Source organism: Tepidisphaeraceae bacterium, from assembly GCA_035998445.1.
In the GTDB taxonomy this organism is placed as follows: domain Bacteria; phylum Planctomycetota; class Phycisphaerae; order Tepidisphaerales; family Tepidisphaeraceae; genus DASYHQ01.
The window spans coordinates 170,715-228,385 of record DASYHQ010000018.1; the positions used below are offsets into that span (position 1 = coordinate 170,715).

General features: G+C 64.4%; 44 protein-coding genes and 2 tRNA genes (2 of these 46 cut by a window edge). 24 read left to right on the forward strand and 22 right to left on the reverse strand.

Annotated features, from left to right (window positions below):
- A protein-coding gene (locus VGN72_07300; protein ID HEV7299155.1) for a cation acetate symporter crosses the window boundary here: on the forward strand, positions 1 to 1,458 show its 3' portion. The gene continues 189 nt to the left of window position 1, outside the view; 1,458 of the gene's 1,647 nt are visible here — the last part of the coding sequence; its start codon lies beyond the left edge, outside the window; its stop codon occupies positions 1,456 to 1,458.
- 677 nt (positions 1,459 to 2,135) lie between these two features.
- Positions 2,136 to 3,803 carry a hypothetical protein gene (locus VGN72_07305; GenBank protein HEV7299156.1) on the forward strand — a complete coding sequence of 556 codons (1,668 nt, stop codon included), beginning with the start codon at positions 2,136 to 2,138 and terminating at the stop codon, positions 3,801 to 3,803.
- A 275-nt stretch (positions 3,804 to 4,078) separates the two neighbouring features.
- Here the strand turns inward: VGN72_07305 and VGN72_07310 are convergent, their stop codons facing one another.
- Together VGN72_07310 and VGN72_07315 are read right to left on the reverse strand one after the other, a co-directional pair.
- Entirely contained in the window at positions 4,079 to 4,471 is a 393-nt protein-coding gene (locus VGN72_07310; protein HEV7299157.1) for a RidA family protein, read from the reverse strand.
- 245 nt (positions 4,472 to 4,716) lie between these two features.
- Positions 4,717 to 7,413 (reverse strand): family 78 glycoside hydrolase catalytic domain, encoded by a 2,697-nt coding sequence (locus tag VGN72_07315; protein HEV7299158.1) that lies wholly within the window; start codon positions 7,411 to 7,413, stop codon positions 4,717 to 4,719.
- Positions 7,414 to 9,116: 1,703 nt separating this feature from the next.
- On the opposite strand from VGN72_07315, the gene VGN72_07320 reads away from it, so the two are divergent.
- Together VGN72_07320 and VGN72_07325 are read left to right on the forward strand one after the other, a co-directional pair.
- Positions 9,117 to 9,806, forward strand: coding sequence for a hypothetical protein (locus tag VGN72_07320; GenBank protein HEV7299159.1), 690 nt, complete (start codon positions 9,117 to 9,119; stop codon positions 9,804 to 9,806).
- Positions 9,807 to 10,220: 414 nt separating this feature from the next.
- Positions 10,221 to 10,811, forward strand: coding sequence for a hypothetical protein (locus VGN72_07325; GenBank protein HEV7299160.1), 591 nt, complete (start codon positions 10,221 to 10,223; stop codon positions 10,809 to 10,811).
- Between the two features lie 187 nt (positions 10,812 to 10,998).
- Here the strand turns inward: VGN72_07325 and VGN72_07330 are convergent, their stop codons facing one another.
- The 3 genes from VGN72_07330 to serS form a co-directional block, all read right to left on the reverse strand.
- Positions 10,999 to 11,772 (reverse strand): AAA family ATPase, encoded by a 774-nt coding sequence (locus VGN72_07330; protein ID HEV7299161.1) that lies wholly within the window; start codon positions 11,770 to 11,772, stop codon positions 10,999 to 11,001.
- A 132-nt stretch (positions 11,773 to 11,904) separates the two neighbouring features.
- Positions 11,905 to 12,135: a DUF433 domain-containing protein gene (locus tag VGN72_07335; GenBank protein ID HEV7299162.1), complete on the reverse strand. Its 231-nt coding sequence runs from the start codon at positions 12,133 to 12,135 to the stop codon at positions 11,905 to 11,907.
- A gap of 16 nt (positions 12,136 to 12,151) precedes the next feature.
- Positions 12,152 to 13,465, reverse strand: a complete 1,314-nt coding sequence (gene serS / locus VGN72_07340; GenBank protein HEV7299163.1) for a serine--tRNA ligase — start codon at positions 13,463 to 13,465, stop codon at positions 12,152 to 12,154.
- A gap of 408 nt (positions 13,466 to 13,873) precedes the next feature.
- On the opposite strand from serS, the gene VGN72_07345 reads away from it, so the two are divergent.
- Complete coding sequence (locus tag VGN72_07345) at positions 13,874 to 14,017, forward strand: hypothetical protein (protein HEV7299164.1); 144 nt, start codon at positions 13,874 to 13,876, stop codon at positions 14,015 to 14,017.
- A gap of 61 nt (positions 14,018 to 14,078) precedes the next feature.
- Here VGN72_07345 and VGN72_07350 read toward each other — a convergent pair whose 3' ends face one another.
- Entirely contained in the window at positions 14,079 to 14,441 is a 363-nt protein-coding gene (locus VGN72_07350) for a YbjQ family protein (GenBank protein ID HEV7299165.1), read from the reverse strand.
- A gap of 133 nt (positions 14,442 to 14,574) precedes the next feature.
- Between VGN72_07350 and metK the strand changes: the two genes are divergently transcribed.
- Positions 14,575 to 15,801, forward strand: coding sequence for a methionine adenosyltransferase (metK, locus tag VGN72_07355; GenBank protein ID HEV7299166.1), 1,227 nt, complete (start codon positions 14,575 to 14,577; stop codon positions 15,799 to 15,801).
- A gap of 211 nt (positions 15,802 to 16,012) precedes the next feature.
- On the opposite strand, the gene VGN72_07360 is transcribed toward metK, so the two are convergent.
- Both VGN72_07360 and VGN72_07365 read right to left on the reverse strand, forming a co-directional pair.
- A complete protein-coding gene (locus VGN72_07360) occupies positions 16,013 to 18,409 on the reverse strand; it encodes an alpha-L-rhamnosidase C-terminal domain-containing protein (GenBank protein ID HEV7299167.1) in 2,397 nt (798 codons plus the stop codon).
- A gap of 152 nt (positions 18,410 to 18,561) precedes the next feature.
- Entirely contained in the window at positions 18,562 to 20,280 is a 1,719-nt protein-coding gene (locus VGN72_07365) for a M3 family oligoendopeptidase (protein ID HEV7299168.1), read from the reverse strand.
- 43 nt (positions 20,281 to 20,323) lie between these two features.
- On the opposite strand from VGN72_07365, the gene VGN72_07370 reads away from it, so the two are divergent.
- Entirely contained in the window at positions 20,324 to 21,124 is an 801-nt protein-coding gene (locus VGN72_07370) for an ATP-binding cassette domain-containing protein (protein ID HEV7299169.1), read from the forward strand.
- A 71-nt stretch (positions 21,125 to 21,195) separates the two neighbouring features.
- On the opposite strand, the gene VGN72_07375 is transcribed toward VGN72_07370, so the two are convergent.
- Entirely contained in the window at positions 21,196 to 21,342 is a 147-nt protein-coding gene (locus tag VGN72_07375; protein HEV7299170.1) for a hypothetical protein, read from the reverse strand.
- A gap of 32 nt (positions 21,343 to 21,374) precedes the next feature.
- On the opposite strand from VGN72_07375, the gene VGN72_07380 reads away from it, so the two are divergent.
- Both VGN72_07380 and VGN72_07385 read left to right on the forward strand, forming a co-directional pair.
- A complete protein-coding gene (locus VGN72_07380) occupies positions 21,375 to 21,746 on the forward strand; it encodes a hypothetical protein (GenBank protein ID HEV7299171.1) in 372 nt (123 codons plus the stop codon).
- 168 nt (positions 21,747 to 21,914) lie between these two features.
- The gene (locus VGN72_07385) at positions 21,915 to 22,523 is read left to right on the forward strand and encodes a hypothetical protein (protein ID HEV7299172.1); all 609 of its coding nucleotides are present in this window, start codon (positions 21,915 to 21,917) and stop codon (positions 22,521 to 22,523) included.
- A gap of 140 nt (positions 22,524 to 22,663) precedes the next feature.
- On the opposite strand, the gene VGN72_07390 is transcribed toward VGN72_07385, so the two are convergent.
- On the reverse strand, positions 22,664 to 27,169 hold the full coding sequence (locus tag VGN72_07390) for a hypothetical protein (GenBank protein ID HEV7299173.1): 4,506 nt from the start codon (positions 27,167 to 27,169) through the stop codon (positions 22,664 to 22,666).
- Positions 27,170 to 27,389: 220 nt separating this feature from the next.
- Between VGN72_07390 and gmd the strand changes: the two genes are divergently transcribed.
- The 6 genes from gmd (at position 27,390) to VGN72_07420 (ending at position 32,258) form a co-directional block, all read left to right on the forward strand.
- On the forward strand, positions 27,390 to 28,406 hold the full coding sequence (gene gmd / locus VGN72_07395) for a GDP-mannose 4,6-dehydratase (GenBank protein HEV7299174.1): 1,017 nt from the start codon (positions 27,390 to 27,392) through the stop codon (positions 28,404 to 28,406).
- A gap of 42 nt (positions 28,407 to 28,448) precedes the next feature.
- On the forward strand, positions 28,449 to 29,423 hold the full coding sequence (locus VGN72_07400; protein HEV7299175.1) for a GDP-L-fucose synthase: 975 nt from the start codon (positions 28,449 to 28,451) through the stop codon (positions 29,421 to 29,423).
- Between the two features lie 22 nt (positions 29,424 to 29,445).
- Positions 29,446 to 30,744: a glycosyltransferase family 4 protein gene (locus VGN72_07405; GenBank protein ID HEV7299176.1), complete on the forward strand. Its 1,299-nt coding sequence runs from the start codon at positions 29,446 to 29,448 to the stop codon at positions 30,742 to 30,744.
- The gene (locus tag VGN72_07410) at positions 30,741 to 30,890 is read left to right on the forward strand and encodes a hypothetical protein (protein ID HEV7299177.1); all 150 of its coding nucleotides are present in this window, start codon (positions 30,741 to 30,743) and stop codon (positions 30,888 to 30,890) included. The genes VGN72_07405 and VGN72_07410 overlap by 4 nt, the downstream gene beginning before the upstream one ends.
- Before the next feature lie 26 nt (positions 30,891 to 30,916).
- Positions 30,917 to 31,150, forward strand: coding sequence for a hypothetical protein (locus tag VGN72_07415; GenBank protein ID HEV7299178.1), 234 nt, complete (start codon positions 30,917 to 30,919; stop codon positions 31,148 to 31,150).
- Positions 31,151 to 31,235: 85 nt separating this feature from the next.
- Positions 31,236 to 32,258: an SDR family NAD(P)-dependent oxidoreductase gene (locus VGN72_07420; GenBank protein HEV7299179.1), complete on the forward strand. Its 1,023-nt coding sequence runs from the start codon at positions 31,236 to 31,238 to the stop codon at positions 32,256 to 32,258.
- Positions 32,259 to 32,342: 84 nt separating this feature from the next.
- On the opposite strand, the gene VGN72_07425 is transcribed toward VGN72_07420, so the two are convergent.
- On the reverse strand, positions 32,343 to 33,170 hold the full coding sequence (locus tag VGN72_07425) for an AraC family transcriptional regulator (GenBank protein HEV7299180.1): 828 nt from the start codon (positions 33,168 to 33,170) through the stop codon (positions 32,343 to 32,345).
- A gap of 82 nt (positions 33,171 to 33,252) precedes the next feature.
- Here VGN72_07425 and VGN72_07430 point away from each other — a divergent pair, with 82 nt between their 5' ends.
- Positions 33,253 to 35,055: a glycoside hydrolase family 2 TIM barrel-domain containing protein gene (locus tag VGN72_07430; GenBank protein HEV7299181.1), complete on the forward strand. Its 1,803-nt coding sequence runs from the start codon at positions 33,253 to 33,255 to the stop codon at positions 35,053 to 35,055.
- Positions 35,056 to 35,093: 38 nt separating this feature from the next.
- On the opposite strand, the gene VGN72_07435 is transcribed toward VGN72_07430, so the two are convergent.
- The 7 genes from VGN72_07435 to VGN72_07465 all read right to left on the reverse strand — a co-directional run bounded on the left by VGN72_07435 (position 35,094) and on the right by VGN72_07465 (position 45,077).
- On the reverse strand, positions 35,094 to 35,981 hold the full coding sequence (locus VGN72_07435; protein ID HEV7299182.1) for a hypothetical protein: 888 nt from the start codon (positions 35,979 to 35,981) through the stop codon (positions 35,094 to 35,096).
- Between the two features lie 156 nt (positions 35,982 to 36,137).
- Positions 36,138 to 40,097 (reverse strand): GDSL-type esterase/lipase family protein, encoded by a 3,960-nt coding sequence (locus tag VGN72_07440; protein HEV7299183.1) that lies wholly within the window; start codon positions 40,095 to 40,097, stop codon positions 36,138 to 36,140.
- Between the two features lie 205 nt (positions 40,098 to 40,302).
- Positions 40,303 to 40,965 (reverse strand): hypothetical protein, encoded by a 663-nt coding sequence (locus VGN72_07445; GenBank protein HEV7299184.1) that lies wholly within the window; start codon positions 40,963 to 40,965, stop codon positions 40,303 to 40,305.
- Positions 40,966 to 41,407: 442 nt separating this feature from the next.
- Complete coding sequence (locus VGN72_07450) at positions 41,408 to 42,256, reverse strand: DUF1559 domain-containing protein (protein ID HEV7299185.1); 849 nt, start codon at positions 42,254 to 42,256, stop codon at positions 41,408 to 41,410.
- A gap of 288 nt (positions 42,257 to 42,544) precedes the next feature.
- Positions 42,545 to 43,300, reverse strand: a complete 756-nt coding sequence (locus VGN72_07455; protein ID HEV7299186.1) for a hypothetical protein — start codon at positions 43,298 to 43,300, stop codon at positions 42,545 to 42,547.
- 114 nt (positions 43,301 to 43,414) lie between these two features.
- Entirely contained in the window at positions 43,415 to 44,584 is a 1,170-nt protein-coding gene (locus VGN72_07460; GenBank protein ID HEV7299187.1) for a substrate-binding domain-containing protein, read from the reverse strand.
- Between the two features lie 419 nt (positions 44,585 to 45,003).
- Positions 45,004 to 45,077 (reverse strand) — tRNA-Met (locus tag VGN72_07465).
- Positions 45,078 to 45,199: 122 nt separating this feature from the next.
- Between VGN72_07465 and VGN72_07470 the strand changes: the two genes are divergently transcribed.
- Together VGN72_07470 and VGN72_07475 are read left to right on the forward strand one after the other, a co-directional pair.
- Positions 45,200 to 46,606, forward strand: coding sequence for a GGDEF domain-containing protein (locus VGN72_07470; GenBank protein HEV7299188.1), 1,407 nt, complete (start codon positions 45,200 to 45,202; stop codon positions 46,604 to 46,606).
- 12 nt (positions 46,607 to 46,618) lie between these two features.
- Positions 46,619 to 47,299 (forward strand): phosphoribosylanthranilate isomerase, encoded by a 681-nt coding sequence (locus tag VGN72_07475; GenBank protein HEV7299189.1) that lies wholly within the window; start codon positions 46,619 to 46,621, stop codon positions 47,297 to 47,299.
- Between the two features lie 676 nt (positions 47,300 to 47,975).
- Here the strand turns inward: VGN72_07475 and VGN72_07480 are convergent.
- Positions 47,976 to 49,079 (reverse strand): HD domain-containing protein, encoded by a 1,104-nt coding sequence (locus VGN72_07480; GenBank protein ID HEV7299190.1) that lies wholly within the window; start codon positions 49,077 to 49,079, stop codon positions 47,976 to 47,978.
- 352 nt (positions 49,080 to 49,431) lie between these two features.
- Here VGN72_07480 and VGN72_07485 point away from each other — a divergent pair, with 352 nt between their 5' ends.
- Positions 49,432 to 49,599, forward strand: coding sequence for a hypothetical protein (locus VGN72_07485; GenBank protein HEV7299191.1), 168 nt, complete (start codon positions 49,432 to 49,434; stop codon positions 49,597 to 49,599).
- Between the two features lie 152 nt (positions 49,600 to 49,751).
- Here VGN72_07485 and VGN72_07490 read toward each other — a convergent pair whose 3' ends face one another.
- The 3 genes from VGN72_07490 to VGN72_07500 form a co-directional block, all read right to left on the reverse strand.
- Positions 49,752 to 51,878 carry a hypothetical protein gene (locus tag VGN72_07490; GenBank protein HEV7299192.1) on the reverse strand — a complete coding sequence of 709 codons (2,127 nt, stop codon included), beginning with the start codon at positions 51,876 to 51,878 and terminating at the stop codon, positions 49,752 to 49,754.
- 120 nt (positions 51,879 to 51,998) lie between these two features.
- Positions 51,999 to 52,628: a superoxide dismutase gene (locus VGN72_07495; GenBank protein ID HEV7299193.1), complete on the reverse strand. Its 630-nt coding sequence runs from the start codon at positions 52,626 to 52,628 to the stop codon at positions 51,999 to 52,001.
- Positions 52,629 to 52,785: 157 nt separating this feature from the next.
- Positions 52,786 to 53,394 carry a tRNA-(ms[2]io[6]A)-hydroxylase gene (locus VGN72_07500; protein HEV7299194.1) on the reverse strand — a complete coding sequence of 203 codons (609 nt, stop codon included), beginning with the start codon at positions 53,392 to 53,394 and terminating at the stop codon, positions 52,786 to 52,788.
- Between the two features lie 115 nt (positions 53,395 to 53,509).
- On the opposite strand from VGN72_07500, the gene VGN72_07505 reads away from it, so the two are divergent.
- From VGN72_07505 to VGN72_07525, 5 genes are all read left to right on the forward strand, one after another.
- The gene (locus VGN72_07505; GenBank protein HEV7299195.1) at positions 53,510 to 54,430 is read left to right on the forward strand and encodes an aldo/keto reductase; all 921 of its coding nucleotides are present in this window, start codon (positions 53,510 to 53,512) and stop codon (positions 54,428 to 54,430) included.
- 164 nt (positions 54,431 to 54,594) lie between these two features.
- Positions 54,595 to 55,260: a HEAT repeat domain-containing protein gene (locus VGN72_07510; protein HEV7299196.1), complete on the forward strand. Its 666-nt coding sequence runs from the start codon at positions 54,595 to 54,597 to the stop codon at positions 55,258 to 55,260.
- Positions 55,261 to 55,575: 315 nt separating this feature from the next.
- On the forward strand, positions 55,576 to 56,340 hold the full coding sequence (locus VGN72_07515; GenBank protein HEV7299197.1) for a peptidoglycan recognition family protein: 765 nt from the start codon (positions 55,576 to 55,578) through the stop codon (positions 56,338 to 56,340).
- A gap of 144 nt (positions 56,341 to 56,484) precedes the next feature.
- Positions 56,485 to 56,558 (forward strand) — tRNA-Val (locus VGN72_07520).
- A gap of 118 nt (positions 56,559 to 56,676) precedes the next feature.
- Positions 56,677 to 57,671, forward strand: the 5' portion of a protein-coding gene (locus tag VGN72_07525; GenBank protein HEV7299198.1) for a site-specific integrase. It continues 325 nt past the right edge of the window; only the first 995 of its 1,320 coding nucleotides appear in the window; the start codon lies at positions 56,677 to 56,679; its stop codon lies beyond the right edge, outside the window.

A 57,671-nucleotide genomic window follows, 5' to 3' on the forward strand; every position in this document is an offset into this window, starting at 1 on the left:
CTCGGCATCTGCGGCATGATCGCGTTCTACGGGTTCGATGGCTTCCTGTACTCCATCGGCTTCCTCGCCGGCTGGGTGGTGGCGCTGTTCGTGATCGCCGAGCCAATCAAGCGGCTGGGCAAGTTCACCTTCGCCGACGCGCTCGACAGCCGCTTCAACAGCCGCGGCATCAAGCTATCGGCCGCCATCAGCACGCTGGTGGTCAGCATCTTTTACCTTATCCCGCAGATGGTGGGCGCCGGGGCGCTCATCACGCCGCTGCTGGGTTTCAGCCACGTCGTGGGCGTGCTGATGGTGGGCACGGTGGTCACGCTGATCGTGGTGACGGCCGGCATGGTCAGCACGACGTGGGTGCAGTTCATCAAGGGTTCGATGCTCGTCGTGTTCTGCCTGATGCTGACGGTGATGATCCTCGGCCGTGGGTTCCTGCGATCGCCCGCACCCACCGCCGGCGCCACCCCCGCCGCGGCCAGCACGATGGAAAGCACCGGCCCGCTCGGCCCGGTCGCCTACATTCGCGAACTGAATCAGTCCACCATTGCTGTGAATTCAACGACCGTGAACCCGGCCGGAACGAGCAACGAGGACCGCTACGAGAAGAAGCTCATCAATGGCAGCGACATGCTCACGCCCGGTGGCTCGCCCACGTTCAAGGGCATTCGCAGCGAGAACCTCGCCGACAAGCTCGATTTCATCTCGCTGATGATGGCCCTGTTCGCCGGCACCGCCAGCCTGCCGCACATCCTCATTCGCTACTACACCGTGAAGGACGCCGCCGCCGCGCGCAAGAGCACCGTGGTGGGCATCATCAGCATCGGCTTCTTTTACGTGCTGACGCTCTACATCGGCTTGGGCGCGCTCACCAGCGGCGCGCTCGATCCCTCCAACAGCAACATGGCAGCCCCGCTGCTCGCCAAAACGTTCGGCAAACTGCCGTTCGCGATCATCAGCGCCATCGCGTTCACCACCGTGCTGGGCACGGTCAGCGGGTTGATCATTGCTGCCAGTGGCGCGGTGGCGCACGATTTGATGACCAACTTCCTGAAGATGGACCTGTCCGACCACGGCAAGGTGCGGGCGGGCAAGATCGCGTCGGTCGTCGTCGGCGTGATCGCGATGATCCTCGGCATCGTCTTCCAGAAGATGAACGTCGGCTTCCTGGTCGGCTGGGCCTTCAACGTCGCCGCCAGCGCCAACCTGCCGGCGTTGATCATGCTGCTGTTCTGGGGCCGCACGACCAAGCAGGGCATCTCCGCCGGCATCGTCGTCGGCCTCGCCAGTTCGCTCCTCTGGCTGCTGCTGTCCGGCCCCGCGTACAAAGACGTCTACGGCTGGAACCCCGCCGACGCCCCAATGCCCTTCAGCCAACCGGGCCTCGTCACCATCCCGCTGGGCTTCATCACGCTGATCGCCGTCTCCCTTATCACCCAACCCAAGGCTGCCCCCACCACCCGCTAGTCCCTCTCGGCGCGGCGACAATCGTGTCGCCGCGCTCCCTCTTCTGTAGGACAGGCATTCCTGCCTGTCTCTCCCCCCGTCTTATCTCCCCCCGTATTTCTGTCTGCTTCTCTTCTGTGGCACAGGCATTCTTGCCTGTGTCTCTTCTGCCTCTGGCATTGGGTGGGACGAACATTCTTGTCTGTCTCTCTGCGCTTGCCACAATCGGAACAGGGAGCCACGAAGGCGCGGAGACACGAAGGAAGCCACGAAGAAAACGAACGGCGTTGCGCCAAATCAACCTGACTCGCGCAGCGCCAACGTAGAAATGGATAGCGTGTTCTTTGACAACCGAATAGCCGGCACCTGCGACAGCGCAGCCCAGATCCCCATCATCGATGTTGCACAATGGTGCATAATGGTGCACGAATTCCTGGTTTGATTTACCCAGTCCGCCGCCGCGAGCGTGGTCGCCTTCCGTCTTTCCTCTGCCTTCGCGTCCTGCTTCGCGCCTTCGCGACTTCGCGTCTCTTTCCCATCTAAGTAGGCGCAACGGTCACCAATAGAGACAGACAAGAATCTCCGTCCCACCGACGTCCATTACCTCCACATGCTGGAATTCTCACAGCCGATCCGGTACACCATCACAACTTTATATGATCGAATCCGATCATTTAACCAACTCGAAGGAACCCCTCGTGAGCGCATACACCACCCCCGTTTTGACCGGTTCGCCGAAGCTCGGCAAGAAGCAGATCCAACTCGTCGCCAACGGCGACTTACGCCAGTCGGCCAACCAGAAGTGCTGGCCCGAACAGAAGAAGATGGAGGAGGCGCTCGAGCAGGTCGTCAACGAGTTCGGCTACGAGATCGTCCGCATGCACGACTACCGCAAGGACGTCGGTCACGGCTTCATCAGCAGTCAGAAGGAGGGGATGAAGGTCTTCGCGACCGTCGACCCCAACGCGCCGATCATCGTCGCAGAGGCCGTCTGGCAATACTCGCACCACCTGCTGCACGGGTTGATCACCCACCGCGGCCCCATCATCACCGTCGCCAACTGGTCGGGCACCTGGCCGGGCCTGGTGGGCATGTTGAACCTGAACGGTTCGCTGACCAAGGCGGGCGTGAAGTACAGCACGATCTGGTCGGAAGATTTTTCAGACGACTATTTCCGCGACTACCTCAAAACCTGGCTGAAGGAAGGCCACGCCAAGCACAAGACCGCCCACGTCAACAAGTTCAAGAACATCACCGTCGGCGGCGCCGAGAAGAAGCTCGCCGCCTCGCTCGCGCAGCAGCTGAAGCGCGAGAAGGCGATCATGGGCATCTTCGACGAGGGGTGCATGGGCATGTACAACGCCATCATCCCCGACGAACTCCTTCACCCCACCGGCGTCTACAAGGAACGCCTCAGCCAGTCGCACCTGTACTACGAAAGCACCCAGGTCACCGCCGACGAGGCTCGGGCCGTCAAGAAGTGGTATGAGGACAAGGGCCTGAAGTTCGTCACCGGCAAGAACGAGGAGACCGACCTCACCGAGCGGCAGATCCTGCTGCAGGCCAAGATGTACATTGCCGCCGTCCGCATCGCCGACGACTTCGGCTGTCACACGATCGGCATCCAGTACCAACAGGGCCTCAAGGATCTCTTGCCCGCCTCCGACCTCGTCGAAGGCACGCTGAACAACGCCGACCGCCCACCCGTGAAGTCGCGCGACGGCAAGCGCACGCTGTACAACAAGGAACCGCTGCCCCACTTCAACGAGGTCGACGAGTGCGCCGGCCTCGATGGCCTGCTGACCTACCGCCTGCACAAGGCCATGGGCCAGCCCGTCGAGAACACGCTGCACGATCTGCGCTGGGGCGACGTCGACAAGAGCGGCACGGTCGCCGACTACGTCTGGGTCTTCCTGATCAGCGGCAGCGCCCCGCCGGCCCACTTCATCGACGGCTGGAAGGGCGCCAGCAGCGAGCGCCAGCCCGCGATGTACTTCCGTCTGGGCGGCGGCACGCTCAAGGGCATCAGCAAGCCGGGCGAGATCGTCTGGAGCCGCATCTACATCGCCGACGGCAAGCTGAAGATGGACCTCGGCCGCGCCGGCGTCGTCACCCTGCCGCAAGCCGAAACCCAGCGCCGCTGGGACGCCACCACCCCGCAATGGCCGATCATGCACGCCGTCACCTACGGCGTCACCCGCGACCAGATGATGGCCCGCCACCAGGCCAACCACATCCAGGTCGCCTACGCCAACACCGCCGAAGACGCCGACAAAGCCATGCTCGCCAAGGCCGCTTTAGCCGCCGAACTGGGCATGGAGGTCGCCATCTGCGGCACGCGGAAGAACGGCAAGGGATGGAAGTAGGGAAGTGTGGGTTGTGGATTGCGGACTGCGGACTGCGGACTGCGGACTGCGGACTGAAAAATGAAACCTAACTAACCACGCCCACCCAAGGGGCGGACCTCCGGGTCCGCCCTTTCGCATTTCGCCTCCTGCCCCTCTCCCGGTACCCCGGGGGAGGCTGGGAGGGGGCGCCCGGCCAAGTGCCACGGCACGGTCCCCCAAGCCGTGCCGTCCGTTCGCAGGGAAGCGCACGGCACGGGGAAGTATCGTACCGCATGCGCCTTGGTGCGGTGGGTTCACCGCGGAATGCGGGCGATCACTTTGATCTCGAAATCGAAACCCGCCAGCCAGGTCACGCCCACCGCCGTCCAGTTCGGGTAAGGCGCTTCGGGGAAGACCTCGCTCTTGACCGCCATGAACATGCCGAACTGCTTCTCCGGATCGGTGTGAAACGTCGTCACGTCCACGATGTCGTCCAACCCGCACCCGGCCGCCCGCAGCGTGGCTTCCAGGTTGGCGAACGCCAGGCGAACCTGCGCCGCGTAGTCCGGCTCGGGCGAGCCGTCCCCGCGGCTGCCGACCTGCCCGGCAACGAACAACAGATCGCCGGACCGGATCGCTGCGGAATACGCGTACGTCGCGTAAAGGTCTTGCCGACCCGCCGGGAAGACCGCGTCACGCTTGGCCATATAAATCCTCCAACTGTAATTCGCCGCACCGCGACCCGACGAACCCACACCGGTCGCATCGCGCCCCACGACGCGACACACATGATAGGCAGCCCGTAGGGTCCGCTGGTACGCCTGCGGACCATTCCCTCGGCCAGCCAAAGCGGTCCGCAGGCGTACCAGCGGACCCTACAACACTTGCCCGCGATGGACGCAACCGTCCATCGCGGGCAAGCCTGCGTATTGGATCAGGCCGTCGGACGCCATCATCGGCCGCCGGCGGATGGGTCGACGGTGAAGCCGTAGCGGCCCGAGCCGACGCGGTAACGGACGCGATCCCCCTCCACGCCGACCAGCGACACGCCCGGCGCCAACGACGCAGGGCGGTGGTCGCCCTCGCTCACGTGGCCGTCGGCGTCGGCGGGAACGAGCACGTCGGCTGTCGTGTTGGGCGGCACGGTCACGTCGAGCCGCAGCACGCCTGGGCCGCGGTGCCACGACGACTCGGCGGGGCCGTGGGGCGTCTCGAGCGTGGCGCGGGCGCGGGTGAGGTCGCCGACGGGGTGGGGCTCGACCTCGATCGCCCTGAAGCCGGGCGCTGCGGGCCGCAGGCCGGCGAGGTGGGAGAAGAACCACTCGTCGATCGAGCCGAACATGTGATGGTTGCGCGAGCGGTTGCCGTCGCGCTCCCACACCTCGAACAGCGCGGTCGCGCCGCCGTGCTCGATCCAGTGGCCCCAGCTCGGGTAGTCGGTCGCGGTCGCGATCTTGAACGCGGCGTCGCCCGCGCCGGCGTCGGTCAGCAGCGGGCAAAGGTAGCGCGTGCCGTGGATGCCGGTTTGCAGGCGGTCGACGTGGGCGATCAGGCCCGCGTTCACGTCGCCAGCCCGGCCGGCGGGCACGAGGCCGAAGGCGAGCGGGAGCAGGTTGGCGGTCTGGTAGTACGCGTCGTCGCCGGGCACGCGGTAGAGGCCGCGGGCGGCGTCGAAGAAGCGGGCGTTGAAGTCGGTGGCGACCCGCGCGGCCTCGGCGGCGTAGTGGGCGGCGTCACCGTCGCGGCCGAACCGGCGGGCGACGTCGGCCATCAGCCACACGACGCGGCAGGCGTAGGCGGTGCCGCACAAGCCGGGGATCGGCTTCACGCCATCCGGCGCGAGCCAGTCGCCCCAGAAGCTGGCGTTGACGCCCTCGACGAACCGCCCAAGCTCGTAGTCGGTGTGTCGCTTGAGCGCATCGTAGTGCTCGATCAGCGGGCGGTCGTCGCCGGTGAACAGGGCCGCCTCCCAGGGCATCTGCAGCAGCGCGCCCTCCCAGTCGGCCCCCCACCGCGTGAGCGGGTCGCCCGCCTGCCCGCCCTCGCCCTTGGGCGCCTGCGGACCGAGGTGGCCGTCGGCGCGGACCTGTTCGGCCATGTCGCGGAACCACTTGTCGTAAAACGCGGCGACGTCGAAGTTGTAGAGCGTCGTGACGCCCGTCAGCAGCGCGTCGCCGAGCCACGGGGCCTTCTCGTAGACGGGCGTGTCGGTCAGGAAGCCGTGGGCGTTGCTCAGGATCGACTTGCGGGTCAGGTCGTGGATCGTGTTCAGCAGCGGGTTGGAGCAGTCGAACGTGCCGACGCTCCGCAGGTCGTTGTGGACGACACGGGCCTCGACGCTGTCGAGCGTCGGGGTGCCGGGGAAGCCGCGGACCTCGACGAACTGGAAGCCGTGGTAGGTGAAGCGGGGTTCCCACTCCTCCGCGCCGCCGCCCTTGAGGACGTAGGCGTTGGTTTGGAACGACTTGGCCTCGCCGTCGAGGCCGACGGTGTCGCCCGCGAACCAGCGGGTGTCGATGCGGCCGGTGCCGTCGGGGGCGAGTCGCTCGCTGTGCTGCAACTTCACCACGGTGCCGGCGGGACCGGCGACGCGCAGGCGCGTCCAGCCGGCGACGTTGCGGGGGAAGTGGAAGACGTGGACGCCGGGCGCGGGCGAGGTGACGCGCTCGGCGCGGATCGTCTCGACGACGCGCATCGGCGGCATGACCTGCGGCCGCAGCCGCCCACCGGGAGCGTCGACCTCGTCGGCGGCCGACCACGCCGCGTCGTCGAAGCCCGGCGACGCCCAGCCGGGCGTCTCGCGGCGGGCGTCGTAGGTGTCGCCGTAGAAGTGGCAGTCGTCGACGGTCGGGCTCGGGGCGAGCCGCCATTGCCCGTCGGAGACGACCGTCGTGATCGAGCCGTCATCGTGATCGAGCCGCAGGCGGACCAGGGCCTTGGGGAAGCCGTGGGCGGGGCTGCCGTGCCAGCCGTGGAGGAACCAGCCGATGCCGCGCTTGGGGGCGACGCGCGGGCACGCCCCCCAAGCGTGGCCAAGCACGACGCCGACGACGTTGTCGCCCTCGGCCACCGCGTCGGTCACGTCGTAGACGGAGTAGAGGACTGTCTTGTGGTAGAGCGTCGTCGCCGGCTCGAGCACGCGGTCGCCGACCTTCCGGCCGTTCAGATACAGCTCGCCGCACCCGACGGCCGCGACGTAGGCCCGCGCCCGGGCGACGGGACGAGGGACGGTGAACGCCCGCCGCAGTTGCACTGAACCGAACGCCGCGCGGCCGACCCACGCCGCACCGCCCCAGTCGACCGGGTTGGTCAGGCCCATCTCGAAGTGCGCCGGCGCGGCCCAGCCCGACGGCAGGTCGTCACCGTCCCAGACGCGAACCGTCCAAGCGTACCGCTTCGCCGCCGCGAGCGGCGGGCCACCGTAGGCCACGCCGTCGGACGTGCCAGACGCCACCTTGCCCGAGTCCCAGACGTCGGCCTCGCCTCGCGCGAGCGCCGCGGCGTCGGACGCGACGCGGACTTGGTACGCCGTCTGCACGGCCCCGCGTCCGTCGGCCCGCAGCCACCAACTCAGCCGCGGCCGGCCGTCGGGCGGGTCGATCCCGATCGGGTCGACGAGGTGTTCGGTTTTCAGTGAGAACGCCTCCACAATCCTCCCAGGCCGAAGCAGGATGCGTCGTCATCACGGAAGGGAGTTCCGACGGCGACGCGGGCGACTGGCGTGATGGGTTTCATGACACTTCCGTCCGAGCGTTCGCGTTCGCGCTCCCGTAATCCACGCTCGCCAACAATCTTCCGTCGCGAACGAACCCTTCGGGCGCGTACACGATCGTCTCGATCAACCGGCCGCGCCACATCGTTAGTTCACCCGCCCGCGACGGATCTGCCGCGGAGAAGAATAAAGGGGTCGGGAGTCTTTAATGAGAACAAAGACTCCCGACCCCTTATCTTTCGCCGACCCCTTATCTTTCGACCCCTTATCTTTCTCCCACAGGCATTATCTAGAATGGCTTCGCCCATCAGCGGTTTAGAAGAGGCGCTGTCCCAAATCACCACAAGCGATTCTGGTACCCCATTGTAGTCGATGCCGGCGGAGCAGAAAAGGGAGCAGAAAAGGGGGACATCACTGATTAAACTGTGGCGGGTGGCATGGCCTTCGGATGTGGGTGCCATGGCCACGCGGGGGGCCGGTGCCGGAGCGTCGGATGGGTGTCCCGCGTGGCCATGTCGTCGGGCCTTATCGCAGACATGGCCACGCTCGAACCGCCCCGGTGGGTGGACGCGATTCGTCGGCGTGGCCATGGCACCCGCGCGGGTGGCATGGCCTTCGGGTGTGGGTGTCATGGCCACGCGGGGGGCCGGGGCGGGAGCATCTGATGGGCGCTCCGCGTGGCCATGTCGTCGGGCCTTATCGCAGACATGGCCACGCTCGAACCGCCCCGGGGGGATGGACGCGATTCGTCGGCGTGGCCATGGCACCCGCGCCACATCGTCGTTGGCCCGCTCGGTGCCAGGGGTCGCGGGACGCCGGGACCTGTGATTGCGGTAGTGCCGAAAGCACAGGTCTGCGAACACGCCGACCCGTGGCACCCGGCATCCAGAAAATCAAAGATGGATGCGAGCAAACAAAGGTCGACGCGGCGGATCAGGGCGGGACGAACCGGATATAGGACGAGCGGTCCGGAGAAGCGCTCCACGTGCCGAATAGGAACCGGGCGCGCCGAACGAGATTCGGACCTGCGGGATAAACGCAGGACGCGGCGGATGAGATCCGGCCGCGTCGTGTAATAGCCGGGCGCGCCGGATGATATTTGGACATGCCGGAAGATATTTGCGGCCGCCGGAAGATATTTGGCCGCGCCGGAAGATATTTGCGCCCGCCGGAAGATATTTGGTCGCGCCGGAAGATATCTGCGCCCGCCGGAAGATATTTGGACGCGCCGGAAGATATCTGCGCCCGCCGGATGATATTTGGCCGCGCCGGAAGATATCTGCGGCCGTCGGAAGATATTTGGTCGCGCCGGATGATATTTGCGCCCGCCGGATGATATTTGGTCGCGCCGGACGATATCTCCGCTCGCCGGAAGATCTTTGGACGCGCCGGAAGATACTCGGACGCGGCGGATAATAACGGGCCGCGCCGGATGAAATACGGAGGTGGCGGATAATAACGGGGCGGGCCGGGTGATCGTTGGGCGCGGCGGGTGAGATTGGAGGGGGCGGGATGATTTTCGCAGCGGTCGGGATCAAGTCGGCGCGGTGGCGGGTCGATAGGACGCGTGGAGCCGGGCGTTTGAGCGGCACGGGGAACGTGGGCGAGCGGCCGCGATAATCGCGGCGAAAAGGCTTTTTATGCAGATGATCTTCAGGTTCCCGCGGCGCGATGGTGATCTGTTGCCGTTTCTACTGCACTTTCATCAGCAGGTCGCGGCGGAGCGCGAGGCGCTAGGGGTATCTGAGGCAGAGGTGGCTGAGTTGGCGGCCCGTGTCGCGCGGTTCGAGGCGGCCCTGCTGAAGTGCGAGCCGGCGGTCCGCAGCAAGGCCGCGGTCATCAACAAGGAAGAGGCCGGCGCGGCGGCCAGGACGTTCGCACATTCTGTGGCGATATCGATCGCCATGCGGAACTATGTTTCAGCACCGCAAAAGCAGGCGCTGAACATCCGGCCGCGCAAGCCGCACACGCGCAGCCACCGCCCCACCGAGCGTCCCGTTGTGACCATCGCGGCTTGCGCGGAGCGCTCGATCGAGCTGCGCCTTGGCGCCGGCCCTTCGACCGTGGCTGGCGCTGCATCGGTGCTCGTCTTCACGTTCGTGGGCAAAAACTATCCCGCCGACGCGTCGCTCTGGCAGTTTTGCAAAGGGCTGCGCCGCCCGCGATGCCGCATCGACTTTCCCGACAATCTGCCGCCCGGCGTGCAGGTGTGGGTGTGCGCGGCCTACTGCTCACGCCGCGGCGAGCGGGGCGAGATGAGCTTGCCGGTGACGACGAACCTGCAGATGGGCGGCGTGGGCCGCGCGACGACGTACCTCTCGGCGGCGTGACGCTGGTCGCGCGGCGATGCCCTACCCGCGACGGGCCGCGTGCGACGGGTCGTGCACGACCCGAGTCTGGTTGATGACGTGGAACATCTTGCATGTCCCCCTCTCCCGCCTGCGCCGGGGGAGGGCTGGGGAGGGGGATTCCGGCAGAAGCCGACGATCGAGTGGCAAGTGCAAACGGCCCCCACCCCCACCCTCCCCCGGCGCAGGCGGGAGAGGGGGCAGACGCGCAATCACAGACTTCGAACGCACCCATTCCCACCTGGTTGACGTAGCTCCCCTTCGATACGAAACAGCGCACTGATGAGCCGCGTTCCACCCGCCTGTTTCCGTTCCGCGATCACAATCGTCAACCGGCTGAAATAATAGCGGCGGCCCGGCGTTTGGCTGAGGTCTCGTTCATTGGGAGAGGTTTCCATGCGCTACCGTCTCATCGCCGCCGCCGCGGTTGTCGTTGTCGTTGTCTTCTCGCTTTCGTTGCTCGTGTTCGCCCAAGAGGCGGCCACGCAGCCGGCGGGTAGCGTGCCGCTGACGATCATCGGTGGTCACGAGCTGAACCCCGAGGACCGGGGCCGGCCGGTGATTTTGATCGCGGCGGCATTGGGCGTACCGGAGCAGGTCTTCCGCGACGTGTTCAAGGGCGTGCGCCCGTCCCGCGACGGGAAGCCCAGCGGCGAGGAGGCACGGGCGAACAAGAAGGTGCTGCTCGACGGGTTGGCGAAGTACGGCGTCACCAATGAGCGGCTCGACGAAGTCTCCAATTACTATCGCTATAAGCCGCAGGACGGTGGCCTGTGGCGGCACGCGCCGGCGGCGGGTTTTGCGACCGTGAAGGATGGCGTGGTGACGTCCGTCACCATCACCGATGCGGGCCGTGGGTATTCGTCGCAGCCGGCGGTGTCGGTCGAGGGCGCGACGACGCCACTGAAGGCGTCGATCGCGTTCGGAAAAGACCTGGCGACGAACGGCTCGGTGCAGGGCGTTGAGATTATCGAGATCACCGAATAGGTGGCGCCTGCGGTCCTCGGGCAAACGCGTCGGCGAGCGCAGGCGTGTAGTGTCGTAGGGTGTGCTTCAGCACACGGCCCTTCCGACGCAACGCTTAGACGTGTGCTGAAGCACACCCTACGAGACCGAGCGCGACCGACGGCACGGGCGGCGGGAGGGTCATCCACTCTTCCGATACGCGGGGCAGTCACTTGTCGTCGGCGATCTCGGTGCGGTCGGGGTCGGCCTTGAGGATCGAGCGCAGCATGAGCGGGTGGCGGTTGATGAAGTCGCGGTAGATGCGGAACGGCTCGGTCCGCTCGTACTCGACTCGCTCGGGGCCCTTCGGGCCCAGCTCGTAGATCCAGGCGCGCGGGTAGGCGAGCAGGATCGGGGAATGCGTGGCGATGATGAACTGCGAGCAGTCGTTGACGTGGTCGTCGAGGATGCGAAGCATCGCCAGCTGGCGCATCGGCGACAGGGCGGACTCGGGCTCGTCGAGCAGGTAAAGGCCCTGCCCGCGGAAGCGCTCGCGGAAGAGCGCGAAGAACGACTCGCCGTGCGACAGCTCGTGCAGCGGGCGATCGCCGTACGCCGTGGCCGCCCCACCGCCGATTTGCTCGACGTAGGACGCGACGTTGTAGAACGTTTCGGCGCGGAGGAAGAAGGTGTCCCACGGCCGCGTCCAGCCGCGCACCGTTACGAGGTGCCGGTACAGTTCCGAATGTGTGGCCCGCGTGGCGAAGTTGTAGTTCTTGTTGCCCCCCTCGGCGTTCAGCCCCAGCGCGACGGCGATCGCCTCGACGAGCGTGGATTTGCCGCTGCCGTTCTCGCCGACGAGGAACGTAACGTTCGGATGGAAGGCAAGGCGGTCGAGCGTGCGGATCGCGGACAGATTGAACGGGTACTCGTCAAACGACGGCACGGTGGCCCGGTTAAGCCGAACCTCACGAAGGAAGTGCGTAGCCGGCAGCTTGGCCATTCTGCGCGAATCATACGCGAAAACGTGACGGGCGTCGTTCGGGCGTATGGCGAGCCGGGTGCGATCGCCCCGTGTTTTCGTGGTGTCGCAACAGCACGGGCGGAGTACCGCCCGTCTCGTCGAGCAACAGCTTCATGCAGCCGACGCACCCTTGGCCGATCGTTCGATCAACGTGCGTGCCTGACCGAGGACGGCCCGCGCTTGGGCGGGTGTGACCGACGGGAACTGCCGCAGGAACTCGTCGAGCGATCGGCCGTGGTCGATGGCGTCGAACAGCGATTTCACCGGGACGCGCGTGCCGGTGAAGCATGGCGTGCCGGCTTGAATGTCGGGGTCGACGGTGAGGGGGGAAACGTCGGACATCGCGGTCAGTATACTATCAACCGATGCGTTTATAGCCGGCCATGTACGGCACCAAGACATCGGGGATGGTGATGGTGCCGTCCGCCTGCTGATAGGCTTCCATGATCGCGATCAACACCCGCGGGCAGGCAATGGCGGTGTTGTTGAGGGTGTAGGCGAACAAGGGGGCGGCCTTCTTGTCGCCACCGGCTGGGCGGTATTTCAAGTTAAGGCGGCGGGCCTGGAAGTCGCGGAGGGCGCTGCCGCTGTGGGTTTCGCCGTAGCTGTTGCGGCTGGGCATCCAGGTCTCGATGTCGTACATGCGCCACTTGCCCTGGCCCATGTCGCCGGTGCAGTTCTGGACGACGCGGTACGGCAGCTTCAGTTGCTGCAGGATGTATTCGCTGTTGGCGATGATCTCCTCGTGCAGCGCGATGTGCTCGTCGGCGTCGGCCTTGTGGACGATCACCTGCTCGACCTTGTCGAACTGGTGGACGCGGTACAGGCCGGCGGTGTCCTTGCCGGCGGCGCCGGCCTCGCGGCGGAAGCAGGTGCTGGTGGCGACCATCTTGCGCGGCAGGTCCTTCTCATCCAGAATCTCGTTGCCGAAGAAGCTGGCGAGCGGCACCTCGCTCGTGCCGACGAGGACGCTGCTGTCCTGCGTGACGTACGCCTGATCGCGGCCGGCCGGGAAGTAGCCAGTGCCGGTCATGCATTGTTCCGTCACCAGCACGGGGACGACGAACGGCTCGTAGCCGCGGCTGATGAGCACGTCCTGCGCGTATCGCAGGACGGCGGTGTAGAGCTGGGCGCCAAGGCCGCGCAACACGTAGCTGCGGCTGCCGGCGATCTTCACGCCACGATCGAAGTCGAGGATGCCGAGCGCCTGGCCAAGGGCGACGTGATCCTTACGGCCGTTGTCGAGCTTGGACGGCGGCATGGCGGGATCGGCCCACTGGCGGACGACGACGTTGTCGGCATCGTCCTTCCCTACGGGCCAGGTGGGATCGGGGATGGCGGGCAGTTGCAGCATGATGCCGGCGGCGGTGGCCTCGGCGGCGGTTTGGGCGTCGGCGGCGGCCTGCTGTTGCGTTTTGAACTCGTTGCTGCGGGCGAGCAAGGCTTCCACTTCGGCGTTGGTGCCCCCCTTCAACTCGCGCTTGAACTTGGCGATCTCGGGGCCGAGCTTGTTCTGCTCGTTCTTGAAGTGGTCGGCCTGCTGCTGGGCGGCGCGACGCGCCTCGTCGGCGGCGAGCCAGGCATCGACCAGTTCCGGCGAGCCCACCCGCTTCACACGCGTGGCGGCCTTGATGGCGTCGGGATTCTCTCGCAGCAGTTTCGGATCGAGCATGGCGGGAGTATACGGAGCGGAATGACGGATGGAAGATCGACGGAGTCGCGGGGGCGGGTTGCAAGCGCAGTGGGTGGCGAGGTTGCAGCAAGGGTACCGAGCATGCTTCGAACGTGGCATGGGCGTCTCGCCCATGCTTGTAGTAGGGACCAAAAGTCCAATTTCCTACGGCCCGCTGGGTCGAAGCCGTCTGCCAAAAATAATCGTTCCCATTCCAATCCACAGGCATGGGCGAGACGCCCATGCCACGGGTAAGGCCGTACGCCACCGGGCAGTCTGCCCCCCACCGTCAGATCTTCGCTGAGTCACAGCCCACAACATTATCGGCTGTCGCTAAAACGGGGTTTGTCTGTTGTTCGGGCTGGCGGTTTAGTACGCTCGCGGTGGCTTGTGATGAAAGGAGCCTCTATGGCACGAACCGTGTTCAAGACGATCGCCCCACGCCATTCCGCGGTGCCGCGGAAGCGGGCGGGCTCGTCGGCCTCGTTTTCCAGCATGCTGCTGAAACTGTCGGCGGCTAGCGCAAAGCTTGAGAAGTCCAGGCGCCGGTAACCGGCGTTCGATCTCTCACGGCCGCTTGCGGATTGGCTTAAAGGGCTAGTCCGCAAGCGGCTTATTCATGCGCGGGTTCGACGACGACGGCAGACCCGTAGGCCAGCACTTCCGTGACGCCGGCGGCCACTTCGTTGGCGTCGTAGCGCACGGCGATCACCGCGTTGCCCCCCTGCTCCTGGGCGTGGCGGACCATGATGTCGTAGGCCTCCTGGCGGGCCTGTTCGCACATCTTCGTCCAGACGGTGATGTTGCCACCGACGATCGTCTGTAAGCCCGCGGCGAAGGTGCCGACGAAGCTTCGGCTGCGCACGACCACGCCGCGCACGATGCCGACGTTGCGCGCGATGCGATAGCCGGGCAGTTCGAACATCGTGGTGACCTGCTCGGCGGGGATGTGGGAGCCGTGGTATTGGATGGACATTCGAACACTGTAATGAAGGTTGGGCCGTTGTGCCCGCGCTCCGCAATTCTTGCCGATGGGCATACCGGTCTGTACAGTGTCGCCTCGATTTCCTGTAGGTAATCCGCCTTTTCTGACTTTTAGAGGAGCACGCGTGTCGCCAGAATTCCGCCGTTCGACCCACCTGTTTACCAGTGAATCCGTCTCGATGGGCCATCCCGATAAGGTGGCCGACCAGATCTCCGACGGCATTCTGGACGCCATTCTTGCCCAGGACCCCAAGGCCCGCGTGGCCTGCGAGACGCTGGTGACGACCGGGCAGGTCGTGCTGGCCGGCGAGGTGACCACCACCGCCTACGTCGACGCCGCCCAGATCGCGCGCGACGTGATCAAGGAGATCGGCTACGTCCACGCCGACATCGGCTTCGACTACCACAGCTGCGGCGTGCTGAGCGCCATCCACAGCCAATCGCCCGACATCGCCCGCGGCGTCGACCACGCTGCCGACGACGAGAAGGAGACCGGCGCCGGCGACCAGGGCCTGATGTTCGGCTACGCCACCAATGAGACCGACACGCTGATGCCGCTTCCCATTCACCTGGCGCACCGCATCGTCGAGCGCCTGGCCCAGCTGCGCCAGAACGGCAAGCTGCCGTGGCTGCGTCCGGACGGCAAGAGCCAGGTGACGATCGCCTACGAGAACGAGCGCCCGGTGGCGGTGCACACGGTCGTCGTCAGCACGCAGCACGATGAGTCGGTGCTGGACAAGAACGACGAGTTCAGCAAGAAGGCCAAGCAGATGATCATCGAGCAGGTGATCAAGCCGGTCATTCCGAAGAAGCTCTGGAACGATGAGATCATCTTCCACATCAACCCCACGGGTAAATTCGTGGTGGGCGGCCCACACGGCGACACCGGCCTGACCGGGCGGAAGATCATCGTCGACAGCTACGGTGGTCGCGGGGCGCACGGTGGTGGCGCGTTCAGCGGTAAGGACCCGTCGAAGGTCGACCGCAGCGCATGCTATATGGGCCGTTACATCGCCAAGAACATCGTCGCCGCCGGCCTGGCGACCGCCGCCGAGGTGCAGCTGGCGTACGCGATCGGCGTGGCCAACCCGGTGAGCGTGACGGTGAGCACCGAGGGCACGGCCGTGATGAGCGAGGACGACATCGCCGAGCTGGTGAAGGAGATGTTCCCGCTGACGCCCAAGGGCATCATCAAGCACCTGAACCTGCTGCGTCCCATCTACAAGCAGACCGCCCGCCACGGCCACTTCGGCCGGCTGCCGGGTGCCGATGGTGGCTTCACGTGGGAGCGCACCGACAAGGCCGCCGCGCTCGCCAAGGCGGCGGGGATCAGTGGCAAGGCGAAGAAGTAAGTTCGCCGCTGCCTGAATCGCAATGCAGAGAGGCCCCGGACGTTTCGAAACGTCCGGGGCCTTTTCTTTTCGTAGCATGGGCGTCTCGCCCATGCATGTGGATTTATCGGCGACTAAGATTTGTGGCAGGCTGCTCCGATCGCGCAGCGGCCACAAATCTGATTAACTGGCCCTACTACAAGCATGGGCGAGACGCCCATGCTACGGTTGGTCAGAGCACGTTCTGCCCCGCTCGCAGCGATTGTTGCTTCGCCGTGTGAAGCGTGCCGCTGAGGCCCGCGGGCAAGTCGATCGTGCCCGTCAGCTTGCCGTTGGACTGCTTCAGGTCGACCTGGATCAATCCCTTCGGGTGCGGCATTGCGCCGCGGGCCCAGGTGAGTGCGCCCAGCTGCGGGCGAATGTCGACCGACTGGAAGCCGGCGGCGCCGGGACGGATGCCGAGGATGCTGGCGAAGTAATGGTAGATCGGGTGGGCACCCCACGCGTGGCAATCGGATCGCGTGGGTTCGGGCATTTCCACAGTCGTCTTCAGGCCCAGCATCTTGTGGTTGAACCACAGGTCCAGGCGGTCGAACAGGCGGTCGATCCGGTTGATCTTGCGGTACGTCTCGAACAGGTAGTGGTCAAAGTAGATCGTGGTCCGCTGAAGGTCAGCCGCAGTCAGCAGGTTGTCGGCCGTGCGGGTCGCTTGCTTGCCGGTGACGAGGTCGCCCAGCAGCGCGATGCACTGCGAATGTTCCGAGAAATTCTTGTGAGCCAAATCGTCGGCCAGCAGCCCGCGCGATTCGTCCCAGAACCCGTTCAGGCACGCGGCCGTCAGTTCCGCGCTGCGGCGGTCGTGCAGTTCGGCCAGTTCGGGCTCGCCGGCGTAGCGCTCGAGGTCGGCGGCCTGCTTCATGATCCAAGCAAGCTTCAGGTTCAGCGGCGCGCTGATGCCGTAGTTGCCCTCGGGCGGCATGCCGTTCGTCCAGGCGGGCACCCAGTCGATGAAGTTCCAACCCATCGGCCCGCTGATCAAACCGTCGCTCGTGCGCCACTTCTGGAACGCATCCAGAATTCCGCGCATGCCGGGCAACAGCGAGACGACGAACGCCCGGTCGTCGCGCCAGTACGCGTAGTCGTGCAGCATGCCGATCCACCACGCGCTGAACGGTGGGATGGTCTGCTGAACGCGGCTCGGGTAGCGCGACTGCGTGAACCCCGGGGCCTTGCGCGATTCGTCAAACATGCGCAGCGCCTTGCGCGGCAGGCGGTCGTCGGGCGTCCACGTGTAGGTTGTCAGCACCTCCAACCGCGTGTCGCCCACGTACATCAGCTGCTCGTAGTACGGGCAGTCCATGTAGGTCTCGTGGCTGCACATCTCCATCACGCGCTTGGCGATCGGGATGACGTCGCTTAGCCGCTCGTCGCTGCCCGCGAACTGGGCGGTCCAGTCGTACGGGTAGTGCGTCTCGCGCAGTGAGAATCGCTCGATCGTCAGTGGGTCGGCGGCCGTGCGGACGGTCAGCTCGATGTATCGCCCCGCCTCCCACCACAGCGTCTGGAAGTGACGGTTCGGCTGGCCGTCCGGCTCGAAGGTATCGCCGATGCCGATGAATGACTTACCCTCGATCTCGTCGCGGTTGCCCTTCACGCGCGTCTTGTACGCCGCCTTCACTTGTTCGTAGGTGTCGGTGTAGAGCGACTCGGCCCACCACGACCGCACGACCGCGCCAGCGCCGCCGCTCGTGACCAGATCGGTATATGCGCAGTAGTAGTTCTCCAGGTCGATGATCACCCGCCGGAGCGTGTTGGGGGGGACGGTGACGGAACCCTGGCCCTTCAGCATGCGGTTCCACTGGGCCGCCTCTTCGGGCAGATGGTCGACCGCGAGCACTTTCTGGTCTTCGGTGGTGATCGCCGGGATCGCCTGCACGTGCCGCGCGACCCCAACGCGGATCTCGCGATCCAGCATGGGTGGCAGCGTGGCGGGCTTCATGATCCAGATGTTGGCCTGGTCGATCACGTTGTTGGCGTCGATCGCGTGGTGAACGTCGACCGCTTTGATCCAGTCGTTCCCTTCACCGCGCTCGACGCCGAACGGGAAGTCGGCGCCGATCAGGTGCGACTTGGCGCCGGTGCCCCACGTGATGCCCGGCGGCACGAACCGATACCCACCCAGCGACTTGCACTGCCAGTCGGCGACGCCGGTCGAGAGCATCGTGCCCGCGTCTCCCTCAGCCGCCAGCAGGAAGCCGGGGCGCAGCGAGATTTGGGCAAACGGCGCGGGGGCGAAGTCGTTCAACCACCACGTGCGGGCAACGATCGTGTGCTCGCCGGCCGACAGGTCCAGGTCATAGGTCTCGAAGAACCAGTTCGCTCGATCACCGCGCTCGGGCCCCCGGCCGATGCGTTGGCCGTCGAGGTACAGCTCGTACCGCTCGTCTGCAGACACGTGGATGCGCACGGTCTGCGGCGCGTCGACCGTAAAGTGCCGCTTGAACGCCAGCACAATCGGGCCCGTACCGTCCGCCTTGGGGTGCTTCACCCACTTGGCCGGCCAGCGGCCGCGCTCGGACCAGAACTTGGTGATGTCGAAGAAGGGGGCGTAGTCGATCAACGTGCGCATTTGAGCCTTGCAAGCGGGGGAGCTATTCCGATCTCTCTCCCGGTACGCCGAGAGAGGCTAGGTGAAGGTGATTCTGCACTGCTGACGACTCTCGCAATTGCGAAATCACCCTCACCCTAACCCTCTCTCGGGGTACCGGGAGAGGGGACCAATTATACTGGCAGTTCGTCCAGTTCGTTGCTGAGTGCTTTGATCAACGGCCCAAGCGTCCTGGCCGAGAAGTCGAACGAGATGCCTGCGGCCTTGAACAGGTCGGGCAGTGGCCGGGTGCCACCGAGGGCCAGGGCCGCGCGGTAGTTGGCCAGGGCGCGCCGAGGATCTTCCTTGCTCTTCATCCAGAGTTGCAGAGCGCCCAGTTGGGCGATTCCGTACTCGATGTAGTAGAACGGCGCGTGGAACAGGTGCAGCTGCCGCTGCCACATCGCCTCGCGGACCGATTCAAGTCCGGTCCAGTCCACCTTGCTGCCAAAGCGGTTCAGTAGGCTGATCCAGTACGCGGTGCGCTCGGCGGGCGTGTGGCCGGGGTTCGTGTAGATCCAGTGCTGGAAGCTGTCGATCGTCGCCATCCACGGGAAGAACCTTATGATGCCCTCGATCATCGTCCGCCGGGCGCGGGCGGCGTTGGCGGCTTCGTCATAGAAGACGTCGAAATGTTCGCTGCCCAGCAGTTCCATCGACATGCTGGCCACCTCGCAGAACTCCATGGGGGCGCTGCGGAGGAAGACCAACGGCTCACCCGTGGCCGCCAGGTGGTGGAACGCGTGGCCACCTTCGTGCAGCAGTGTTTCCACGTCCCGCTGCAGGCCGGCGGCGTTCATGAAGATGAAGGGCTGCTTCGATTCCTCAAGGCTGATCTGGTACCCGCCCGGTTGCTTGCCCTTGCGGCTCTGCAGATCCAGATTGTTGTTCCGGCGAAGCGATTCGAAGTCGTTGGCCAGTTCCGGCGACAGCCGTTCAAAGATCGTCTTGGCCTTGTCGACCATCATCGACACCTGATCCTCGGCGAACGGTCGCAACGGTGGGCGATTTTGCGGGTCGACGGCCAAGTCCCACGGTCGCAGCGTCTCCAGCTTCAGGTCGCGCTTCCGCTGTTCGTCCAGCTTCGCCACCACAGGCACGCAGGCCTCGGCAATCGCGTCGGCGAACGTCAGGCAATCCTGCGGCGTGTAGTCGAACCGCTTGTACGCCTTCCACACGTAGGCGCGATAGTCCGTCATGCCCGCGTTCTGCGCGATCTTGGCACGAAGCGGCAACAATCGGTCGAAAATCGACTCGATCGCCTCACGGTCGCGCATCCGGCGGTCGGCACTCACCCGCCATGCTTCTTCACGCACCGCGCGGTCCGGCTCTTCCGTGAACCGCGCCAGCTGCTGCATCGTGTAGTCCTTCCCGCGGAACTGCACCATCATCGCGCCGCTGATCTTGTCGTACTCGTTGACCGTTTTTGTAACGTCGGTCTCCAGCGGAACGTTTTCGTCGCGAAACAGCTCGACGTCGGCCTTCCACTTGCGCGTCAAAATTGCGTACCGCTCCCCCTGCAACTGCTTCGCGCCGACTGACTCCAGGAACTTCTTCTGCAGCTTGAAGTAGAGCGGCTTGATCTTCGGCTCGACCTCTTCCACGAACTGCATGTAGCGCTTTTCGTAATCCGCATTGTCGGTGTGACAGGACTTGTCGATGTACCGCCGGCTGCCATACTCGTCGATGACGGCCGTCAGTTCGGAAAACTCGGCCAGCCACCGTTCGGCTTCCGCAGCGGTCAGTAGATCGCGGGCGAGCAGCTTCTGGTACAACGGTTCCAGTTGGGCGAAATCGGACGGATCGACGTTATTCGGGACGAACGTGCGGACCGGGGCAACGGCGGCAACCATAGGTGTTCCTCTTGCAAAACGGGACCGCGAGGCTAACGCAAACATGACCGTGTCACAACCCGCCATCGAACTGCAACACGTGGGCGTCCTCCGCGGCGACCGGTGGATTGTATCCGACGTTTCCGTCGACGTGCCGACCGGTGCCTGTACCGCATTGCTGGGCCACAACGGCTGTGGCAAGAGCACGCTTATGCGGGTCATTAGCGGCTACCTCTGGGCCACCCGCGGCACTGTCCGCGTGCTTGGCGAGAGGCTGGGTGCCGTCGACGTGGCTGAGTTGCGGCAGGACATCCGCCTCGTGCAGGCGCAACCGGGTGGCGACGCCGAGCCTTTGGCGGAAGCAACCGCGGTGGAGATCGTTCTCACCGGCTTCTTCGGCACGACTGGCCTGTACGCAGCCGTCGATGATGCAATGCGTTGCCGGGCCGTCACCGAGCTAGAGCGCGTGGGCCTTGGCCACCTTGGGGACCACGCGTTTGGCACCCTTAGCGCTGGCGAGCGCATGCGATGCCTGATCGCCCGCGCCCTCGTCGTTCGTCCACGACTGCTGCTGCTGGATGAACCCACCGCCGGCCTGGACTTTGTCGGCCGCGAGCAGGTGCTGCGGACGATCGCCAGACTGCACGAGGACGACGTAAACCTGACGATTATCCTTACTACGCATCACCTTGAAGAACTGCCCGCCTCCACGTCGCACGTGCTGCTGATGGCCAACGGTAAGCGCGTCGCCTTTGGCTCGCCTGCGGAGGTGCTGCGGAGTGAATCGCTTTCGGATGCGTACAACAGCAACGTGATCGTCACCCGAGCCGCCGGGCGGTACTTTGCGACAATAGGCGAAGGTTGAGTGACTTCCCCACGCCGCATTGCGACAGATCGTCAGGTCACGCCGCATTGTCGCGTTAGGTGTGTGCTGCTTCAAAGGCAGATTTTGCCGTTCACTTCGCCTGGGGCGATGAGGGTGATTGGTTCAACCATTTTCAATTTTTCCGGCAAAAAGAGGGAAGTTGGCACCGCCGTTGCATTTCCAAAGACAAGCTTGCACATCACGTCGTGCACGGGCATTCGCAGGAACTACTTTCGCATTGGAGGCAATCATGAATCTGTTTCAAACCACAACAGCCGGTCTCGTGTTGGGCGCCGCAGTACTAGTCGGCGGGTGCCAGTATGAACGCAGCACCGCGATTCCACAGACGGCGATCTTGGCAGTCGAAGGTGACGGTTTGCTGACCTATCGCGCGTCTGAGGACGGCACGGTCTACCTGTTCAACCGGAACAGCAATCAAGTTGTGTTCAGCGGCCAAATCAGCCGTGGCCAAGCGATCGTGGTCGACCCCGACAAGAACCACGTGATGCTCGATGACCGCATTGTCACTGAACGCACGCTCCGTCGGGGCGATCAGTATCGCGTCTTCTTCTCCCCGTCGACCACGGGTGACATGGGTACCGGCAACAACATGCGGTACTAGGGCGCCCCGGAGCGTTGCCGAACCGCCCGCACCAAGCCCCAGTGGTTCGGCATACGCCCGATCATCCATCAACGAAGGCCCTGCCACATTGTTGGCAGGGTCTTTTGCGTGCATTCGAACGCGATAGGCTTTGCGCGGCGGTCTGGGATCGGTTACGCTCACGTCGATATGGGCCTGTTCAAATCGAAAGACGAGCGTCGGATCGACCGCGAGATGAAGATCCGCTCTTCAATGCGTTCGATCGAGCGGCTGATCCGCCAGCAGGAGAAGTTCGCCGACGACTTTATTGCGAACGCGCGCAAGGCCAAGCAGATCGGCGACCAGGGCCAGTACCAGTTCATCCGCGGCGCGCTGAAGAAGACGGCCGCGGTGAAGAAGATGCTTGAGCGGCAGCTGCTGTCGATCAAGAGCGCGATGCTCATCCAGCAACAGGCCGCGGCCAGCCAGCAGTTCGCCGAGAGCATGAACCTGATGGCCCGCGAGATCGGCCGCACGTTCGGCGAGACGGACCTCACCAAGACCCAAACTCAGTGGGAACACGCCGTCACCCAGGCCGGCAGCCTCGAGGAGCGCATGGACCTCTTCCTCGACAGCATGGAACAATCCGCCAACGCCGGTGCCCCCGCGAGTGCAAAGGATGACCTCGTGACCGACGCCGAGATCGACCGTATGATTGCCGCCGACGTGCTGGCGAGCGAGAAGGCGGAGCTAAGCAAGTTGGACGAGCTGGAAAGCGAGATCGCCAAGGAACTGGGCGCGACCAAACAACGCGACTAACGCCGAGAAGTACCGCCCCGGACGCGAGCGACTACTCCCTCTCGCTCCGGGAGAGGGCAGGGATGATGGCCAGAGGTTACTAAAGATCCGACCATAGCCGTACCTACTCCACCTTTGGCAACAGGTTATTGCGGCCACACCTACTTCTTTTTCTTCTTCCCTAACTCCTTAAATAAGTCCCCCACCGCGTCCTCGATCGTCGCCGGTGGCTGATCCGCATCCCGAGGCGTCTCAGGTTCGCTTGGCGTCGCTTTTTCATTGCCAGCTTTATCCGATCGTCCGCCGCCCAGCAGCCGTTCCGTCAACTGCTTCTGAATCGCGCCTTCGATCAGCTTGCCGATCAACCGGTCGACCTGCACCTGCGGCGACAGCGTGGTGCCGGTGATCGGTAGCGTGACTTCTGCAGGCATGTACTTCGCCAGATCGCCGCCGCGACCTTGAAGAAACTCGGTGAGCAGGCTGAGGTTCATCGGCATCAGCTTCATGTCCGACAAAGAAACCGCCCCGTTCAAACGCAGCGGATACTGCCGCCCGCCCTGCTCGACGGCGATCGTGATGTCGCTCTTCGTCACGCCTCGCGCCAGTTGCACGCGGCTCTTGCGCACCGCGCCGTTGATTGTCGGGCTGTTGCCCGTGGCCTCGAGCACCTTCGAGATGGTCTCATTTCCGAGGATTAACCCCGGCACCTCGAATTCAATCTCGGCCACGCCATCGTTCTCGGGCGCCTTCGACTTGATCAGTTCCGGATCGAGCGGCACGCGATCCAATCGAATGATAATCGCGGTTAACTGTCCGCTGGCCTTTGACGGATTCGCGAATACTGGGTTCACGAACTTGCCGAGCACGTTGGTGGCCAGAAACGGATTGAGCGTCGCCCCCTGAACGAGTTTCTTGTCAGCCGGCACGGAGAGCCGCGGCGCCAGCGGATCGGTGAAATCGATGACCGCCCCATCGAAGTCGAGCGTGCCGTCGTTAAACTCCGCCGGCTGCATTCCAATCGCCGCGAGCCCTTCGGCCAACCTGAACGACACGTCGAGGTTCGCCAGTCGCGAGCCTTCCAACTCGGCCACCGGCACGGCCAAACTGCCCGTCGCGACGACCTGCTTGATCGCTTCGTGGAACGGCAGGTTGGTCGGGTACTGCCCACTTACGGTGAACCGCCGCTCGACCTTTCCGCTGGGTTTTAGATTGGCAAGGGTGGGTTTGAGATCAACTGGCACTAGAGGCTTGGCCAGCAGCCAGAGCGGCTCAAGGTCGTACGCGACGTCGGCAACGATGTTGTCGAACCGGCGGGCGTTCATGTAGTCGCGCACGGCCCCCTTAGCCGTCACGGCGAGTGCCCCGCTGCTGTCCATCTTCAGCGTGACGGCGTTCAGGACGGCGTCGCTCTTGGTCAGATCGATCAGAAGATCGTTGCCGATGTCGATCTGATCTTCGGAAAAGGCCGGTTGACCGGCCTCGGTGACCTTCAAACCCTTCAACGGCAAGTTGCCCTTCAGCGACAGTGCGTCGCCGATGGGTGTGATCGTCTGCGTCCCGTTGAACGATGCGAGTTCGAGAATGGAATCGCCCTTCTGCACTGCCAACTGCCCACCGCGCAGTTCGGAGACGTTCATCGTCGGCAGGCCGTTGACGGCGCGCGACACTTGGGCCTTCGTCGAGAACGAGCCGCTGACGACCTTCAACGGTGCCACTGGCGTGCCATCCGTAGCTGGCTCGGCGGGTGGCAGGAACGCTGTGGCGATCGAATACAGCGGCGCCAGATTGGGTATAGCCAGCGACACGTCGGCCGACTCGATTAGCTTCATCGGATCGAGTGGCGCATCGGGCTTGGCCGGGTCGCGAAGCGTCAACTTCGTATTGGCTGCGCGGGCGGACAGCAGTTCACCTTCGGCCGACGCGGTCTCGATCGTCGCGTTCGACAGATCGTCGGCCGCGGCGGCCTTCAGAGCGAGCTTGATGGGCTGGAAGTTCTGCACGCCGCTGGGCGTGCCAACTGCGAGGTTAGAAGCGACAAAGTCAGCCTGAACGCCCGTTCGGTTGTCATCCGGCCGCGACAGCACCAGCGTGCCCTCAATCTGGCCGCTCTTCACGTCGCCCGAGGACGTCTCAATCGCCAACTGCTTCGCGAAAGCCCGGCGTGTAGCGGCGTTCAGTTGCGCGAGGTCTGCCGATATCGCAAGCGTTCCGGTCGCCTGCGGCAGTGCTGCGTCCTTCGGTAGCGCCGCCGTAAGTGGCCCGTTGGCCGACACGCGGAACATGCCCTGCGATTGCTGCGCCTGCAGCGACTGTAGCGTCACCGACGGCTCAGCTGTCAGGTTACTTGCGCTGCCAGCAAAGGTCGCACTGAAGTTGCCCTCGAGCGCCTTCGCCGCCTGGGCCTGTTCAGGCAATAGCGCTGCGATGGCCTGACCCGCTTTGGCCAAATCCAATTCGAACTGCTTCACTTCAAAGGCGGACACGTCGATGCGTTCACCCGTCTTCGTGACGACGACACTCGCATTCGTTGCGAACAGTCCACCCGAATGTCGCGCGACAAGATCGTTCACCGCCACCTTCGCGTCGCCCGTCACGCCCATCACTGATCCAGTCAGCGTGGCCGTCACGGTCCCACCGACGGCATCGCTCGCCTCCTTCAATTCCGGGAACAGGCTGCCAAGCTCGTTGGCAAGCCGTGGCAGGTCGAGCGAGAACTGTCGCACCGCGAACGCGGGCACGTCGATCATCTCTCCGTTGACCATAATCGACGCAGTCGCATCGGCCGCGATCGAGGCGGCGTGGGCGTCGCCCGTTTGAAGCGTGGCGGTGGTGATGTTCACCGCCTTTGGCAAGTTTGTTTCGGCATCAGTGGATACCTCGGCCACCAGCTTGCCCACGATCTGCTTCTGCTCGATGGTGTCACGGTCGGCCAATCCTGCCACGCGCACATCGCTGATGGTTAATTCGCCGGTGAGCACGACGGGCGTCGTGCTGGCGGTCGTGAGGTCGCCTTGGCTGGCAATGGTGACGTTGAACGCGCCCGTCAGGCGCAACGTGCCGAAGTCGATCACCTGGCCAAGTTCGGCCTGCACGCGGTCGAGCGCGCCGGTCAGGGTGCCGTTGATGCCCGCGAGGCTAGGCCCGGTGAAGCTCCCGTTGGCAAACGCGCTGGTCAGTTCGAACTTCACGTCGCGCACCGACGCCAGCAGGTTGGCGCTTCCGCCGACGGTGGCGGCGAGGTCGATCTTGATCGACTGAAGCGCGATCGGCCTATTCTGATTCGTATCGCGGCCCGCGATGCCGTCCAACGACGTCGTCGACGCCAGCGATATCGCCATCGGCGTGACATCGGCGACCGACCGGCTGGCGAGTTGCCCGCCGGTCAGTTCGATGCCCTCGACGAGTTTGAAGGTGTTTCGGAGATTGGCAGCGAGTTGACCGATATCGAAGTTGGCATCGATGATCGCCGTCCCAGGTTCGCCCGGCGCCTTTCCGTCGATCACGTTCAAGATCGCCGCCACCGGCGCGTCGGCGAATACGGTCGCCTTGCCTTGCTGGAGGAGGAGCGTCACGGGTTGCTCTGCCGATTCTCCGATTCGCACCCGCGAGGTTTGGTAATTCAAAAGCCCGTTCGGCATCGAGACCCGCACCGAGGGCACGAGGACTTCGGTCGACTCGGACGCGAACGTATCACCCTTCAGTATCGGTCCCGCCGCGGCCAGGCCGACGATGTTGGTCTTACCGTTAATCGCGATTTCCCTACCACCCGTGATGGTCGCCGTGAACGTGCCGGCCGCCTTGCCGTTGATGGTGTCAATTGGCGCCTGCTCTCCCAACAGTGCGCGCAAGGCCGACAGGTCGACCCCGTCGTACGTCAGCACCTGCGTGCCCGCGACCGTCGACAGGTCAGGCTGGCCACTGGCATCAATCGTCAGCTTGCCGTTGTTGAATAGCTTCAGGTCCCCCGCAACCGACACCGTGCCGCCGGCGCCATCGTCGACGCTGGCGATCAGGTCGAGCTTGTTCTGGATCGGCGCATCTCCACCTGGCATCGTTATGTTGCCATTGATGCGGGCCAGCAGTACCGCCGGTAGGCCGGGCGCGCCCGAGTGGGTTACGATGCCATCGACAATCTCGATCTGCCCGGCGATGCTCGGGATCTCAATCGGCGATCCGGCCGAGGCGCTATCACTCGCTTCTTCCATTTTCGGCTTTGTGACCCGCGCAACGTTCAGCGACCCATCCGGGTGATGGCGGACGTTCAGGTTTGGGCGTTCAATGCGAATCGTGCCGAGGTTGAAGGGATCGGCGATAAGGCTCGCCAGCGACTTGTCGACCGTCACCTGCGCGACCTCGGCCACGAGCGATTGCTTGTCATCGTACACCTTGATGCCGCTTAGCTTCTGCTTGCCAAGCCAGCCAAAGCTCCAGTCCGTCACTTGGATTTTGCCATCCAGCATGTGCTGGTTCGCCTGCGACAGGACGAGGTTTCGCACTGGCGACATGCTGGCGAGGGTTGGACCGAGCGCGACCAAGGCCACCAGCCCGACAACGAGCAAAAGCACCAGCAGCACCAGCCGTCGTAGCCAACGACGCCGCTTGCGCGGTGGCACAGGTGTCGAGTTCGCGGGCTGGGGATCGGTGGGCCGCGAGATGGAATCGGTCATCGGAACTTGCTCCTGGATCTGCCGGTGAGTTGTCAGACACGCGAGTCGCCCAAAGGTACGGCCGACGAGCTGGCGGACGCGTTCATATTAGCGTCCACCGCCGCTTGCGAAATAGAAGCCGCCCGCGAAGATGCAACGCCCGAAATTGCGGGCCGGTGGGTTTGCCGGTAGTTTCCACGTCTCGCGGGCAGAATCGGGTTCCACCACTTAGGAAGGGTCAATGGCGAACGAGAAGAAGGCGCTAATCACGGGCATCACTGGGCAGGACGGCTCGTACCTTGCCGAGCTGTTGATGCAAAAGGGATATCAGGTTCACGGCATCGTCCGCCGAAGTAGTTCATTTAACACCGAGCGTCTCGATCACCTGTATCGCGACCCGCACGATCCGAAGGCCAAGCTGTTCCTGCACTACGGCGATCTGGTTGACGGCATGGGCCTGCGCGAGATTCTGACCCGCGTGAAGCCGGACGAGGTGTACAACCTTGGCGCCCAGTCGCACGTGCGCGTCAGCTTCGACCAGCCCGTTTACACCGTCGCCAGTGACGCGCTGGGCACGATGAACCTGCTGGAAGCCATCCGCGACACCGGACTGCCCATCAAGTTTTACCAAGCCAGCAGCAGCGAGATGTACGGCAAGGTCGTCGAGACGCCGCAAACGGAGACCACGCCCTTCTACCCCCGCTCGCCGTACGCCTGCGCGAAGGTCTACAGCTATTGGCAGACGCTGAACTACCGCGAAGCCTACGGCATGCACGCCAGCAACGGCATCTTGTTTAACCACGAGTCACCGCGGCGCGGCGAGACCTTCGTGACGCGCAAGATCACCCGCGCCGCCACACGCATCAAGGAAGGCCTGCAGGACAAGCTGTTCCTCGGCAACTTGGACGCCAAGCGCGACTGGGGCTTCGCCGGAGATTACGTCGAGGGCATGTGGCTAATGCTGCAGCAGCCCACCGGCGACGATTACGTGCTGGCCACGGGCGAGACGCACAGCGTGCGCGAGTTCCTCGACGAGGTGTTCGGCCACCTCGACCTGGACTGGAACAAGTACGTCGAGGTCGACCCACGCTATTTCCGCCCCACCGAGGTCGACCTGCTCCTGGGCGATCCCGCCAAGGCCAAGCGCGTGCTGAAGTGGGAGCCGAAGGTCACGTTCAAACAATTGGCTAAAATGATGACCGAATGCGATTGGAAACTCGCCAAGCGAGAGAAACTGGTCGCGAATTCGGAGAAGTAGCTGCCGCTTGCGCGTCCTCTCTAATTTTGATCGAGATCAACGATGCCGATCGCTAAATCAGACCGAATTATCGTCACCGGTGGGGCCGGGTTCCTTGGGTCGTTTGTCGTCGATCAACTGAAGGCAAAAGGTTACAACGACATCGTCGTGCCGCGGCGGAAGGACTTCGACCTGACGACCGAGGCCGACGCTTACCGCCTCTACACCCAGTACAAGCCCGCGGTCATCCTGCACCTGGCGGCGGAGGTCGGGGGCATTGGCGCCAATCGCGACAATCCCGGTCGATTCATGTTCGCCAACATGGCGATGGGCATGCACCTGATCGAGGGCGCGCGCAAGTTCGGCCTGAAGAAGTTCGTGCAAGTGGGCACGATCTGCGCCTACCCGAAGTTCACGCCGGTGCCGTTCAAGGAAGAAGACCTCTGGATAGGTTATCCCGAGGAGACGAACGCCCCCTACGGAATCGCGAAGAAGGCCCTGCTGGTGATGCTGGAAGCCTACCGCGCGCAGTACGGGCTGGACGGCATCTACCTGCTGCCGGTGAACCTCTTCGGCCCGCGCGACAACTTCGATTTACACAGCAGCCACGTCATTCCGGCGCTCATCCGCAAGTACGTCGAAGCACGTGAGGCCGGCGCCCCCAACGTCAGTGCCTGGGGCACCGGCAAGGCCAGCCGCGAGTTCCTGTACGTGGAAGACTGTGCCGACGGCATCATCCGCGCGATGGAGAACTACAGCTCGCCGGAGCCCGTGAACCTCGGCAGCGGCCGGGAGATCACCATCAAGGACCTGACCGAACTGGTCGCCACCACGACTGGATACAAGGGCCAAGTCGTCTGGGACCCCACCAAGCCCGACGGCCAACCCCGCCGGTGCCTCGACGTGCAGCGCGCCAAGCGCGTTCTCGGCTGGACGGCCGGCACGTCGCTCGAAGAGGGCATGCGCAAGACCGTCGACTGGTTCGAAGCCCACCGCGACTCCTTCACCGAACGGCATTTCGCCCGCGCCAGTTCGTAGACGGTCGCGACCCACCCAAACGATGCGCCTCACGATCATCAACCAGTTCTATCGGCCCGATGTCAGCCCCACGGCCCAGCTGTCGGCGTCGCTGGCGGATCATCGAGCGCGGATCGGCGACGACGTCACGGTCGTCACCAGCAGTGGCGGCTACGTCGCCGGTGGCGTGCCGAAGGACGCGACGGGTGACGCAGATCCCACGGCATCGGCAGTCGACAGGACGCCTAACGTGCGCCGGATGTGGACGCCACGATTGGGTAAAGCGACCCTGGTTAAGCGGTTGATCGATTATGCATCCTTCTACCTCGCCGCCAGCTGCCAACTGCTGACGATGCCTCGGCAAGACGTGATCGTCTCGCTCACCACGCCGCCGTACATCGCGCTGACCGCACTGCTACACAAGTTGTTCCACCGGCGAACCAAGCTGGTGCTATGGAACATGGACTGCTACCCCGACGTGGTCGAGCGGGCCAACATCATCCGCAAAGGTGGCGTCCTAAGTCGCGTGTTGCGCCTGACGAACCGCCTGCTGTATCGAAAGGTCGACCACCTCGTCTGTCTCGACACCGCCATGGTAGACCTGCTGATGTCGCAGTATGCGCCATCGCCCGAACGGCCGCCGGCAACGATCATTCCGAACTGGGAAGATGCCTCGTTCTTCCCCGCCGACGCGCCGAAACAAACGTGGCCGGAAGCGGCGGCGCTCGACCTGCAGGGCAAGTTCGTCGTGCTGTACCTCGGCAACACCGGCGTCGGCCACACGTTCGAGACCGTGCTGGAGGCGGCCGAGCAGCTGCGCGGCACAAATGTGCGCTTCCTGTTCGTCGGTGGCGGATCGCGATGGAAGCAGATCGAGCAGACGAAGCGTGAGCGATTGCTCGACAACGTCCTGCTGCACACATATGTGCCGAAAGAACAAACGCCGGCGGTGATGAACACCGCGCAGGTGGCGCTCATTACGCTGCGCGACGACGCGCTTGGCATAATGAGCCCCAGCAAGCTCCATTCGAACTTGGCAATGGCGCTGCCGGTCGTTTACGTCGGTCCTGCTGGCAGCAACGTGGATGACGCGATCACACGGTTCGACTGCGGCGTGAGCCTGCGCGCGGGCCAAACCCAAGCTCTGGTCGATCAACTGACGGCTCTGGCGGCGGATGCGGAGCGCACGGCGACGCTGCGGCGCAATGCACGGGCTGCGTTCGATGCCGCCTACTGCGATCTGCGAACGCTGCCGCAGTTTGACGCGCTATTGTCGTTACTCGTCAACCCCTCCGTTGACGCGCCACTGGCACGCACGGCTCTACAAGAGGCCAACCCATGATCAGGTTTACGCTCCTCATCGCCGCGACGACGTTGTTGATCTCGACCACCGGCTGTAGTCGCGAGGTCCGCGAGGCGCGCGTGCCGCTAGAACAACCGACCCCGGCCATTGAAGGCGGCTCGGCAACCGATATCATCGACGCCTGAGCCGAGCGCCCTCGCAGCACAATGCTATGGCCGAAAACACACCGACGACCCCGCCGCCCACGGTTGATGTGGGTGAGCAGCTCCGCTACTACATGGGTGACACGGGTGGCATGAATGGAGTGGCCGGTGGCTATCGCATCAAGGTCTACCACACGCGCGCGTTCCCGTGGGACGAGGTGTTCAAGGTCCTGCTGTACCGCGACTTCAAGGTGTATGTCACCCGCCACAAGGCCGACATCTACATCGAAGCGCAACCCTGAAGTTTTCGCGATTGCGCCGCTGAGGATGCAAACAAAGACGGGGTTGACGCGTATATAGACTCGCGGGGTCGCACCCTCGCCGACCATGTCATCCGCAAACCAGCAGGAACACCGCGTGTCGACCAACCGTCCCCACATTCTCGTTACCGGCGCCGCCGGCTTCATCGGATCGCACGCGGCCCAGCAACTGCTGGCGCGGGGTTATCACGTGGTCGGCATCGACAACTTCAGCGACTTCTACGACCGATCGTGGAAGGAACTCAACCTCGCCAGCATTTCGTCGGGCGAGCGCATCGACGTCGAGGAAATCGACATCACCAACGGCACTGCGATCGACGCGCTTGTTGGCAAGATCAAACCCGTCGCCATCCTGCACCTGGCTGCGATGGCAGGCGTACGGCCGAGCATCGAGCAGCCGGCGTACTACGCGCGCGTGAACGTCGAGGGCACGACTCACCTGCTTCAGGCGGCCGTAAGCCATGGTGTGGGCAAGTTCGTGTTCGCGAGCAGTTCGAGCGTCTACGGCAACCTCGCCAAGGTGCCGTTCAGCGAGAACGACCCGGTCGGTGAGCCCATCAGCCCATACGCCGCCACGAAGCGGGCCGGCGAGCTGCTCTGCTACACATTCTGGCACTTGTACAAGCTGCCGATCTTCTGCCTGCGTTTCTTCACCGTCTATGGACCGCGCCAGCGCCCCGATTTGGCGATCCACAAGTTCACACGCCTCATCAGCGCGGGCCAGCCGCTGCCCTTCTTCGGCGACGGCAGCACCAGCCGTGACTACACGTTCGTCGACGACATCGTCGATGGCATCATGAAGTCGCTCGACCGCTGCGATCGCTACCGCGTTTACAACCTGGGTGGCAGCAGCCCGGTGACGCTGTTGCAGTTGATCGAGGAACTGGAGCGAGCCATCGGGAAAAAGGCCATTCTCGATAAGCGACCTGCGCAATTGGGCGACGTCGAACGCACGTTCGCCGATCTATCGCGGGCGCAGTCGGAGCTGGGTTATCAACCGAAGACCACGCTCGCCGAAGGATTGCGAAAGTTCGTTGGATGGTACAAGGAGTACGGGCACCTCTACCGGTTGCCAGGCGATAAGGCTTGAGGGCCAATTTCGTCGCAGGTCAATCACTTCATTTCGATTTCGCTCCGGCTCCGAGCCTAGACGGGGTCGCCCCGGCTAAACCCGTCACGACATTACCCGTACACGGCAAGTGGATGGGGAAATGCCGAGCTCGCGCCGGAATGCCGTGGCAAACGCGAATGCATTGGAATAGCCGACCTGTGCCGCGACGGTGGATACCTTCAATCGCCCCGATGCCAGTTGTTCCGCGGCGCGGCGGAGGCGCAGGTGGGCCAGATGGCGCAGTGGGCTGCGGCCGTGCCGCGCGTGGCAGAGCCGCCGAAGGTGTTCGGGACTAACACGGGCGGCGTCCGCCAGCATCGCGAGCGACCACGGGCGCGATAGGTCGGTCGCAACCGTCTCCCATAGCTGGCTTAGTCGCTGGTCGACCTCCATAGGGCCAAGGATCCGGCGGGCGTGCAGATCAACCAGGTGAGCCCACGACGAAAGCGCCGCCGGGTCGGCCAAGCCATGCCACTCGCGGTACAACCCGAAGATCGCCGAGGCGATGGGCTGCGGGTCGACCGCTTGCAGCCGCGGTTCGGCAACGACGTCCTCCGCATCGCCGGCATATTGCACCCACGCCAACGACCACACCTTTCCTCGGATCGCGCGGTACCCGTGCGGACAGCGTTGCCCCGTCACGTACGCCTGTCCCTCGCCGCACAGTAGCCACTTCCCAGCCACCCAAACCTCGCCAGCACCCCCTTCGCACACCAGGACCTGCACGATCAGCGGACTGACACGAACGAACCGAAACCCAACCGCCGCCTGCGATAGCCCGGTCAATGTAATGCCGGTCTTCGCCAGTGCCGGATAGCTACTTGACCCAACAATGCGCTCCCGCGTCCGGCGGCCGATCATGTGGGTCTCGCGAAGGTATTTGTCATTCATACCGATGGTTTTTCGCCTGCCCTTGCTTCATAGTCAATCGAACGCTATCGCGACGATGGCAAATGACAAAGGAATCACTTCAATGAGCATCCCGCGCAATGAGTACCCACGTCCTCAGTTCGCACGTGCCGATTGGCTCTGTTTGAATGGCAAATGGCAGTTCGAGATTGACCCCGGCGACTCCGGGATCGATCGCGGATTGTTGAGCCGTGACCTCAGCGGCGAGATCATTGTGCCGTTCTGTCCCGAATCCACGCTCTCGGGCATCGGTCACGTCGATCGTATGCTTGCCGTTTGGTATCGGCGATCAATCACGGTGCCGGCGACTTGGACGGGACGCCGCGTGTTGCTGCACTTTCAGGCCTGCGATTACGAGACGACCGTCTGGGTGAACGGCGTCGAGGTGGCGCGACATCGCGGTGGCTTTACCCCCTTCTCGGCGGACGTCACGGATCATGTGCAGCCCGGCGAGCCGGCGACGATCGTCGTGCGTGCGCGCGACGACTGGCGTCATCCGAAACCCATGGGCAAGCAATCGCGCAGTTTCGGCAACGCGGGGTGCCACTACACGCGCACCACCGGCATCTGGCAGACGGCCTGGATGGAGCCCGTTGCCAAGCTGCACATGCATCGGCCGCGCATAACGCCCGACGTCGCTAACGGCGCGTTCCACATGGTCGTCCCGGTCAGCGGCAACGCGCGCGGCAGCCAGGTGCGCGTCACCCTCTCCGACGCCACGCGCCCTGAGGTGAAGGTCACAGCGACCGCATCCGCAGCATTCGACTTCGCGCCACAGGTCACTTTGAACGTGCCCGAACGCCATCGGATCCTTTGGGAACCGCTGAAGCCACACCTGTACGACCTGAAGCTGGAACTGCTGGACGGCAGCGGCACCGTCGTCGACACGGCCACCAGCTACGCGGGCCTTCGCTCTGTCGCGATCGACGGCATGGCGATCAAGATCAACGGCAAGCCGGTCTTCCAGCGCCTCGTGCTGGACCAGGGATACTACGCCAATGGTATCATGACTGCGCCGTCGGACGACGACCTCAAGCGCGACATCGAATTGAGCATCGCGGCTGGGTTCAACGGCGCACGGCTGCACCAGAAGGTGTTTGAGGAACGCTTCCTCTACCACGCCGACCGATTCGGTTACCTGTGCTGGGGCGAATTTCCTGACTGGGGGTCCGGTGGCTTTGGGCCCAGCCACGACCACCAGCGTCCCAGCACGGCGTATGTCACGGAGTGGCTGGAGGCACTAGCCCGTGATTACTCGCACCCTAGCATCATTGGTTGGTGCGGTCTGAACGAGACGCACCAGGCGATCCACGATGGCATGGGCGTGCTGGACGACGTCACGCGCGCAATGTTTCTGGCCGCGAAAGCGGCGGACCCGACCCGCCCGGTACTCGACGCCTCCGGCTACGCCCACCGCGTGCCCGAGACGGATGTCTACGATTGCCACGACTACGAGCAGGACCCTGCCAAGTTCGCCGCCAACCAACGAACGCTCGCCGACGGTAGGCCGTTCGAGAACAAGATTGGCACGGAGAAGCAACGGCAGAGCACGCCCTACCGTGGGCAACCGTTCTTCGTCAGCGAGTTCGGTGGCATCTGGTGGAACCCGGCGGCCCGGCCCGGTGAAGACTCGTGGGGCTACGGGCAAAAGCCGGCGACGATCGAAGAGTGGTACGCACGCTTCGAAGGACTGTGCGACGTGCTTCTGGATGACCCCAACATGTTCGGCTACTGCTACACGCAGTTGACCGATGTGTTCCAGGAGCAGAACGGCATCTACCTGTTCGATCGCGACGTGAAGTTCGACATGGAGCGCGTCCACCGCATCCAGACGAAAACGGCTGCGATCGAAAAGATGATCGTGTAACCGAATCTGCGGCTTGAGCCCAACACCATACGCCGCGTCTAAAACAGCCAGCCCTGCCGATCCTCCCGAGATGCCTCGCCACTAGCACGCCTTTGCCGCTGCGGCGGCGTCGCGGCTGGGGGCGGTTCGACTGGCTTTTCGATCGTCTCAGTCGGTTGCTTCGGCGCTCGCTCGCCGCGCCCACGGTCTCGCGCGCGGTTTGTGGCTGCCGTCAGCGTCTGGCGTGCCTGACCGGTCGGGCAGAGATCGAGGACGGGGCACCGTTCGCAGGCGGGATTGGCGTGGAAGCAGCAGCGCTGACCGTGCAGCATCATCACTTCATGGTTGTCGTAGACCTGCTGCGCCGACCAGTCTGCCGGCAGCTGCGCTGCCAGCAGCACGTGCGATGGACCGACCGGCACGTCCGCAGGGATTAGGGCCAACCGGACGGCCACCCGGTGATGATGACTGTCGACCGGCAGCGCTGCCTTGCGCAACGTGCTGAACGACAGCACCGCCGCACTCGTCTTCGGCCCCACGCCCGGCAGCGTCTCCAGCCACGCACGCGCCCCAGGTACGTCCATGTCGCCGAGGAACGCCAGCGATAGCTCTCCACGACGGCTGGTGATCTCTTGAAGGATGCGCTGGATGCGCGGCGCCTTTTGTTCCGGCCAGGTCACAGCGCCGATAGCCCGTTCCACATCCAACGTCGGCGCGTCGCGCACGGTGGCCCAATCAGCGTACGCTGCGCGCAATGCCTTGAACGCCCTGCCGCTGTCGGCGTTACGCGTGCGATGCGACAGGATGGAGGAGATCAGCTCGCTCAGTGGGTCCAACGAGTGGAAGTACGGGATCGGGCACCCGTACGTCTCGCAGAGCCGCTCGTGAACCATCAACGCCTTCGCGCGCGGCGCTACGTCGTCCGGCGTTTCATCACTTCGCACCATGCGGCCTCCGTGCCTGCTCTTCAAGCGTAGCTCAAGCAACGTAGCGCGCACACTCTCAAATGGCGGCGGGGCAATTTTCCTGCAGCAGCCCGGGAGGGTTCTATTGGCGTGTCCGCACGCGCGGCACCTTCATCATGCAACGGATGGCGGTGCCACTCACTTCACCAAGGCATCAAAGGCCGGCGCCATCGCTTCAGCCCACGCGGCATAGCCGGCCGATGACAGATGTAGTTCATCTTGCGCGAACAGTGACGTCACGACGCGTCCGGGCGCGACCGAGAACGTGTCGGTTAGATCGAGATACGTCACGGCATCGCCTGCGATCGCGGGCAGGTCGCGCTGGATCATCGCGTTGATTTTTTCGATGCGATTGCAAAAGTATTCGTTCTGGCGCGGCAAGATGCCCAGCAGCAGCACTTTCGCGTCTGGCAACTTGGCGCAAATCGCTTTCACACATTCCAGAACGCCCGCGGCGATGTCCTCGTCGTTCCCGCCGTTGGGTGGGCCATAGAGGTTGTTGGTGCCGATCATCAAAACGACCAGCTTCGGCTTCAATTCGTCCAACTCGCCGTTTGCAATGCGCCACAGCACCTGCCGTGTGCTGTCACCGCCAATTCCGTAGTTGACGGATTTCACGGGCGCGAACCGGGCATCCCAGATGTCCTTGCCCTCGCTGCCCCAACCTTGGGTAATCGAATCGCCGAGGAACACGACCCCCACGTCCCCCTGCTTCGTGCGTGCAAGGAACTCATTGTGCCGGCTTTGCCATGCGGTAGGATGCTGCTCCCAAAAGCCCCACGCCGGCTCGGTGGGCTTGCCGGCGGTGGGACTGGTGAAGAGCGGATTGCTAGGGTCCATCTTTGCCGGCTCAGGCGCGGCGTTGAGGGCGACGGGAACGTTGGCTGCGGTGATCGACACGTCGTCAAGCCACGCGGAGCCAGTTCCCTCGGCCAACAGCACGACGCCGAACGACGCCGTCTTCGCCGGCAGTGTGATCTGCTTGGATGCCTCCGCCCAATCGTTCGTTCCCTGCGCGTACTTCACTTGTACGAACTCGATCGGCGTCCCGGTGGCCGCCATGGGTTGGATCGCAAAATTCACCTTCACGTCGCCGGTGGTCTTCACGCGGCCATGAATCGTGAATGTGGTGCCGGGGTCGGCGGTGATGCGCTGCGATGCCTGACCCTGCTTGCCATTCACATCCACGCGCAGCGCGCCTGGCTTGTCGCCCCCCTCGGTGGCGTCGCGCGAGACCTTGGCATCGCCCCAGTGATCGACCCAGCCCACTGGTTGATCGCTACCTTGGTCGAACGACGCGTTCAACAACACCAGCGGTTCAGAAGCGCTCCTGATCGGCGCGGGTGCTGTCGGCGTCAGTTTTACGTCGTCCAGCCACGCCCGACCATCGCCTTCAATCATCAACAACACGTTGGACCGCGCGGCCCACTCGGGCAGTTCGATGCTGGTGGAGAACTCGCTCCAATCGGTTTCGTCCTGCACGTACTTCGCCTGGCGAAACTCGTTCTTCGTCCAGCCCTCGTCGAACGACTGCACGGCCACGTTCACCCGCGCGTTGCCCTCGCTCTTCACGAAGCCGCTGAGCCTGAACGACTTGCCCTCCAACCCTTCGATCTGTTGAAAAGCCTGGCCCGAGCCACCCGCCTTCGACGGATCGATGCGCAGCGATGCAGGCGCCGATCTAAACACGTCGGTGTCGCGCGCTGCGACCACGTCGCCCCACGAGCCGGACCAACCGACAGGCACAACGCTGCCGTCGTTCATGTTGCCGTTGGCCAACACGCTGCCCTCCATCGCGGGATGGGGCGGCGCGACGGCCAAGCGATCATCCTCGGTCGACTTGTACGATCGCGTGCCGGCCGGCACAAACGCCTTGTTCCACGTCGCAATGAAGAACCCGCGCCCGAACGTACCCACCACCAGGCGCCCCGGCGTGTGCGGGTCGAATGCGATCGCCTGCCCTCGCAACATGGGCAACTGATCGTTGGCCGGCGCCCAGGTCTTGCCCGCGTCGGCGCTCAGCCATACGCCAGTGGCGCCGGTGTGGTCGTGGTACGGATCGTCGTTAGTGATCAACGCCAGTCGATTTGGGTCGAACGGGTCGGCATTCACCTCAAACGCGAAGTGTTCATCCAGCAGCCGCGTCCACATCCTACCCGCTGCGTCGTATCGCCAGACGCCGGGTCTTCCATCGCGCCACTGGCATGCATACACGTTGCCGACCGAGTCGCAGTTGATGCGTCCACGCCCGGCTGGCTTGGGGCCGCCGATGTTGGTAAAGGTTCTCCCGTCGCTCGTCACATACACGCCATTCTTCGCCGACACGTAGAAGCGCCCTGCCTCTGTGGGGTCGGCCGCGATCCAGACGCTGCCAGCGGGCGCACCATCGATGGGCGTCCATCGCTCGCCAGCGTCGGTGGACCCAAGCAGCTTGCCGCCGACCGTGACCCACACGCGCATGGCGTCGTCCGGGTGCGCGTAGATGCCGTTGCTTTCGGGCCGCTTGCCGAAGCCGGCATCAGGCAGGCCGCGGGTCGCGCCGCTCAGCACGGTCCAGTTCGCGCCACCGTCGCTGCTGCGCAGAATACCGTTGAAGTCACCATGCTGGCCGGTCGTCACGTAGATGCGGCCATCTTTGGTGAACGCGGCGTCGGTGCCGCCAAGCCAGGGGTTTGGCTCACTGGTGCTGTAACGCCAGCTCTTGAGGTCGTCGTCGCTGATCCACGCACGGGCGGCGTCCATCGCTTGAATGATGCTCTGCCCCTTCACGTACGGGTTGAACACGACGTTCGTCGCACACCACCCGGTAAACCCGCGGCCGCGCCAGTGGTCTTTCTTTGATTCGTCTGGGCGGAACGCGGTGATGTCAGTCCAGGATTTTCCGCCATCCGTCGTGCGCAGCAGGTACTCGGTGCCGAAGCCGTAGGCGACCAGCGGGTCCTTCGGGTCGGCTTCCATGTTGCTCAGCGCGGCGCCGGCGAACGTCGCGGTGATGATGGGGGCGGCATCCAACAGGGACCGGCGGGTCGGGTCGGATTCGTCCTGTCCGATGTTCTGCTTCGTGCCGACCGGCGTCCAAGTGGCGCCGCCGTTGGTGGTGCGGTAGAGCACACCGGTGTTCCAGCGGGCGTCGCTGGTCCAGATGACGTTCGAATCGATGGGCGATACTGCCAGCGCATTGTAGTGCGCCGTAAAGTGATAGCCGTCGCTACGATCTTGCGGCAGGTTGCCACTGATGCTGGTCCATGAGCGTCCGCCGTCCGTGCTCTTGAAGATGCCACCAGGCAGGTGCTGTGCTTCGCCTGATGGCTTCGCCGCGCCAAGCGAAACCCATAACGTGTCCGGATCGGTCGGATGGGTCGCCAGCCGTGCCACGTTCGTGTGCGGCAGGCCGGCATTGTGCTTTGCCCAGGTCTTCCCACCATCTTCCGACAGGTAGAAGCCCTGCCCATTGCCCAATGCCGCAAGCCGAGTGCTGGAGCCCGCAAGGAAGGAACCGGCGACGAGGTTCACGCCGCCCTTGATCGCTTCCGGCGTCGATCCGTCGTTCGTCACCGTGGCGATGTGCCGCCAGGTGTCGCCAGCGTCGGTGCTCTCCCAGACTCCGCCGAACGAGTCCGACTGCGCCCACCGGCGGCTCGAGCCCCCGATGGCGATCAGTCGGCGAACGTTGTTCGGATCGAACAGCACGCGCTCGACGGCGGCGCTGTAAGTGCCACCACTGATCGGCGGGAAGCCGCTGCGCTGCTCGGTCCAGTTCAGCCCCCCATCCACGCTCTTGTACGGCCCGCTCATCGTGCCGGCCCAGACGACGTTCGGGTCCGTCGGGTGGAACGTGACGTCCGCCATCTCGTAACTCTTAAACCCGAAGGTCGACTGCCACGTTTCGCCCGCATTGGTCGAGAGCGCCATCGACAGCATGTCCCCGCCCGACAGGATGCGCCGCGAATCGTGCGGGCTGACCCGCAGCGACACCGTCGCCCCGCCGTTGCCCGGCTCGTACAACGGCGCCCACCGCGGCGCATCGGCGGCGAGCGCGGAACGGGTGATGAAGGTGAGCATGACGGAGAGGACCAGTCGCGTGATGAGGGTGCGCATGTTGGGTCGGATCCTTGGAAGCGGGATCAAAAGTGCTTGGTGTGCAAGAGACGGATTACTCGCCCATGTCGTCATACGCCGAACGAGCGGAGAACACGGGTGTACGGCCCCCCCCTGCCATAACCTGTTTGCGGTCATGACTGATGTCCCACACCGCCGGTCGTCCTTTCACCCCGTCGGGTTGGCAGCCCGCCGTACCATGCGCTCACAGAAGCGACCGCCGCCGCCGCCGCCCGAGCGCCGCCAGCGCCACCGCCACGGCACTGATCGCCGCGCCGGTGGGCTCGGGTACGGCAGCTTGGACGGTCACATCATCGACGTAAAACGTCTGCGCTTTGGTGATGCCCGGAAAGCCCGAGTTGTCGAAAAAGAACTCGAAGAACGTCCCCCCACCGGCAGCGTATGCGTCGAGCGCGCCCTTGAACGCGGTGTTCGCCGAGTAATCGTACGAGAAGTTCACCGTGCCGGCGGTCGCCGGCACCGCGACCGCTGCCAGGCCGACGTAGCCAAAGTTGTTGGCGTTCGAGTTGGCGACGAGCCGAAAGTTGAATGCCTGCGGCACGGCGGTGTCGGCGTCGAAGCGGGACAGCGTCAGGTCGATGCTCGTCCCGTTCAGCAGCGCCTCGATCGTCGCCCCGGTCCGACCGAGGCCGCTCGACTTGGCGAACTGCGTGAACGTGCCGCTCGTGCTGAACGCCGACTCGATCCGAAGTTCCAGGTCGTCACTGGCATCGGCCGAGTCGGCGACGGTGACGATCGATCCCCCAGCCGCCGAGAACGTGAGGTTCGCCGTGCCGTCAAAGTCGTTCACCACGAACGCCCCACGGGCCGCGCCGGCCAATCCGATCGCCAACGACGCAAAAGCCATGATTCCCAATCGACCATTCACCATGAAATCCTCCTAAGAGTGAGACGTGAAACGCGCCGCCCGCACGACGATGCGGTAGGCCAAAATCTCGTAACCGAGCGATTGAACGCGTCTGGACGCTCACGAGGCCGTCAAGGCAAAAAACGCGACGTTCGGCTAAATCTGACGCCGGGTGCCCCGGGTTGCGCCCGACTTGGGCGTCTCCGACCTTGGGTTCCCCAACGTTTTATGGTTCAGTGTTTCGTGCTAGAACCCGTTGCGGCTCGCATCCGGCGTTGCCGGTCCTTACTGCGGGACCAGGAGGTTCATGCCGAGCAGTTCACGCCCTTCACCGCTTCGGCGGTCGAGCCGTCCTTCGTCACCATGGTGGGTCGACAGACCACAGACGACTGAGGTGCGGGTGAGCATCTGGTGGCTCACCCGCACCTCGGTCGGGAACCCATTACTGCGCGACCCATACGTTCCCATGCTTCAGCTCGCCGCCATCGATGACGGTGCCGACGTTGTTCCGCTTCAGTTGAAGTGGCGCGACGTGGCCGTCGACGAAGACGAAGTTTGCGGTCGAGTTCTTCTTGTGACGGAAGCGTACGTTCGCGCGACCGCCGTAGTTGCCCCAGCCCGTGACGTCTAGGTTGGCATCGCCTAGCGAGCCGAATACGGCAGGGTTACCCTGGTCAGCCATGTTCCCACTATCCAATACCAGCCCCTGCCAATAGACGCGATTGCTGTCGAGGGCTTCGGGCTCCCAAACTGCATTTCCGAACGGCACTTCGCCCCACCCGGTATCAAACAGGATTTGCCCCGCGTCGAACGCAAGCACGACCTCAGAGGCGCGCTTGGCCCTAGCCACCCGGTAATGGGCATACGGGCGGGTGTAACCTGTCGCCGGATCGAGTCGGTTCGCTTCGAGGTTAGGCACCATGCGCGGGTGGGCCGCGTAGTGCGTGAACCCACCCTCTTGAGCCCGGGGACAGTGAAGCGCGCCGCCGACGTTTTCCTTCAGCGGCAGTCCGGCTTCGTCGCGCAGGGCTTCCCACCACATCAGATTTTCGCCTGTCGTTGGATAGTAGACGCGAGCACCGGGCAGGAATCCCTTGTTTCCGTTGGCGTACAACGACATAGCCAAACCAACCTGGCGCAGGTTCGACTGGCACTGTAGGTCAAGCGCAGCCTCACGTGCCTTGTTCAGGCTCGGCAGCAGGATGCTGATCAGCAGCGCGATGATGCCGATCACCACGAGCAGTTCAACCAACGTGAAGGCCCGTGCGGGCGAGTGTGACTTCCTAGTCATGACAAACCTCCAAAAACAGAACCCGTTCGATATGTGTTCCGCAGCGGCGGTCGGCCGAACGGCCGGACTTGCCTGGGCGGTTTCAATGGCACGTGAGACGCGCTGACCACCCTCTCAGTCCTTCAAACTTGCCACGGCTACGCGCCGCGGGGCTGACGTGGTGGTCGATGCACCAGCAGCTCGATGGGCGTGAACGCCTTCGTTCGAATGCCGGCCGTGCATGGTTCCGACCGAGTGGGTCAAGCGGCGCCACGAGCGTTGCCCCGTTGCGCCGGCAATAGCGTTCCCTTACGCCCGGCGCCGCCGCATCAGCAGTGGCGCCCCGACGGCCGCCGCGAGCAGGCCGGTCGGCTCCGGCACGGCGACGGCGGTGTAGTTGATGACGGGGCGAAACGCCTCATTAACGGCATTGGCGCTGTAATTTGAAATGCGGTCGAACTCACCCCCGGCCGGGTTATCCGGGTTGATGCGCAGGAACACGTAGTTGCCGATGCCGGTCCCCGCGGCGTACTGCGCGTTCAGGTACGCCAACAGGGCGGTGTCGCCACTCAAGCTGGTCGTCTTGGTCACGTTGGTTGCGAACCGGTTCGTGTTGCTCGCGTTGATGAAGTTGTCCTGGATCGGCGTGGCGTCGGTCGCGTCGATGCCGCCCAGGAAGAAATCGGTGTTCGACACGCTCGCCGACGGACGGGCGCCGAGCCCGTACAGATCGTGCGAGATGCCGCCGTTGAACCCGTCGATGCTGTTGGCGGCAGCGATCGTCATCGTGAAGCTGGCCGACGTGAACGGCGCGGGAATCGCGCCCAGGTTCGGCAATTGGAAGACGTAGACCGAGTTGTTGATGTTGCTGAACGTCCGCCCGGAGTCGATGGTTCCCGCGCCGTCGGCCGCGACGGTGCCACCACCGTCGGTCGGGGGGGTTGGGCTCGCGACGCTTACCTGCGTGTCTGCCGTGTTACCGGCGATCACCGCGGCGTGGGAGATCCCGGCCAAGCTTGCCACGGTTGCGACGACGGCCCCAAACAGGAAATGCGGACGCTGCATAAACGCTCCTCCTCAATCTTGCCCTTCGACGTGAAGACCGGCATTCACCGCCGTCGCACCAAGTGCGACGTACGACCTCACCGGCCTTGTATCACCCGTTCGCTATTCATCGACTCAAGCGATGTGCGATCTCACCGTGCCACCCACCTGTAGACCGCAGGGCAGGTAAGCCTCGCCCGCCACCGGCCGATCCTCGGCCGCCAGCCTCGCCATGTGCGCCAGTTGGCGGCCCATGGCTCGCAGCGGCAGTTGCACGGTCGTCACCGGCAGGCCCGACAACCACTCGGTGCCGGGCAGGCGTTGTTCGAAGCTGACCACGCTCACGTCCTCCGGCACGCGCAGCTCGCCGGCGCGCACCAGTTGGTCGACGCAGAACATCGGCACGAAGCTCGTCGGCACCAGCGCCGTCGGTCGGGCGCGCCTCAGGTACTGCCGTAGGGCGGCGATCGCATCGTTGGCGGTCGCCGGCGTGGTGGCGGCGGGCATCCAGTGGACGAGCGACTCGTCCACCTCCAGCCCTGCGGCCCGCATCGCGTCGAAGTAGGCCTCGTGGCGGTCGAACGTCCAGCGCTCCACCTGCCGTTGCACGACCAGCCCGATGCGCCTGTGACCGTGTTCGACCAGGTGCCGCACCGCCAGCGTCATGCCGTGCCGGTTGTCCTCGCAGACCGCGGGCAACCCGAGCGACACGTGCGGCGTGCCGGCGAGCAGGCACTTCACGCCCAGCTTCTGCGCGTCGCGGATCACGAACGCCTGCTTCGGCTCGGCCGACAGGCAGGCCAGCACGTCGGGCGGGCTTTGCGACAGGCGGCGCGACAGCGCGTCGACGTCGCGGTCGCGGTTGCCCAGCAGTTCGACGCGCACGCCATGCTGTTCGGCCGCCTCATCCATGCCTTCCAGCACCGGCGGGGTGTACCAGTCGTGCGCCAAGTCGCCGATGGCGAAGATCAGCACCGCCAGACGGACCAGCTGCCGTTCACCCCCGCGATCTTCGCGTCCCGCGGTGGTCGCGTCCCGAAGTACGTCGGCATACGCAGCGCGCGGCCCGACGAACGTGCCGTCACCAATCCGACGATCGATCCAACCATCCCGCGACAACTCATCCAGAGCCCGGCGAACGGTCGAACGACTCAGCTTGGACCGTTCGACAACTTCCGCATCCGTCAAGAACCGGCTACCCACCGGCGGCTGCGCCGTGCGAATGTATGCCGCAATCCGATCCCGCAGCACCTTCGCCGCATTGCGATTAGGAAACTCAAGTCCAAGATCGGGAATGGCTAACATTGTGAACCCTGTATCAGATAGACCCTTGGTGCCTTCTCCCCCTCAAATATGCCTCTCTGGGAGCTAGAAGCAAACTGAAAGATCAACAGCGACGAGAAAATTGGCCTAAATGTATTATACATTTGGCGCAACATGTGAAATCATATCTGTCGATCTAGAGCCGTAGCCCCGAACGACGACGGTTTTGCCACCGATTCGCCGATCTCAGCCCGGGAAAGCGCCGATCAAACGTCTGCTTTTGAGAGAACCGGCCAAGAACGGCTAGAAGATCCGATATCGCGTCTGCCGCAGCGGGCGAACATGTAGACGAAGAGATGTGGTCCAGCGACGTTCGCCAGGATGCTACCAGAACACGGATCGGCGCACCGAATGACCAAAAAGAAAAGGCCCGCTTCCAAATGGAAACGGGCCTTGACAAGTAGCGGGGGGAGGATTCGAACCTCCGACCTCCGGGTTATGAGCCCGACGAGCTACCAGGCTGCTCTACCCCGCGATTGAGATTCGGATCATAGGTTTGGCGTTGGGCGTGTCAAGGGGCGGCGATGGCGAATTGTGGAGAAGGCATCCAAAGGGTTTTCATTTCGGATGCGTAGCGGGATCGATTATGATCCCGCTATGCATCGGGCCGCCTTCGACCGCGTATTACTAATTGGGGATACCGACCGCCACGTGCAGGCGGCGGTGCGGGATGCGCTACCGATGAGTCAGGTGGTCAACGTGGCCAACGTGTTCGACGGGATCGCCGAGCTTGCCACCGGGGAATTCTCGACCGTGTTGGCGGCGGCGGAGCCGATCGAGCGGCGGCCGGAGGCGGCGGTGCGGACGCTGCGCGATCTCACCGGCGCCGGTCGGCTCGTGTTGTTTGGGCATCCCACGCTTGAGCCGCTCAGCCGGAAGATGCTGGAGTTCGGCGTCGATGATTATCTCGTGACGCCGGCGCAGACGAACGAGTTGAAGCAGATGTTCGTCAGCGCGCCGATGCGCATCGCGCCCAACGAGCCATTGTCCAACGGCAACGGCGTCGCGGACGAGTCGGACGAAGTCGAATCGCATCGCGCACCTCACGTTAAAGTTTCACCGTTCGCGGCCGTGCCGTTGACCGATGCCGTGCTCGACGCGCTCGTACAATTTCCGCACGACCCCGTCGCCGGCGCGGTTCGGCAGATCGCGGTGTCGCTGCCGGAGCCGGCGACGCTGAAGCTGTTCAAAGCGGACCAGACGCTGCCGGAACCCGTCGAGGGCATGACGTCTCACGGGCACCCGGTTCGGCTCGGCGGCGCGGTTCACTCGCAGCTTCAGTTGAACGTGTCGGAAAACGTGCCCGACGACGAGGCCCGGCACTTCCTCTCGCAGGTCGCGCATCAACTCGGCAAGCTCGCGACGCTGCAGGAGCGCCACGCGCAACTTCAGAAGCTGGCGATCACCGACGAGCTCACCGGCGTCTACAACGGCCGCTACTTCCGCCATTTTCTGTCGAAGATCCTCGACAAGGCCAAGGCGATGCGCTTCCCCGTCACGCTGTTGCTCTTCGATATCGACAACTTCAAGAAGTACAACGACCAGTTCGGCCACTCGGTGGGCGACGAGATCTTGAAGCAGACGTCGGCCCTCATGAAGCGCTGCGTGCGCGAGCACGACTGCGTGGCCCGCATCAGTGGCGACGAGTTCGCGGTCGTCTTCTGGGAAAAGGAAGGCCCGCGCACACCGCTGCCCAGTGGCGTCGCCGGTAGCGGTGGCATGCCGGGCCGGCCACCGCAGACGCCGTTGCAGGTCTTCCAGCGCTTCCGCGCGTTGCTGAATCGGCAAGAATTCAACGGTCTGGGCGCCAAGGGCCAAGGTGTGCTGACGATCAGCGGCGGGCTGGCGGTTTACCCATACGATGCGCAGACCGCCGAGGAACTGTACGACGCCGCCGACAAGGCCCTCATGTTCGGCAGCAAGAAGGCGGGCAAGAACACGATCTTCCTCGTCGGCAGCGACGAGCCCCCGCGCCTGCCTCCACTGTCGGTGGAGGAACTGTAAGTGCAGGCCGCCATGAATCGCACGCGCGTGAAGATCTGTGGCGTCCGCCGGTCGGTCGACGCGATCGCCGCCGCACGCGCGGGCGCCGATGCGGTCGGTCTGGTGCTGCACCCCGCTGCTAAGCGCAACGTCGAGATCAGAACCGCCCGCGACATCCTCGCGGTGCTGCCACCATTCGTCACGCCGGTCGGCTTGTTCGTCGATGCGACGATCCCGCACATCCTGAAGACCACGCACGACCTTGGCCTGCGGCATGTGCAGTTGAACGGCCAGGAGTCGCCAGAGTTCGTCGCGAACCTGCCCGGCCTGCGCGTCGTGAAAGCCATCCGCGTGAACCGTGACACGTTCACCGCCACGCTAGACCTTTGGCGCCGATCGGTCGCACAGATGGACATGCGTCACCTGACCGGCCTCGTGCTGGAACCCGACAACACCGGCCACGCCGGTGGCAGTGGTGTTGCGAACGACTGGGCGGCGGTCGTCGACGCCGCCACCCGCGGCGCGTTCGAAGGCCTGCCCCCGATCATCGCGGCCGGTGGCTTGTCGCCCGACAACGTCGCCGATGTCGTGAGGGCCGTTCGACCGTACGCCGTCGATGTCAGCAGTGGTGTCGAGGACGGAGTGATCGGTGAGAAGTCCGCCGCGAAGATCGCCGCGTTCGTCGCCGCCGTCGCGCTGGCGGAACGGGGTTGATCGACGGGCATTCTCCGCTTCTTCTGTAGGACCGGCATTCCTGCCTGTCTCTCCCCCCGTATTCCTTCATCTGGCTTCTGTGGCACAGACATTCTCGCCTGTGTCTCTTCTGTCTTTCTCTTTTCCTGTTGGGACGGACATTCTTCTCTGTCTCTCCATGAGCGACTGTTGCGCCCTCATCGAAGGAGAAGAGACGCGAAGTCGCGAAGCCACGAAGAAGTCGCGAAGACGACACTGCGACCTCACGCGGCGGCGGCGGTTTGGGCAAGGCAAAACGCGAATCCCTGCACCATTATGCACCATTGTGCAACATCGGGTGATGGTCGAGGAGCCCCCGACAGCAATCACGTCGGCTATTCGGTTGTCAAAGAGCACGTTATCCATCTCTCCGCACGCGCTGCGCGATTGAGGCAGTTGATGCGCAACGCTCTCTCTTTTTTCCTTCGCGTCCTCCTTCGCGCCTTCGCGTCTCTTCCTGTGCCCTATCGCGGCTCCGCCGCGCGGCACATAAGAATGTCCGCCCCACTGGAAGACAGAAGACGAAAGACAGGAAGAGACACAGGCAAGAATGCCTGTGCCACAGAAGAGAGGATACGGGGGGAGAGAAAGGCCGGGGGGAGAAGACAGGCAGGAATGCCTGTCCTACAGAAGATCGAGCACGCCTCAACCGGCGGCTCTACTGCTTCTTTCCCATCGATTCGAACAGCGGGTTCGTGATCGCCAGCTTCACCGTTGGCATGGCCGGCGACTCAACATCGTCCACCGCCCCGCCGAACTCCGAGGCGTCCGCGGCGTCATCGTCGGGCGGCGCGACGTCGGGGCGGTACAGGCGGCCGCTGAAGGCCTTCATGTACTCGGTCCAGTTGCCGTCGGCGTTGGCGCTCGCCTCGCCGCGCGTGGCGCCGAGCGACATCATCAGCTTCGCGTCGAGATTCTCGATCGTGTGCACCGCGATGGCCTCCGGCGTGCTGGGCGTGCGGGCGGCGCCGTGTTCGGGCAAACCGTGGTGGCTCAGCACGATGTGCTGCATCACGTCGATCAGGCACTGCGGGATTTCCTCGCCCAGCGCGATCGCGGCCGCCTCGGCCTTCTGTTCGATCCACATCGCGCCTTTGACGACGTGGCCGACCAGTTGGCCGCAGTCGGTGTAACCGAAGGCCGTCTCGTACTTCAGTTCCCACGTCTTGGCCAGGTCGTGCACGAAGACGCCCGCCACCACCACGTCGCGGTTCAGGCCGGGATAGAACCGGCAGATGGCGTCGGCCACCTCGACGGCGTTCAGCGTGTGCTCGAGCAGCCCACCCAGGAACGCGTGGTGGAACGTCTGCGCCGCAGGCGCTTTCTGGAACTCGTTCATCAGCTTCGTGTCGGCGAAGTAGGCCTCCATCAGCGCCCGCAAATGGCGGTTGCGCACGCCCAGCACCAGCCCCTTCAGCTTGGCGAACATCTCGGGGATGTCCCTGGTCGTCATGGGCATCAGATCGCCCATGTCGAACGAGCCCTCCTTGGCCGGCCACACCGCCTCGATGATCACCTGCGTGTTGCCCTGATAATTCTCCACCCGGCAGCGGGCCTTCAGGAACCCATTATCCGGCAGCGCGTTGAACAACTCGCGCGACGCGTTCCACATGCGGGCCGTCACCTGCTGCGACTTGTCGGAGATAAACCCCTTGATGTAATGCTTCCCGTTCGACCCCGCTGCGAACTGCTTGTTGGCAAGCACGAAGACGTCTTCCAAGATATCGCCGGGCTGGGCATCGCGAAGGTAACGTTGTCGCATGGCCCCGTTCTACGGCAACGACGGGATGGGGGCAAGAAGGGGCGGAGTAACGGATCAGCCTTCAATGGCCGGCCGGCCAGGCGCCGAGCCGCGTTGGACTCACAAAGACCGCTCCGCCCGGCCGGTCCGTTGCCGTGCGTGGTTAGAGGGCACCGCCGGACGGCCGCACCTTCAGCTTCGCGAACCACTCGACGTCATCGGCGGCAGCGTCGGCTTGCCCGCGGACATACTCGTGTGCGTCCGTCAGCCCAGACCGCACCGCCTCGATGCTCTCCGGCCGGTTTAACGTCTCGAAGCGCCGCGCGAGATGGCCCAATGAGACGATCGCGTTGCCTCGGACGTTGAAGTGCGGGTGACGAGCAAGGCGAAGGCAAAAGTCCTCAAACCACGCGAGATCTTCGGAATGGGGGCCGACGCTGATCGCGACAAGGAGCAGTTCCCCCGGATCGTTTCGTTCGAGCGCGGCCTCGGCATCCGGGACTTCAACCGGTTCGATAACCTGATAGATGCGTCGCTCTGAGCCATATAATCGACCGACGTTGAATGCCCTGTCCGGCTCCGACCACGCTTCGAACGACGCGGACCGTGACGTTCGGGGCCGGGCCCGCGGCGGGCGATCGGCGCGCCGGACGTGCAGCCGAGCGCGCCCGCGACGGAAAAATTGAGCATGCTCTATTTCGGACGCTCCGTTAGCCCGCGCAGCTTCAGGTTGCTGAAGCTGCCACGCTTGTTCGGGAGCGGCGGGAACAGTTCGAGTATGAGGCGACCGATCTGTGGCTCGGGCAGCGGGCGTCCGTCGACCATGCGCTTGCCGTTGATCGTCAGCCAGATCTGGCCATCCCACACCTCGGCCAGCACCTCGCAGCCGTCCGGTTTCGGGTCGAACTGCTCGGGCAATCGCTCGGTGCCGAACAAGAGCTGCCGGGTCGTCATGGCGACGACGATCGCGCCTTGCATCGCGAGCGGATCGTCGTTGAAGCGGAACGCGAACGACGGGAACTCGCCGGCGACCGTCATGGTGACGGCGAACCGATTGGAGGCGAGCGGCGCGTTCATGACGATCCCCGGTCCACGCACGCCGCGCATCTGCGGGGGCGGGCCCTGGTACTCGCCCGTCAGCTTCCCATCCGCCACGGTCCAGACGCCGATCTGCGGACGCCAGCCAGTGAGGTGCGAATCGGGCATCAGGTCGATCCATTCACCCGTAGCCATGCGGCTGGGCCGTTCGTAGTTCATCAGACGACCGTGCACGAATCGCTTCGCCGGGTCGTCGGCCTTCGCCGCGCCCATGCGGTCGGCCACCTGGCGAAGCGCCTCGACGCCGTTCGCCCGGCGCGTGGCGTCCAGCAGGTCCTGTTCGATCGCGACCATCTCCTTGCCGTGCGGGCCGGTCATCGCCAGCGTCTTACCGACGGCCTCGTCGATCGACAGGTCGAACTTCCGCAGCGCCAGGTCAACCGGCGCGCCACCGGTGCGATCGAGCGCATCGCGAGCGTCGTCGTAACGCTTCACCTTCAGCGCGAACGCCAGGTCGTACGAGTCGTGGTACTTCACGAACTCGGGGAACTTCACCGCACGGCCAAGGCGAACGAGGATGGGCTTCGTGAAGTCGTAGATGGCGGGCGTCAGCACGAACGCGCGGCCGCCGTCGGCCATGATCGCCTCGAGCGTCTCCTGATACTGGAACGGCAGGTCGGTGTCGTACCGGTCCCCCTCCACGCACTCGCGCGCCAAGGCCATCATGAGCGGGTAGTTGCCCCCCCAGCGTGGCAGGATCGCGTTGCGGTAGGCGAGGAAGGCGGGCTTGTAGTCGAGCTGCGCCTCGATCGCGTCTTCGAAGCACTGGCGCACGTCAAGGTTCAACCGATCGCCCGCCCCCATCGCGACGGGAATCAGGCTCGCGGCGGCCTCGGGGCGCTGCGGTGCGATGGCGTGCGCGCGCTGGAGGTGGTCGCGCGCGATCGTCAGTTCCTCGAAGAACGTCTCCCACGCGTCGTCGTTCACGTCGCGTGCCCACCCGCCACCGCGCGCCAGCCAGGCCCGATCGATCGCGGCCCGGCCGGCGATGACGTTGCTGATCCACGGGTCGGCCTGCGGATCGGCGAGCATCGCCCCCACGGCCTGCTCGCGAAAGACGTTGACCTGCCTGGCCGGTGGCCACAGCGCCGATGACCAAAGCTCGACGATCAGGCGCGGGCCGGCAGGGTCGGTGGGATCCACCGATCGGCCGATCTCGGCGACATGTTTACGGAAGAAGGCGTCCGCCCGGGCCACCGCCTCGGCGTGATCGTCCTGGACGCGCATGGCCATCAGGCGCGCCATCGCACGCAACCGCCGAAACATGGGGTATTCGCTGTCGGCGAACCCGTCGCACGCGGCGACGAGATGCGCGATCGCCTCTTCCTTGCCCGCCTCTTCCAGCAACGACGCGTAGCAGTATAGGACGAGCGGGTCGGTGCACTTTAATCCGATCAGGTCCGCCCCCATCTGCAGAAGTTCCGGCAGCGCGCGCTCGTTGGGGACCCGGCTGACGACCGAAACGCCGGAATTCGAGAAGCGAATCGCCACCGCATCCAGGAACGTTTTCGCCTGTTCATCCCAAGCCGGGTTCCGCACGCCGGCCTTCGCGTAGACGGCGGACATGGTCTTCTGGTTAAACGCGAGAAGGTCGCGCCGAAAGGCGGCTTCGGTGCGCGCGCCGGGGTCCTTCACCCCTGGCAGCTCCGCGCTCGCGCGCGGTAACCCGGACCACGAGCAGAACAAAAGTGACATCGCTACGAACAGGCGGACGAAGTGCATCGGTTACCCCTTCAACGTGATGATGTAACAGCCCGTAAGATAACATCGCAGCGCCAACGAGAAAGCCTGTGGACAGTTGTCCACAGGCTTCCGGAAGGCTTCTGAATTCGGCGCGATGCGTTACTTGGCGCGGTTGAAGCGGTCTTCGGCCGTCTTCCAGTTCACCACGTTCCAGAACGCGGCGGCGTAGTCGGGGCGCTTGTTCTGGTACTTCAGGTAATAGGCGTGTTCCCACACGTCCAGGCCGATGATCGGGAAGGCGCCTTCCATCAGGGGGCTGTCCTGATTGGCGGTGCTGGTGACCTCGACCTTGTCGCCCTTCTTCACCAGCCATGCCCAGCCGGAGCCGAAGCGCGTCTTGGCGGCGGTCTCGAACTTTTCCTTAAAGGCGGCGAAGCCACCGAACGTGCTGTCGATGGCGGCCTTCAGGTTGCCGACGGGCGCGCCGCCGAAGGACTTATCGCCCTTCTCACCGGGGCCGAGGATTTCCCAGAAGAGCGCGTGGTTGTGCGCGCCACCGCCATGGTTGCGGACGATCGTCTTCACGTCGTCGGGGGCCATGGCGCAGTTATTGGCGAGCACCTCGTGCAGCGGCTTGCCATCGAGCTGCGGGGCCCTGGCGAGCATGCCGTTGTAGGTGTCGACGTAGGTCTTGTAGTGCTTGCCGTGGTGGATCTCCATCGTCGTCTTGTCGATGTGGGGTTCCAACGCGTCGGGCGAGTAAGGCAGCGGCTTGAAATCGATCGGCATGGCGGGTCTCCTTCGGGGTCCTGTGTAGGTCTCTTACGCGCCGAAGGATAGGACGATTGATGAGGGCGGTCAACGGTGTAACGTAGGGGCGGGCCTCCGTGCCCGCCCTGCTTTGATTGCACCGGACCAGCAGAAGGGCGGGCACGGAGGCCCGCCCCTACGCGACGCCCGAATGCATCCGCGGGCCCGTCGATTGGCGGGCGATGATGGCGGCTTCGGCGTCAAGCATTTCGTCCCAGCGCTTGGCGACCTGCGGCGCGGGCAGGATCTGCTCGGCGAGCTGGATGAAGGTGAGGTAGTGGCCGTGCTCGCTGGCCCACAGGCCGCTGTACATCTTCTTGAATTCCTTGTCCGTACACGCGCCGGCGAGGATGTTGAACCGCTCGCACGAGCGGGCCTCGATGAGGGCAGAGATCATCAACCGATCGACCAGTTCTTCCGATCCCTTGCCGCGGCGGACGAGCCTGTGAAGGTCGGCGGCGTACGGGTTGGCGTGTTGCTTGGTGAGCCGGCCGCCCCGCCGGGCGAGCAGGCGCGAGACGAACGCGAGGTGTTCGACCTCGTCGCGCGAGACGGCCGTCATGGCGGCGACCCAGTTCTCGGGCGGGTTGGGCTCGGGCCAGCGCGTCAGCAGCTCCAACGCGTTCGTCGCGGCCTTCTTTTCCAGATGCGCATGGTCGTTCAGCAGTTCCAACGGCTGTTCCAACACGGCGGCGGCCCACGGTTCGGGCGTGAGGTAACGCAAAGGCAGGTCGGCTTCGGGCATGACTTAAGATGTACGCCTCTCAGGCGCATTTCGCAACCCGGGAGCCGCCGCACCGTCCTGCCATCGGAATTACCCTGTTGACCCGCCCCACCGACACGACAATAGAATGCGCACGATGAAACAGACCACTCTCGGCAAGACCGGACTCTCCGTCACCCCCCTTGGATTTGGATCGGCGCCCGTGGGCTACGTCGGCGCCGGCGACGACAGCGATGCCAGGCTGTTGAACGCGGTGCTGGACAGTGGCATCAACCTGATCGACACCGCTGCGTCGTACAAAGGAGCCGAGAAGCTGATCGGCAGCGCGATCGGGCACCGGCGTGGCGAGTACGTGCTGGTGAGCAAGTGCGGGCAGAAGATCCCCGAGGCCGGCGACGCCAAGGAATGGTCGGCGGCGGTCATTACCGCGACGGTCGACCGGGCGCTGAAGCGCCTGCAGACCGACTCGCTTGACGTCATGCTCCTGCACAGCTGCGACCTGGAGACGCTGCAGAAAGGCGAGGCGCTGGGCGCGCTCGTGAAGGCGCGCGAGGCGGGCAAGATCAAGTTCGCCGGCTACAGCGGCGACAACGAGGCCGCCGCCTACGCCGCGGGACTGCCGGACGTGGCCGTGATCGAGACCAGCATCAACATGGCCGACCAGGTGAACATCCACAAGGTGCTGCCCCTCGCCCGGCAGAACAACGTCGGCATTCTCGCCAAGCGCCCGATCGCCAACGCCGCCTGGCGACAACCCACCGAACAGAAGGGTTTCTACGGCGACTACGCGCAGGTCTACCACGATCGATTGAAGCAGATGAAATTGAAGCCCGAAGAGCTCGGCTTCCCCGCCGACGGCTGGTCGGAACTGGCGCTGCGATTCACGCTGAGCCAGCCCGGCACGCACGTCGCGATCATCGGCACGACGAACCCGAACAACCTGCAATCAAACGTCGCAGCGGTGACGAAGGGGCCACTGCCCGCCGAAACCATCGAGAAAATCCGGGCCGCGTTTGTGGCGGCCAATCCGGACGGATCGTGGACGGGACAGACGTAAGCACAACTCGCGAATGATGTTCAAATATCGCTTCCCTCTGATGTGTAGGCGGCTGTGCTGCGCCGTCAGAATTTGTCAAAACTTTAGTGTGCAGTTTGACCTCCGACGGGCGATACTGGACGGACGTCCAATATCAAACCGCATGATCATCACGGAGGAACACAATGGCTCGCAAGGAAAAGAAGGAATCGAAGAAGCGTCACACTGCCGTCCCCGCCAAGCCGAAGGCCGCCGCCAAGGCAACGAAGCCGAAGACGACCGCCGAGGCCGTTACGCCCGAGGCCGTTGAGGCGGCTCAGGTTGAAACGATCGCACAACCTGCTGCGACGGCAGAAATGTCGATCGACCGCGAGGCGATGATGGCCCATATCGGCAACCTGCACCGCGCCGACGCCGACATCGCCCGCGAGGCCGCGGTTTCGCTGGCGGACTATCGCGACGCCGAGGCGGTCGACGCGCTGATGGCGGTCGTCGCCAACAGCGACGGTTACTACCACGGCGTCGTCCGCTCCGCCGCCGCCGCCAGCCTGGCGAAGCTGGGCGACGTGCGGGCCGTCGACGCCCTGTTGTCGGCCGTCCGCGACCCCATGGCCGAGGCGAGCGCCGAAGCCGTTCGCGCTCTGGCCGAGTTGGGCGACCCGCGAGCGATCGAGCCGCTGGTGAACGTCATCCGCAACGTCGAAGGTTACTTCCTGCCGGTCGTGCGCCTGGCCGCGGTGCATGCCCTGGCGAAGTTTAAGACGCCCGAGGCCACCGCCGAGCTGGCGAACGTGGCGTCTGACGAGTTCGAGGACACCGTCATCCGCAACGCAGCCGCCAACGCTGCATAAGTGGTGGATTGCGCGATGAGGCCACCCCGTTGAGGCGACGCTTGTGTCGCCCGTTTACCCTCCCACGTTCATGGTGGGACACGGGCGACCCAATGAAACGCCAATGACGGGCCGCGCGGCGACGCGCGGCCCGTTGCCATTGCTGACCCCGTCACGGAGAATTTCTCCCGCTCCCGGAACAAGCTGGAATGTTGGTCCGTAGTGAGTTAAAAGAACGGACGGGCAGACGCGATCGGCCGGGGCGTATTGGGCAGGATGCCCTTCCCGCTGATCTCCAATCCTGATCAATTCGATTTCCAACGCTGGGAGCCATGGATGGCGACGAAGACCCTGTTACTGTTGACCGGCGCAATCGCGATGTCCGGCTGTTCGACCGGGCCGAAGACAGTCGGATCGCTGCCCTCCCCCTCGTTCGCGGCGCCGATCGTCCTGGCTCCCGAACCGGCCCCCCGGTCGGCCCCCGCCGCCCCCGTCGTCGTGCGTCCACCCACCGCCACCCCGAGCAAGCGCGTTCCCACAGCAATTTCGGGTGGCCCACGTGATTGGGCCCCACCGGTACCGGCGCGGGCATGGAAGTATGTGGTCGTCCACCACAGCGCCACCGCCGGCGGTGGCGCCGCTGCGTTCGACCGCATGCACAAGGCCAAGGGTTGGGACGGCCTGGGCTACGACTTCGTGATCGGCAACGGCACCGACACCGCCGATGGGCAGGTCGAGGTCGGCTTCCGCTGGAAGCAGCAGATCACCGGCGCTCACGCGCGGACGCCAGACAACCGCTACAACGAGTACGGCATCGGCATCTGCCTCGTCGGCAACTTCGACGTCGACCGCCCCACCGCCGCCCAGATGCAGTCGCTGTCGAAGCTGGTGGCTTATCTGACGCGCACGTACCGCATTACGCCCGACAACGTCATCGGCCACCGCGACACGAAGTCGACGGAGTGCCCCGGCAAGTTCATGAACGTCGAGATCGTCCGCCGATCCGTCGGCCAGAACGTTGCCACCGACCGCAACACCACCGGAAAACCCGACAACTACGCCACCGCCACCGAACTGCTGACCCCGCTGGCCAAGCCGTAGTCTTTCAGAAGTCTTTCGACAGGGCCCGTACCGAGCTTTGCGATGGTGCGCGCCTCTTGTCCTGCCGCGCAACTTGGCTATACTGCCCTTCAGTCGCGTCACAACGCGACTCAGCCGGCAGCAAAGTTGCCGACTGATTCTCCCGGGCGGTTGGCGCAGTTGGCTAGCGCACCAGCATGACACGCTGGGGGTCACAGGTTCGAGCCCTGTACCGCCCATTTCACACAAGCTGAAGCCGAAGACGTAGTTACGTCATCCTGCCTCGACGGGCAGTGCCGGCCGAAGCGGTTAGTTGTTCTCCAACCTTGGAGAACAACCCGCTACGGAGCGTTGCACATGCCGCGTCCCATTGCCCTCAATCCCAAGTACTGCCGCGATAAATCCAACAACCGGGCGTTCGTCACGCTCGGCGGCCGCAAGGTCAGCCTGGGCGTCTGGAACACGCCCGACAGCATCGCCCGCTACGACCGGGCCATTGCCGAGTGGATCTCGCGCGGCCGCCCTGCCGTCGCGCTGCCCACGGCCGAGCCGTCGCCAGCGTTCGACGGGCCGTCGGTCAACGTCATTATCGCCGGTTTCGTCGCCTGGGCCGCCAAACGGTACGGCGGCGGCGTGGTGCTCGACGGGCGCCGCCCCCGCGGCGAACTGGGGAACTATTGGGACGTCCTGCGCCCGCTCCGCCGGCTGTACGGCACCACGCCCGCGATGAAGTTCGGCCCGCGGGCCCTGAAGGCGCTCCGCCAGGAGATGGTCGATCGACGGTTGGCCCGGTCCCACATCAACCGCCAGGTCCTGCGCCTGAAGTCCGTCTTCCGCTGGGCGACCGAAAACGAGTTGCTGCCGGCGGACGTCTACGGCGCGTTGCGGTCGGTCCGCGGTCTGCGCTACGGCGAGGATGGCGCGCTCGAGGCTGAGCCGGTCCGGCCGGTGCACGACGCCGACGTCGCCGCGGTGCTGTCCCACCTGTCGCGCCACGTCCGCGCGATGGTCGAGCTGCAGGTGCTCACCGGCATGCGCCCGGGCGAGGCGTGCGCGATGCGGATCCGCGAGATCGACACGTCGGGCAAGGTCTGGGTCTACCGACCGCCCCACCACAAAACCGCTCACCACGGCAAGACGCGCGAGATCCGGATCGGACCCCGCGCACAGGACCTGCTGCGGCCGTTCCTACGCCACCAGGTCGACGCGCACGTGTTCAGCCCGGCCGAGGCCGAGAAAGAGCGCCACGCGGCCCTACGCGACGCCAGGACAACGCCAGCAAAGCCGTGGGAGCATCGTCGGGACCGATCGACCGAACCCCGCCAGCGGGCGCCTCAGGACCACTACACGAC

What these genes read in the sequence shown, in the direction of transcription:
- VGN72_07310 (HEV7299157.1), bottom strand. Translation starts at nt 4,471, where the DNA reads ATGGCCAAGCGTGACGCGGTCTTCCCGGCGGGTCGGCAAGACCTTTAC.
- VGN72_07320 (HEV7299159.1), top strand. Translation starts at nt 9,117, where the DNA reads ATGCAGATGATCTTCAGGTTCCCGCGGCGCGATGGTGATCTGTTGCCG.
- VGN72_07325 (HEV7299160.1), top strand. Translation starts at nt 10,221, where the DNA reads ATGCGCTACCGTCTCATCGCCGCCGCCGCGGTTGTCGTTGTCGTTGTC.
- VGN72_07330 (HEV7299161.1), bottom strand. Translation starts at nt 11,772, where the DNA reads ATGGCCAAGCTGCCGGCTACGCACTTCCTTCGTGAGGTTCGGCTTAAC.
- VGN72_07335 (HEV7299162.1), bottom strand. Translation starts at nt 12,135, where the DNA reads ATGTCCGACGTTTCCCCCCTCACCGTCGACCCCGACATTCAAGCCGGC.
- serS (HEV7299163.1), bottom strand. Translation starts at nt 13,465, where the DNA reads ATGCTCGATCCGAAACTGCTGCGAGAGAATCCCGACGCCATCAAGGCC.
- VGN72_07345 (HEV7299164.1), top strand. Translation starts at nt 13,874, where the DNA reads ATGGCACGAACCGTGTTCAAGACGATCGCCCCACGCCATTCCGCGGTG.
- VGN72_07350 (HEV7299165.1), bottom strand. Translation starts at nt 14,441, where the DNA reads ATGTCCATCCAATACCACGGCTCCCACATCCCCGCCGAGCAGGTCACC.
- VGN72_07360 (HEV7299167.1), bottom strand. Translation starts at nt 18,409, where the DNA reads ATGCGCACGTTGATCGACTACGCCCCCTTCTTCGACATCACCAAGTTC.
- VGN72_07365 (HEV7299168.1), bottom strand. Translation starts at nt 20,280, where the DNA reads ATGGTTGCCGCCGTTGCCCCGGTCCGCACGTTCGTCCCGAATAACGTC.
- VGN72_07370 (HEV7299169.1), top strand. Translation starts at nt 20,324, where the DNA reads ATGACCGTGTCACAACCCGCCATCGAACTGCAACACGTGGGCGTCCTC.
- VGN72_07375 (HEV7299170.1), bottom strand. Translation starts at nt 21,342, where the DNA reads ATGCCCGTGCACGACGTGATGTGCAAGCTTGTCTTTGGAAATGCAACG.
- VGN72_07380 (HEV7299171.1), top strand. Translation starts at nt 21,375, where the DNA reads ATGAATCTGTTTCAAACCACAACAGCCGGTCTCGTGTTGGGCGCCGCA.
- VGN72_07385 (HEV7299172.1), top strand. Translation starts at nt 21,915, where the DNA reads ATGGGCCTGTTCAAATCGAAAGACGAGCGTCGGATCGACCGCGAGATG.
- VGN72_07390 (HEV7299173.1), bottom strand. Translation starts at nt 27,169, where the DNA reads ATGACCGATTCCATCTCGCGGCCCACCGATCCCCAGCCCGCGAACTCG.
- gmd (HEV7299174.1), top strand. Translation starts at nt 27,390, where the DNA reads ATGGCGAACGAGAAGAAGGCGCTAATCACGGGCATCACTGGGCAGGAC.
- VGN72_07400 (HEV7299175.1), top strand. Translation starts at nt 28,449, where the DNA reads ATGCCGATCGCTAAATCAGACCGAATTATCGTCACCGGTGGGGCCGGG.
- VGN72_07405 (HEV7299176.1), top strand. Translation starts at nt 29,446, where the DNA reads ATGCGCCTCACGATCATCAACCAGTTCTATCGGCCCGATGTCAGCCCC.
- VGN72_07410 (HEV7299177.1), top strand. Translation starts at nt 30,741, where the DNA reads ATGATCAGGTTTACGCTCCTCATCGCCGCGACGACGTTGTTGATCTCG.
- VGN72_07415 (HEV7299178.1), top strand. Translation starts at nt 30,917, where the DNA reads ATGGCCGAAAACACACCGACGACCCCGCCGCCCACGGTTGATGTGGGT.
- VGN72_07420 (HEV7299179.1), top strand. Translation starts at nt 31,236, where the DNA reads ATGTCATCCGCAAACCAGCAGGAACACCGCGTGTCGACCAACCGTCCC.
- VGN72_07425 (HEV7299180.1), bottom strand. Translation starts at nt 33,170, where the DNA reads ATGAATGACAAATACCTTCGCGAGACCCACATGATCGGCCGCCGGACG.
- VGN72_07430 (HEV7299181.1), top strand. Translation starts at nt 33,253, where the DNA reads ATGAGCATCCCGCGCAATGAGTACCCACGTCCTCAGTTCGCACGTGCC.
- VGN72_07435 (HEV7299182.1), bottom strand. Translation starts at nt 35,981, where the DNA reads ATGGTGCGAAGTGATGAAACGCCGGACGACGTAGCGCCGCGCGCGAAG.
- VGN72_07440 (HEV7299183.1), bottom strand. Translation starts at nt 40,097, where the DNA reads ATGCGCACCCTCATCACGCGACTGGTCCTCTCCGTCATGCTCACCTTC.
- VGN72_07445 (HEV7299184.1), bottom strand. Translation starts at nt 40,965, where the DNA reads ATGGCTTTTGCGTCGTTGGCGATCGGATTGGCCGGCGCGGCCCGTGGG.
- VGN72_07450 (HEV7299185.1), bottom strand. Translation starts at nt 42,256, where the DNA reads ATGACTAGGAAGTCACACTCGCCCGCACGGGCCTTCACGTTGGTTGAA.
- VGN72_07455 (HEV7299186.1), bottom strand. Translation starts at nt 43,300, where the DNA reads ATGCAGCGTCCGCATTTCCTGTTTGGGGCCGTCGTCGCAACCGTGGCA.
- VGN72_07460 (HEV7299187.1), bottom strand. Translation starts at nt 44,584, where the DNA reads ATGTTAGCCATTCCCGATCTTGGACTTGAGTTTCCTAATCGCAATGCG.
- VGN72_07470 (HEV7299188.1), top strand. Translation starts at nt 45,200, where the DNA reads ATGCATCGGGCCGCCTTCGACCGCGTATTACTAATTGGGGATACCGAC.
- VGN72_07475 (HEV7299189.1), top strand. Translation starts at nt 46,619, where the DNA reads ATGAATCGCACGCGCGTGAAGATCTGTGGCGTCCGCCGGTCGGTCGAC.
- VGN72_07480 (HEV7299190.1), bottom strand. Translation starts at nt 49,079, where the DNA reads ATGCGACAACGTTACCTTCGCGATGCCCAGCCCGGCGATATCTTGGAA.
- VGN72_07490 (HEV7299192.1), bottom strand. Translation starts at nt 51,878, where the DNA reads ATGCACTTCGTCCGCCTGTTCGTAGCGATGTCACTTTTGTTCTGCTCG.
- VGN72_07495 (HEV7299193.1), bottom strand. Translation starts at nt 52,628, where the DNA reads ATGCCGATCGATTTCAAGCCGCTGCCTTACTCGCCCGACGCGTTGGAA.
- VGN72_07500 (HEV7299194.1), bottom strand. Translation starts at nt 53,394, where the DNA reads ATGCCCGAAGCCGACCTGCCTTTGCGTTACCTCACGCCCGAACCGTGG.
- VGN72_07505 (HEV7299195.1), top strand. Translation starts at nt 53,510, where the DNA reads ATGAAACAGACCACTCTCGGCAAGACCGGACTCTCCGTCACCCCCCTT.
- VGN72_07510 (HEV7299196.1), top strand. Translation starts at nt 54,595, where the DNA reads ATGGCTCGCAAGGAAAAGAAGGAATCGAAGAAGCGTCACACTGCCGTC.
- VGN72_07515 (HEV7299197.1), top strand. Translation starts at nt 55,576, where the DNA reads ATGGCGACGAAGACCCTGTTACTGTTGACCGGCGCAATCGCGATGTCC.